The sequence below is a fragment of the Phycisphaerales bacterium AB-hyl4 genome, assembly GCA_041821185.1.
GTDB classification, from domain to species: Bacteria; Planctomycetota; Phycisphaerae; order Phycisphaerales; family Phycisphaeraceae; genus Natronomicrosphaera; species Natronomicrosphaera hydrolytica.
The window spans coordinates 1-57,671 of record JBGUBD010000004.1; the positions used below are offsets into that span (position 1 = coordinate 1).

At 64.4% G+C, this 57,671-nt stretch carries 46 protein-coding genes and 3 tRNA genes (1 of these 49 running past the window's edge); 25 read left to right on the plus strand and 24 right to left on the minus strand.

Annotated features, from left to right (window positions below; all coding sequences use genetic code 11):
* Positions 1-208: 208 nt before the first annotated feature.
* On the plus strand, positions 209-835 hold the full coding sequence (locus ACERK3_06635; protein ID MFA9477973.1) for a heme-copper oxidase subunit III: 627 nt from the start codon (positions 209-211) through the stop codon (positions 833-835).
* Positions 836-960: 125 nt separating this feature from the next.
* On the opposite strand, the gene ACERK3_06640 is transcribed toward ACERK3_06635, so the two are convergent.
* From ACERK3_06640 to ACERK3_06685, 10 genes are all read right to left on the minus strand, one after another.
* On the minus strand, positions 961-2,358 hold the full coding sequence (locus tag ACERK3_06640; GenBank protein MFA9477974.1) for a (Fe-S)-binding protein: 1,398 nt from the start codon (positions 2,356-2,358) through the stop codon (positions 961-963).
* 59 nt (positions 2,359-2,417) lie between these two features.
* Positions 2,418-3,611, minus strand: coding sequence for an FAD-binding oxidoreductase (locus ACERK3_06645; GenBank protein MFA9477975.1), 1,194 nt, complete (start codon positions 3,609-3,611; stop codon positions 2,418-2,420).
* A 134-nt stretch (positions 3,612-3,745) separates the two neighbouring features.
* The gene (locus ACERK3_06650) at positions 3,746-5,311 is read right to left on the minus strand and encodes an FAD-binding oxidoreductase (GenBank protein MFA9477976.1); all 1,566 of its coding nucleotides are present in this window, start codon (positions 5,309-5,311) and stop codon (positions 3,746-3,748) included.
* A 65-nt stretch (positions 5,312-5,376) separates the two neighbouring features.
* The gene (locus tag ACERK3_06655) at positions 5,377-5,793 is read right to left on the minus strand and encodes a hypothetical protein (GenBank protein ID MFA9477977.1); all 417 of its coding nucleotides are present in this window, start codon (positions 5,791-5,793) and stop codon (positions 5,377-5,379) included.
* A 273-nt stretch (positions 5,794-6,066) separates the two neighbouring features.
* Positions 6,067-6,927, minus strand: a complete 861-nt coding sequence (locus ACERK3_06660; protein ID MFA9477978.1) for a sugar phosphate isomerase/epimerase family protein — start codon at positions 6,925-6,927, stop codon at positions 6,067-6,069.
* Between the two features lie 96 nt (positions 6,928-7,023).
* Positions 7,024-7,686, minus strand: a complete 663-nt coding sequence (locus tag ACERK3_06665) for a ThuA domain-containing protein (GenBank protein MFA9477979.1) — start codon at positions 7,684-7,686, stop codon at positions 7,024-7,026.
* Between the two features lie 81 nt (positions 7,687-7,767).
* Complete coding sequence (locus ACERK3_06670; GenBank protein MFA9477980.1) at positions 7,768-8,562, minus strand: S-adenosyl-l-methionine hydroxide adenosyltransferase family protein; 795 nt, start codon at positions 8,560-8,562, stop codon at positions 7,768-7,770.
* A 61-nt stretch (positions 8,563-8,623) separates the two neighbouring features.
* The gene (rpoN, locus tag ACERK3_06675; GenBank protein MFA9477981.1) at positions 8,624-10,144 is read right to left on the minus strand and encodes an RNA polymerase factor sigma-54; all 1,521 of its coding nucleotides are present in this window, start codon (positions 10,142-10,144) and stop codon (positions 8,624-8,626) included.
* 193 nt (positions 10,145-10,337) lie between these two features.
* Positions 10,338-10,937, minus strand: a complete 600-nt coding sequence (recR, locus tag ACERK3_06680; GenBank protein MFA9477982.1) for a recombination mediator RecR — start codon at positions 10,935-10,937, stop codon at positions 10,338-10,340.
* Between the two features lie 138 nt (positions 10,938-11,075).
* Positions 11,076-11,615, minus strand: coding sequence for a response regulator (locus ACERK3_06685; protein MFA9477983.1), 540 nt, complete (start codon positions 11,613-11,615; stop codon positions 11,076-11,078).
* A 367-nt stretch (positions 11,616-11,982) separates the two neighbouring features.
* On the opposite strand from ACERK3_06685, the gene ACERK3_06690 reads away from it, so the two are divergent.
* On the plus strand, positions 11,983-12,381 hold the full coding sequence (locus ACERK3_06690) for a response regulator transcription factor (GenBank protein ID MFA9477984.1): 399 nt from the start codon (positions 11,983-11,985) through the stop codon (positions 12,379-12,381).
* A gap of 115 nt (positions 12,382-12,496) precedes the next feature.
* Complete coding sequence (locus ACERK3_06695) at positions 12,497-13,237, plus strand: trans-aconitate 2-methyltransferase (GenBank protein MFA9477985.1); 741 nt, start codon at positions 12,497-12,499, stop codon at positions 13,235-13,237.
* Positions 13,238-13,480: 243 nt separating this feature from the next.
* Here the strand turns inward: ACERK3_06695 and rplL are convergent, their stop codons facing one another.
* From rplL to rplK, 4 genes are all read right to left on the minus strand, one after another.
* A complete protein-coding gene (rplL, locus tag ACERK3_06700) occupies positions 13,481-13,864 on the minus strand; it encodes a 50S ribosomal protein L7/L12 (protein MFA9477986.1) in 384 nt (127 codons plus the stop codon).
* Between the two features lie 112 nt (positions 13,865-13,976).
* Complete coding sequence (rplJ, locus tag ACERK3_06705) at positions 13,977-14,525, minus strand: 50S ribosomal protein L10 (protein MFA9477987.1); 549 nt, start codon at positions 14,523-14,525, stop codon at positions 13,977-13,979.
* 111 nt (positions 14,526-14,636) lie between these two features.
* Entirely contained in the window at positions 14,637-15,323 is a 687-nt protein-coding gene (rplA, locus tag ACERK3_06710; protein MFA9477988.1) for a 50S ribosomal protein L1, read from the minus strand.
* Between the two features lie 169 nt (positions 15,324-15,492).
* On the minus strand, positions 15,493-15,933 hold the full coding sequence (gene rplK, locus ACERK3_06715; GenBank protein MFA9477989.1) for a 50S ribosomal protein L11: 441 nt from the start codon (positions 15,931-15,933) through the stop codon (positions 15,493-15,495).
* 246 nt (positions 15,934-16,179) lie between these two features.
* Between rplK and rmuC the strand changes: the two genes are divergently transcribed.
* From rmuC to ACERK3_06730, 3 genes are all read left to right on the plus strand, one after another.
* Positions 16,180-17,535: a DNA recombination protein RmuC gene (rmuC, locus tag ACERK3_06720; protein MFA9477990.1), complete on the plus strand. Its 1,356-nt coding sequence runs from the start codon at positions 16,180-16,182 to the stop codon at positions 17,533-17,535.
* A 66-nt stretch (positions 17,536-17,601) separates the two neighbouring features.
* Positions 17,602-18,840, plus strand: coding sequence for an argininosuccinate synthase (locus ACERK3_06725; GenBank protein ID MFA9477991.1), 1,239 nt, complete (start codon positions 17,602-17,604; stop codon positions 18,838-18,840).
* Between the two features lie 142 nt (positions 18,841-18,982).
* On the plus strand, positions 18,983-20,710 hold the full coding sequence (locus tag ACERK3_06730; protein MFA9477992.1) for a Gfo/Idh/MocA family oxidoreductase: 1,728 nt from the start codon (positions 18,983-18,985) through the stop codon (positions 20,708-20,710).
* A gap of 19 nt (positions 20,711-20,729) precedes the next feature.
* Here ACERK3_06730 and ACERK3_06735 read toward each other — a convergent pair whose 3' ends face one another.
* The 3 genes from ACERK3_06735 to ACERK3_06745 are packed head-to-tail and all read right to left on the minus strand — an operon-like array spanning position 20,730 to position 28,131.
* On the minus strand, positions 20,730-24,182 hold the full coding sequence (locus tag ACERK3_06735; protein ID MFA9477993.1) for a carboxypeptidase regulatory-like domain-containing protein: 3,453 nt from the start codon (positions 24,180-24,182) through the stop codon (positions 20,730-20,732).
* Between the two features lie 51 nt (positions 24,183-24,233).
* Complete coding sequence (locus tag ACERK3_06740; protein ID MFA9477994.1) at positions 24,234-27,692, minus strand: M56 family metallopeptidase; 3,459 nt, start codon at positions 27,690-27,692, stop codon at positions 24,234-24,236.
* Positions 27,693-27,747: 55 nt separating this feature from the next.
* On the minus strand, positions 27,748-28,131 hold the full coding sequence (locus ACERK3_06745) for a BlaI/MecI/CopY family transcriptional regulator (GenBank protein MFA9477995.1): 384 nt from the start codon (positions 28,129-28,131) through the stop codon (positions 27,748-27,750).
* Between the two features lie 563 nt (positions 28,132-28,694).
* On the opposite strand from ACERK3_06745, the gene ACERK3_06750 reads away from it, so the two are divergent.
* Together ACERK3_06750 and recN are read left to right on the plus strand one after the other, a co-directional pair.
* A tRNA-Leu gene (locus ACERK3_06750) sits at positions 28,695-28,781 on the plus strand.
* A gap of 96 nt (positions 28,782-28,877) precedes the next feature.
* The gene (gene recN / locus ACERK3_06755; GenBank protein MFA9477996.1) at positions 28,878-30,674 is read left to right on the plus strand and encodes a DNA repair protein RecN; all 1,797 of its coding nucleotides are present in this window, start codon (positions 28,878-28,880) and stop codon (positions 30,672-30,674) included.
* Positions 30,675-30,814: 140 nt separating this feature from the next.
* Here recN and mfd read toward each other — a convergent pair whose 3' ends face one another.
* The 3 genes from mfd to ACERK3_06770 form a co-directional block, all read right to left on the minus strand.
* The gene (gene mfd, locus ACERK3_06760) at positions 30,815-34,204 is read right to left on the minus strand and encodes a transcription-repair coupling factor (protein MFA9477997.1); all 3,390 of its coding nucleotides are present in this window, start codon (positions 34,202-34,204) and stop codon (positions 30,815-30,817) included.
* 177 nt (positions 34,205-34,381) lie between these two features.
* Positions 34,382-34,945, minus strand: a complete 564-nt coding sequence (locus tag ACERK3_06765) for an N-acetyltransferase (GenBank protein MFA9477998.1) — start codon at positions 34,943-34,945, stop codon at positions 34,382-34,384.
* Positions 34,946-35,081: 136 nt separating this feature from the next.
* Positions 35,082-37,067, minus strand: a complete 1,986-nt coding sequence (locus tag ACERK3_06770; GenBank protein MFA9477999.1) for an ABC transporter ATP-binding protein — start codon at positions 37,065-37,067, stop codon at positions 35,082-35,084.
* Positions 37,068-37,208: 141 nt separating this feature from the next.
* Between ACERK3_06770 and ACERK3_06775 the strand changes: the two genes are divergently transcribed.
* Both ACERK3_06775 and ACERK3_06780 read left to right on the plus strand, forming a co-directional pair.
* On the plus strand, positions 37,209-38,216 hold the full coding sequence (locus ACERK3_06775) for a HEAT repeat domain-containing protein (protein MFA9478000.1): 1,008 nt from the start codon (positions 37,209-37,211) through the stop codon (positions 38,214-38,216).
* 184 nt (positions 38,217-38,400) lie between these two features.
* Positions 38,401-39,036, plus strand: a complete 636-nt coding sequence (locus ACERK3_06780) for a hypothetical protein (protein ID MFA9478001.1) — start codon at positions 38,401-38,403, stop codon at positions 39,034-39,036.
* Positions 39,037-39,120: 84 nt separating this feature from the next.
* Here ACERK3_06780 and ACERK3_06785 read toward each other — a convergent pair whose 3' ends face one another.
* The gene (locus tag ACERK3_06785; GenBank protein ID MFA9478002.1) at positions 39,121-40,101 is read right to left on the minus strand and encodes an MBL fold metallo-hydrolase; all 981 of its coding nucleotides are present in this window, start codon (positions 40,099-40,101) and stop codon (positions 39,121-39,123) included.
* A gap of 311 nt (positions 40,102-40,412) precedes the next feature.
* Here ACERK3_06785 and ACERK3_06790 point away from each other — a divergent pair, with 311 nt between their 5' ends.
* The 3 genes from ACERK3_06790 (at position 40,413) to ACERK3_06800 (ending at position 43,205) form a co-directional block, all read left to right on the plus strand.
* The gene (locus ACERK3_06790; GenBank protein MFA9478003.1) at positions 40,413-40,700 is read left to right on the plus strand and encodes a hypothetical protein; all 288 of its coding nucleotides are present in this window, start codon (positions 40,413-40,415) and stop codon (positions 40,698-40,700) included.
* Positions 40,701-40,863: 163 nt separating this feature from the next.
* A complete protein-coding gene (locus ACERK3_06795; protein ID MFA9478004.1) occupies positions 40,864-42,465 on the plus strand; it encodes a hypothetical protein in 1,602 nt (533 codons plus the stop codon).
* Positions 42,462-43,205, plus strand: coding sequence for a DUF4159 domain-containing protein (locus ACERK3_06800; GenBank protein ID MFA9478005.1), 744 nt, complete (start codon positions 42,462-42,464; stop codon positions 43,203-43,205). The genes ACERK3_06795 and ACERK3_06800 overlap by 4 nt, the downstream gene beginning before the upstream one ends.
* A gap of 65 nt (positions 43,206-43,270) precedes the next feature.
* Here ACERK3_06800 and ACERK3_06805 read toward each other — a convergent pair whose 3' ends face one another.
* Positions 43,271-44,383 (minus strand): 3-deoxy-7-phosphoheptulonate synthase, encoded by a 1,113-nt coding sequence (locus ACERK3_06805; GenBank protein ID MFA9478006.1) that lies wholly within the window; start codon positions 44,381-44,383, stop codon positions 43,271-43,273.
* Between the two features lie 160 nt (positions 44,384-44,543).
* Between ACERK3_06805 and ACERK3_06810 the strand changes: the two genes are divergently transcribed.
* The 8 genes from ACERK3_06810 to nusG all read left to right on the plus strand — a co-directional run bounded on the left by ACERK3_06810 (position 44,544) and on the right by nusG (position 48,957).
* Positions 44,544-44,726 (plus strand): hypothetical protein, encoded by a 183-nt coding sequence (locus ACERK3_06810; GenBank protein ID MFA9478007.1) that lies wholly within the window; start codon positions 44,544-44,546, stop codon positions 44,724-44,726.
* Between the two features lie 61 nt (positions 44,727-44,787).
* On the plus strand, positions 44,788-45,474 hold the full coding sequence (locus ACERK3_06815) for a DUF1028 domain-containing protein (protein ID MFA9478008.1): 687 nt from the start codon (positions 44,788-44,790) through the stop codon (positions 45,472-45,474).
* A gap of 384 nt (positions 45,475-45,858) precedes the next feature.
* Positions 45,859-45,931 (plus strand) — tRNA-Thr (locus ACERK3_06820).
* A gap of 128 nt (positions 45,932-46,059) precedes the next feature.
* A complete protein-coding gene (gene tuf / locus ACERK3_06825) occupies positions 46,060-47,268 on the plus strand; it encodes an elongation factor Tu (protein MFA9478009.1) in 1,209 nt (402 codons plus the stop codon).
* Positions 47,269-47,375: 107 nt separating this feature from the next.
* A complete protein-coding gene (gene rpmG, locus ACERK3_06830; protein ID MFA9478010.1) occupies positions 47,376-47,558 on the plus strand; it encodes a 50S ribosomal protein L33 in 183 nt (60 codons plus the stop codon).
* A 94-nt stretch (positions 47,559-47,652) separates the two neighbouring features.
* A tRNA-Trp gene (locus ACERK3_06835) sits at positions 47,653-47,725 on the plus strand.
* Positions 47,726-47,838: 113 nt separating this feature from the next.
* Positions 47,839-48,243 (plus strand): preprotein translocase subunit SecE, encoded by a 405-nt coding sequence (secE, locus tag ACERK3_06840; GenBank protein MFA9478011.1) that lies wholly within the window; start codon positions 47,839-47,841, stop codon positions 48,241-48,243.
* 57 nt (positions 48,244-48,300) lie between these two features.
* Positions 48,301-48,957 carry a transcription termination/antitermination protein NusG gene (nusG, locus tag ACERK3_06845; GenBank protein ID MFA9478012.1) on the plus strand — a complete coding sequence of 219 codons (657 nt, stop codon included), beginning with the start codon at positions 48,301-48,303 and terminating at the stop codon, positions 48,955-48,957.
* A gap of 83 nt (positions 48,958-49,040) precedes the next feature.
* Here the strand turns inward: nusG and mutS are convergent, their stop codons facing one another.
* Complete coding sequence (gene mutS / locus ACERK3_06850; protein ID MFA9478013.1) at positions 49,041-51,863, minus strand: DNA mismatch repair protein MutS; 2,823 nt, start codon at positions 51,861-51,863, stop codon at positions 49,041-49,043.
* Positions 51,864-51,999: 136 nt separating this feature from the next.
* Here mutS and ACERK3_06855 point away from each other — a divergent pair, with 136 nt between their 5' ends.
* Both ACERK3_06855 and ACERK3_06860 read left to right on the plus strand, forming a co-directional pair.
* On the plus strand, positions 52,000-53,304 hold the full coding sequence (locus ACERK3_06855; protein ID MFA9478014.1) for an alkaline phosphatase family protein: 1,305 nt from the start codon (positions 52,000-52,002) through the stop codon (positions 53,302-53,304).
* Between the two features lie 165 nt (positions 53,305-53,469).
* Positions 53,470-53,925 carry a cupin domain-containing protein gene (locus ACERK3_06860; GenBank protein MFA9478015.1) on the plus strand — a complete coding sequence of 152 codons (456 nt, stop codon included), beginning with the start codon at positions 53,470-53,472 and terminating at the stop codon, positions 53,923-53,925.
* Between the two features lie 74 nt (positions 53,926-53,999).
* On the opposite strand, the gene ACERK3_06865 is transcribed toward ACERK3_06860, so the two are convergent.
* Entirely contained in the window at positions 54,000-56,363 is a 2,364-nt protein-coding gene (locus tag ACERK3_06865) for a glycosyltransferase family 4 protein (protein MFA9478016.1), read from the minus strand.
* A gap of 282 nt (positions 56,364-56,645) precedes the next feature.
* Here ACERK3_06865 and ACERK3_06870 point away from each other — a divergent pair, with 282 nt between their 5' ends.
* Entirely contained in the window at positions 56,646-57,404 is a 759-nt protein-coding gene (locus ACERK3_06870) for a sugar phosphate nucleotidyltransferase (protein MFA9478017.1), read from the plus strand.
* Between the two features lie 56 nt (positions 57,405-57,460).
* Positions 57,461-57,671, plus strand: the 5' end (the start) of a protein-coding gene (locus tag ACERK3_06875; GenBank protein MFA9478018.1) for a hypothetical protein. The gene runs 284 nt beyond the window's last position; 211 of the gene's 495 nt are visible here — the first part of the coding sequence; its start codon is at positions 57,461-57,463; its stop codon lies beyond the right edge, outside the window.

The following is a 57,671-nucleotide window of genomic DNA, read 5'->3' on the forward strand; positions in this document are numbered from 1 at the left end:
CTGCTGGTCGTGGCGATCTTCATCGGGTTTGCGATTACGGACTCGACGGAATATCGCCGAAACCTGACGCCGCCGCCGGGTGTTCAGGCGCCGCAGTGAGTTTGGGGGTGAGGGGGTGGCATGCCCCGCCGTGGGCGGCGGGGCTAAACGGGGGGCGTGGGGGCTAAACGGGTGCGTCGCGGGGGGGATTGCTGCCATAGAATCTTTTATGACTTCTCCGCCCCAACCGATGCAGGAACGTCGCCACCCGCCGCAGCCGCGTCACCACCACGTCCCGCCGGGCACGGGGACGTTCGGGATGCTGCTGTTTCTGTTGGCGTTGGCGATTCTGTTCGCGGCGTCGATGGTGTTGTATATCGTCTTCCGCATCACCGCCGACGGGCCGCCGCTGGGGAGCGTGCAACTGCCGTTCGGGCTGTGGGTTTCGACGGCGATCATTCTCATCTCCAGCTATACGATGCACCGGGCGTTGCAGAACGTTCGGCATGAACGGCAGACGGCGTTTCGCAATGCGATGATGTTGACGCTGTTGCTGGGCGTGGCGTTTCTGGTGGTGCAGACGCCAAGCCTGATGGGGTTGATCGCGGAGCATCGCGAGCAGCTCGCGCTGGGCGAGGCGGGCATGCCGCTGTACGGGCTTGTTTTCTTTCTCATTCTGGTGCACGCGGTGCATGTGGTCGGCGGGATTGCGCCGCTGGCGGTGTTCACGCTCAACGCGCACGCCGGGCGGTATGACCACGAAAGCTACGCACCAATCAAGTACATGGCGATGTACTGGCATTTCCTCGACGTGGTCTGGATTCTGATGTTTGTGATGCTGCTGGTCGGGGCTTGAATCAGTTTCTGGTTTTGAGTTTCTTGTTTCTAGTTGGGGGAGGGGAAGCCCACGGCGTTACGCCGTGGACTTCGGTGCTGAGCTTTTCCCAACTCGAAACTCGAAACCAGAGACTCGAAACGCGCTTACCGTTTTCCGAAGTGCGCTTCGTGCAGCAGTGTGACGGGGTGGGCGACTTCGAGGGGTGTGTTGAGGCGGTCGGCTTCGCCGGCGATCTGCATGGCGCAGCCGACGTTGCCGGTGGCGCATGTCGCTGCGCCGGTGGTTTTGATGTGACGGAGCTTGCGTTCGCCGAGTTGCCTTGCCATCTCGGGCTGGGTGAGGTTGTACGTGCCGGCAGCGCCGCAACACATGGTGGACTCGGGCAGCGGGACGAGCTTGAGGCCGGGGATGGAGGCGAGCAGTCGGCGTGGCGGGTCGACGACGCGCTGGCCGTGGGCGAGGTGGCAGGCGTCGTGGTAGGCGACCGTGCGGTTGACGGCATGCTCGGGTGTGGGCAGATCGAGCTCGACGAGCAGTTCGGTGATGTCGCGGGTCTTGCGGGCGAAGGCCTTGGCTTTGTCGGCGTAGGCGGGGTCGTCGCGAAGCAGGTGGTCGTATTCTTTGAGCATCGCGCCGCAGCCGGCGGCGTTGTTGACGATGGCGTCGATGGGCTTGCCGTCGATTTCGAGCATCGCGTCGATGTTGGCCTTGGCCATCTTGCGTGCGGCTTCGATGTTGCCGCCATGGTGGTGGATCGCGCCGCAGCACTGCTGTGCGCGGGGGACGTAGACCTCGCAGCCGGCGAGCTGGAGGAGCGCGACTGTCTGGCGGTTGACGTCGTTGAAGAGGACGGAGCCGACGCAGCCGGCGAGGAGCGCGACGCGCTTGGGGGGCGTTTGGTTTGGGGGGGATTCGGGGGATCCGGAGCGGCGCTGCGCTTTGCTCCGGCTTGGGGGTGAGGTTGGGGTTGGGGGGTAATGGGGGGCGAGGGAGCGGGGCCAGAGGGGGCCGGCGGCGGGGAGCATCTGCTGCATTTTGGCGAGCGGGCGCGGGAGTGGGAGGCGGGTGATGATCGGCCAGAGGCCGAGGCGCTGGAGCAGGCGGGCGGGGAGCAGCGAGAGCTTGAGGCGGGTTGGCCGGGTGAGCAGGTGGAAGAACATCGCCTGCATGAAGCGGTCGGTGAGGGTTGGTTTGGCGGGGGTGTCGAGGCGTTCGCGGGTTTCTTCGATGAGCTCGTGATAGACGACGCCGGAGGGGCAGGCGGTTTCGCAGGCACGGCAGTCGAGGCAGAGGTCCAGGTGATGGCGGACGGATTCGGTGGGCTCGATCTTGCCGTCGGCGAGGGCTTTCATGAGGACGATGCGGCCGCGGGGCGAGTCGGCTTCGAGGCCGTTCTCGGTGTAGGTCGGGCATGCAGGAAGGCAGAGGCCGCAGTGGACGCAGTCGAGGGCGCGGTCGTAGGTGCGCGGGTCGAGGTTGAGGACGTTGAGCGGCGCGTGGGGCGCGCCGGGGGTGCCGGGGGTGTTTGCGGGGGAACCCACGGATTGAATCCGTGGGCTTCGGGTGGGGTTCGTGCCGGAGATGGTGCGGGGGGTGTCGGTCATGGCGTGGTGGTGAGGTATCGGCCGGGGTTGAGGATGTTGTGCGGGTCGAGGGTTTGCTTGATGCGCTGGAGCACGGGCCAGTCGGTGTTGTGCGGGGGGAACGGGTCGATGTCGTCGGCGTTGGGTGGGCGACGATGCCAGACGCGGACGCCGCCTGCGGGGGCGATGACGTGGGCGATCTGTGCGTCGAGTCGTCGTGCCTGGTCTGCGTTGAACTCGCCGCCGACGAAGACGCTGCCCTGGAAGGGGTAGGCTTCGATCTGGCGTGGCGGGTCGTTGGGCGGGTGGAGCATGAGGCTTTGGCAGACGAAGCCGCTGGTCGCGGGCGGGACGATGATTTTCACGAGTGCGGGGACGTCGTTTCGCCAATCGCTGGCGGCGGCGCGTTCGCGTTGGTCTTCGTCGTAGCCATACTCTTCGCTGGCGGCGAGGCGGACGTCGGTCATCTGGTCGCAGAGGGTTTCGAGCGATCGAAGCTGGACGTGGCAGGCGCGTGACGTGCCGTGGTAGCCGACGCGGAGGGTGCAGGCCTGGTGGTCGTAGACGAGGACGGCCCAGGTGGGCGCGGCCTCGGCGGTGAGCCATGTGGTCTGGAAGTCGTCGAGCTGCTGAGGCTCTTTGACGTTGAGGTCGACAATGAGCGTGGCGGGCGGGATGGTGGCGGTTCGGAGGTTGACTTCGGTGATGATGCCGAGTTCGCCCATGGCGCCGACGAGGAGTTTGGTGACGTCGTAGCCTGCGACGTTTTTGACGGTGCGTCCGCCGACTTTGACGATACGTGCTTCGCCGTCGACAAAGGTGAGGCCGAGCAGTCGATCGCGGAGTCCGCCGTAGCCGGTGCGTAGCGGGCCGAGGATGTCGTGGTCGACGAGCTCGGCGAGGGTGAGCTTGTCATCGCCGTCGATGGGGAGGAACTGGTTTTCGCGGGCGAGGGTGGTTTGGAGTTCGGCGAGCGTACAGCCGACGTCGGCGCGGACGACGAGGTCGCGAACTTCGTGGTCGATGGTGTTGGCCGTGAAGGTGTATGGGGTGTGGGGATTGGGTGGCGGGTGGCCGAGGCCGGTGTGGGCTCGGCCGTAGTTGACGAGGGGGACGCGGGTGTCGATGGCGCTGCGGACAGCGGCGACGAGGGCGTCGGCGTCGGGCGCGGTGAGGGGCGTGGGCGAGGTTGGGTCGGGGTGATCGGGCATGGTTGGGGGGAAGGGTTTCTAGTTTCTGGTTTCTGGTTTCTGGTTTTTGGGGCGGGTGTTCGGGGTTGTCCCATTGTCCCACGGATTCGCTGCGCTATATCCGTGGGCTTTATTGGGGGATTGGGGCGGGTTCGTTAGTGGGTGGTGGCCAGGGCGCCTCCGGGGGTGTTGGGGCTGGTGGGTTGGTGGAGGTCGATGGTGATGCGGTCACTGGGGATGAGCTTGCCTTCGTTAGCGCGGGCGTCGGGGTCGAAGGCGCGCTTGATCCGCTGGAAGGTTGTGATGGTGTCGGGAGTGAACATTTTTCGCATGAGCGGGAGTTTTTCAACGCCTACGCCGTGCTCGCCGGTGATGGTTCCGCCGATGCTGATGCAGTATTCGAGGATGCGTTCGCTGAGCTGGAGCGTTTTTTCGACTTCTTCGGGGTGGTCTTCGTCGAAGAGCATGATGGGGTGGACGTTGCCGTCGCCTGCGTGGAAGACGTTGTTGATCTGCATGCCGACTTCTTCGCCGAGGCGGGCGATGTGCTCGATGGCTTCGGGGAGTTTGGAGCGTGGGATGCAGGCGTCTTGTGTGCAGTAGCTGTGGCTGATGCGGCCGATGGCGCCGAAGGCTCGCTTGCGGGCGGACCAGAGTTCGGCGCGTTTGGCGGCGTCGGCGCATTGCTGGATGTCGGTGGCGTTGTTGGCTCGACAGAACGCGATGCAGCGGGCGAGCTGGTCGTCGAGGACTTCTTCGAGACCGTCGATTTCCAGCAGGAGCAGGGCCTTGGCGGTGGTGGGGAAGCCGTAGTGGAAGGCGTCTTCGACGGCGCGGATCATCGCGCCGTCCATCATTTCCATACTGGTGGGTGTGATGCCGTCGGCGATGACGTCAGCGACGCTTTTACAGGCGTCATAGCTGGAGTCGAAGACGGCGTAGACGGTGCGGAAGTTGCTGGGCTTGGGTGTGAGCTTGCACCAGACGCGGGTGATGATGCCGAGCGTGCCTTCGCTGCCGCAGAGCAGGCCGGTGAGGTCGGGGCCCACGCGGTCGTGGAGGGTGGGGTGCGAGGTTTCTGGTTTTTGGTTTGTGGTTTCTGGTTGGGGGAACCCACGGATGCCATCCGTGGGCTTTAATGGGACGGGGGTGTGCGGGCTTGGGGGCGTGGTCTGGATGATGGAGCCGTCGGGGAGGACGAGTTCGAGGCCGAGGACGTGGGTGCTGGTGACGCCGTGCTTGAGTGTGTTGACGCCGCCGGCGTTGGTGGCGGCGTTGCCGCCGATGGTGGCGGCCTTCTGGCTGGAGGGGTCGGGCGAGAAGTGAAGGTTTTCGCCGCCTGGTGTGGCGGCGATGGTTTCGGAGAGGGTGGCGTTGAAGACGCCGGCCTGGACGACGGCGACGCGGTTGGCGAGGTCGATCGACTCGATGCGGGTCATGCGGGAGGTGCAGATGATCACCCCCCCACCGAAGGCGACCGCGCCGCCGGCGAGCCCCGTGCCGCTGCCGCGCGGGACGAGGGGCAGGTCGTGTTCGATGGCGGCCTTGACGCAGCGGGCGACCTGGTCCGTCGTGGTGGGAAAGACGACGAGCGTGGGCATGCCGCGAGCGATGGGGAAGCCGTCGCTTTCGTAGACGCTGAGCTCGTCGGCGTCATGGAGGACAGCGTCGCGGCCGACGATGGCCTGGAAGGTTTGGATGAGGGGTGTCTCGTTGCCCATAAGGGCATGATAGGTCGAAAAGTCGATGGGTGAAACACGGCGAAGCGGTGTGATTGGCGTTGCGGTTACCGCCAGCTTTCGCGGACACGTTCGCGGTGGGTGGTTTCGCGGTAGGCGTCGAACACTCGGCCGCGGATGACGCGCTGGCGGTCGACGGTGCGGGTGTAGGATCGCTCGTAGGTGGTGTCGTGATAGCCGGCGTCGACGGAGGGGTAGTGGTCGTTGCGGGTGGCGAACCACGGCTCGCCGGGTGCGAAGTTCGCGTCGGCGAGGGCTTGACGCTGCTGCGGTGAGGCGAAGGCGAGCGAGCGGGGGTGGCCCTCGGTGTCGACCAGCGGTTGAAGGTTGCGCGCATCGACATGGGGGCCGGTGTGACAGCCGCTGAGCAGGGTGAGCGCCAACGCGAGCAGCGAGAGCGCGGACCAAGGCCCGCGGCTAAATGGGAGGCCGCGGGGGCGTCGTCGCAAGATGGGCCGAAGCATTGCGTCTGACATCATTCCACTCCGGGGAACTATAGGCGAACGACATGCCACGGCGACAGGTGGCGATCGCACGACCGCGTTATCCCCCTGCTTTGCGGTATGACGGGCGATCGAGCGCGAAACTGCGAAAGAGATGCGGACGGTGACGGGCGAAACGTCTCGGACGGGTGTTGCGTGCGGGCAACGCGGTGGTGCGCGTGGTCAACGTGAGGGGCGCATGAAAAAAGGCAGCGCGACGGAAGCCGCGCTGCCTTGCGATGGTTGTCCGTGTGTTTAGCTGTAGGTGATGTTGAGTTCGTCCATCAACTTCTGAGCCTCGGTCGCGGCGAGATGGAACGTCTCGCTCTTGGACATGTCGGCCAGGGCGTGGGCCCCCGTGCCGGTGGAGTGGGTGGCGACGACGGCTTTGGAATGCGTCAAGTGCGGCTCGAGCGTGCACGGGCCGGACCAGCCGGCTTTGGCGGCGTCGACGAGAATCTCGCGGGCGTCGGTTTCGCCTTGGCCCATGGGCATGTGCTCGCCGTTCTTGCGCTGGTCCTTGAAGTGGAAGCAGTCGGTGATCGCTTTGCACTTCTGCCAGCTGTCCCAGCCGGCTTCGCCGGTGCGGATGTAGTTGGCGAAGTCGTAGATGAGCTTGAGGCGCGGGCCGCGCAGCTCAGCGATAGCAAGCACGTCGTCGGTCTTGTCGCCGAAGATTTTGCTTTCGTTTTCGTGGTAGAGCACGAGGTCGAGTTGCTCGGCGAGCTCGATGAGGCGCTTGAGGTTGTCGGTGGCCTTCTGTTGCCAGTCGGCGTGGCTGAGGCCGGTCTTGTTGTAGTAGCTGAAGATGCGGACGGCGTTGCAGCCGAAGATGTCGCGCATCTTGGCAAGGTGACGCAGCTTTTGCAGGTCTTCTTCGATGTCGTCGACGGCGTCGATCTTGCCGATGGGCGAGCCGTACATCTGCACGGTGATGCCGGCGGCTTCGAGCTTCTGCTGGGCCTGCTTCGCGACGTCTTCAGGCAGCGCGGTGATGTTGTGGCCGTCGACGCTGCGCGGGTCGATGAATTTCATGTTGACGCGTTGAAGCGCCGCGATCTGCTCGTCGATAGAACCGCCTGCTTCGTCGGCGAAGGCACTGAACGTCCAGGTCATCAGTCAAGCTCCTTATGGCTTTTCAAGGGTGGGAATTCTGTTCTTGGGGCTGTGCAGTGTAGCAGATCGGTGTGCGGGCGGGCAGGCGTATTGGCGTTATCGACTGGCCCAGAGCATGCCGCGGCGGACGATTTCTTTGGCTTCGGGGACGTCGAAGTCTTTGTCGGTGTGGCCCCACGCGGCGACGAACACTCGGCCGGCGCCCCACGTTTTGGTCCATGCGTAGGGCATGACCGTGCCGGGCTGATAGAGCGTGTTGTCGCCGTGGTCGCCAGAGAAGGTGGTGGTGCACAGCACGTGCACCGCCGGGTCGATGTGGCAGTAATACTGCTCGGTATCGGTCAACTCGAAGGCGGGCAGGTCGCGGGTGATCTCGTGATCTTTGTCAGCGATGTCGACGGTGTATGACGGAATGCAGTTGCCCGGATGAGCAACCCACTGGCCGCCGGTCATCCATTGGTAATCGGTGTTGTTGCGGAATGAATCGATGATGCCGCCGTGGAACCCCGCGCAGCCCACGCCGGCGCGGACGGCGTGGTTGAGTCCCTGCCACTGTTCTTTGGTGATTTCGCCCATGGTCCAGATGGGGACGATGAGGTCGAGCGACTTGAGATGGTCGTGGTCTTCGTACACGGCGAGCGAGTCGCGGACGTCGACTTCATAGCCGGCCGCTTGAAGCTCGGGGGCAAACACGTCGGCGGACTGCTTGGGGGTGTGGCCGTCCCATCCGCCCCAGACGATCAACGCTTGCTTGGCCATGGTCGTGGTCTCCGGTGAATTGCTGATGGACGTTAAAGCCATTGTGATGATTCTTCGCGAAATGTCGAACGGCCGCGGCGATCAGGGCGTTGACGTCGGATCGGCGGGTTGCAGGTCGATCGTCGTGCCGGGCGTGGCGGTGAAGCGGGCGGCGGCGGAGCCGTTGCGGACGGCGATTTCGAGTCGGCCGGTGCTGCCGAAGTAGGCGACCGGCTCGCCGGGGGGCACGTCGCCGAACGTGCGGGCGATGGTGGGGATGGTTGTGTTGCGCAGGGTGATGCGGGCGTCGGTGTCGAGCGCGTCGCGCTTGAGATCGGTGATGAGGTTGCCGAAGTGGTCGATCCAGACGACGTGCAGGGTCAGGCCGTGGCCGTGGGGCTGAGGCTGCGGCAGGTGGAGGCGGACGAGCGAGGCGGGGTCGATGGGTTCGCCGAGGTCGGGCCATGCGACGCCGCGGGCGAGGTGAGCGGCGGCGGGGGCGAAGATGTCGCGGCCGTGGAAGGTGGCGGTGATGAGGTCGCGATGATAGTGGCGGTTGGTGAGGGCGACGGCGTGGGTTGCGCCGTGGCGATCGAGGATGGCGGTGAACAGGCCGTTGTCGGGGCCGACGTATGTGCCGTGGCTGGTGCGCAGCGCGATGGGGCGGCGCGGCGTGCCCACGCCGGGGTCGACCACGGCGAGGTGGATCGTGTCGGCATCAAACGCATCGACCGCGGCGTCGAGCATCACCGCGCCGGCGATGATCTGCTGCGGCGGTACGTCGTGAGTCAGGTCGATCACCGTCGCGTCGGGCGCGAGGGTATGGATGACGCCTTTCATCTGGCCGACGTATGTGTCGGTGAGACCGAAGTCGGTGAGCAGCGTGATAGTGGGCATGACAATCGGAGATGATAACGCACGCCGGTGAAGCAGCCGTCCCGAGTTCATTTGACCGAGTCTAAAACTCGCGTCGCTGGCGGGCCGGGGGGATGTTGAGTTGCTTGCGATACTTCGCGACCGTTCGGCGGGCGATGTCGATGCCGCGCTTTTTCAATTCGTCAACGAGCTGGTCGTCGTTGAGTGGTTCGCTTTTGTCTTCCGCGTCGATGACTTCCTGCAGCTTTGCCTGCACCGCGCTCCAGCTCATGGAGTCGCCGGATTCGGTTTCCGTGCCGCCGGAGAAGAACATGCGCAGCGGGAGGATGCCGCGCGGCGTTTGCAGGTATTTCTCATGCACCGCCCTGCTCACCGTGGCGACATGGATGCCGAGCTGGTCGGCAACGGTGGTCATGGGCAGCGGCTTAAGCGCCTGCGGGCCATGGTCGAAGTAATCGCGCTGCGCTTCGAGCACGACGTTGATCACGCGCAGCAGGGTCATGTTGCGTTGCTGGAGCGCGTCGATGAGCCAACGTGCGTTGCGGAGGTTGGTGTTGACGAAGTCGCGTGTGCGTTTGTCGACGCCGTTGTCGCGAGCGAGGCGTGCGTAGGTGTTGCTGATCGACAGCGGCGGCGTGTGGCCGGAGGTGAGGGTGGCGACGTAGCGGTCTTCGTCTTCGTCATACTCGATGGCGGCGTCGGGCGTGATGGTGCGCGGCGCGTCGTCGCTGAGCAGTCGGCCGGGGTGCGGCTGAAACTGCCGCAGGCCGAGGATGCCCTGCTTCACTTCATCGAGCGTGAGGTTGGTGGCCTTGGCGATGCGGGGCAGCCGGTTGGCTTCGATGTCCTTGAGGTATTCTTCGACGAGCAGGCGCTCGACGTAAAGGTCGGCGTCGCGGTCGCTGCGCTCGCGGGCGTCGATCTGAAGCAGCAGGCATTCGCGCAGGTTGCGAGCGCCCAGGCCGGGCGGCTCGAGGTTTTGCTGAAGCTTTTCGAGCACGGCTTCAAGCTCGGCGATGGTCGCGTGATCCGGCGCCTGCTGGAGCAGGGTTTGCATGTCCGTGCGGAGGTAGCCGTCCGCGTCGAGGAAGCCGATGATGTACTGGCCAAGCTCGGCCTCGCGCGGCGTGGTCTCGACCATGCGCCACTGGGCGACGAGCTGATCGAACATCGACTCGGATCGCGCAGCGGTGTTGGCCATCGCATCGATCTTGCGGTCGCGCTCGCCGTCGTTGCGGACGGGCCTGCGGTAGCTGTCGTAGCTTTCGCCGGTGTTGGCTTCCCACGAGTCGCCGTACTCTTCGGAGATGTTGGAGAGGCGTTCGAAATCGTCGGCCGACTTCTTGTCGTCGCCGTCGGCCACGACAAGCTCACGCTCGCCTTCCTGATTGTCGCGCTCGGCCTGCTCACGCTCGGCGCGCAGCGACTCGTCATCCGTGCCGGCTTCGCGAAGCTCCAGCGTCGGATTGTTCGTCAGCTCCTGGTCGATGCGCTCTTCCAGCGCCGCCTGGGGCATCTGGAGGATCTCCATCGACTGGATCATGCGCGGCGCCAGCTTCATCCGCTGGTCGATCCGCAGTTGTTGTCCGGCGTCAATCCGCATGGTCAGCTCAGAAAGGGGAGTCTCCCCTCTTTCTTCGGCCTTACTATCCCGTCACTCGCATGCCAAATCAAAGCAGAGCCGGCATACTCGGGCATAAATCAGGGGAATCCCCCCCGGCAGCCGCCCTGCCAACACCCACCGCGCCGCTCTTCGCATCACCCGTTTCGCATCACCTTCGCACCGCTGAGCACAGTCAATGCCGGGCTTGGATCGCCTCGGCGAGCACCGCTTTCGACACGCCGCCCAGCGTCGAGCCGGTCGGCAGCCCGCGGGCCAGGCGGGTGACTTTCACGTTCATCGCCTCGAGTTGCTGGGCGAGGTACATCGCAGTGCCATCGCCTTCCAACGTCGGGTTCGTGCCGAGCACGGCTTCGCGCACCTGGCCCGCCCGCGCCCGCTCGAGCAGCCGATCCACATTCAGGTCGCCGGGGCCGATGCCTTCCAGCGGCGCGAGTCGGCCCATCAATACGTGGTAGACCCCCTGATACATCCCGGTCTGTTCGAGGCTGACCACGTCCGATGGCTGCTCGACGACAAGCACGAGGCCGTGGTCGCGCTCAGGGTCGGCACAGATCGGGCACGGGTCTGCCTCGGTCACGTGGCCACAGTTCGAGCAGACTTTCAGGTCCGTCTTGAACTGCCGGATCGCCTCGGCGAGGTCGACGGCTTCGCTGGGCTCAACCTGGAGCAGATGGAAGGCGATCCGCTCGGCCGACCGCTTGCCGATGCCCGGCAGGCGGGTAAGCCGAGCGACCAGCCGGTCCAGCGCGGAAACAGGTCGCGTCGTTGCCATACTCATATCTTATGCGGATGAGGCGCGGATGACACGGAGCGTGTGCATACGGTAAAGCCCAACATGAAAGCCCAGGCATGGCCATGCCTGGGCTTTGCGGGCAGGTAATGTCACATCATGTTCGTTCGCCTCGCGCGGTCACTTCGCCGGGCGGTCGCGGCGGGACTCGATGTCGCGGATGTAGGCCTCCGTGCGATCGAGCTCACGCTTGAGGTGACGCACGCGAAGCAGGCTCTTCACCCGCGTGATCAGCTCCAGCTTGTTCACCGGCTTGGAGACGAAGTCGTCCGTGCCGCTTTCCACGCCACGCTCGATGTCGCCCAGCTCGTTCAGCGCGGTCACCATCATGATCGGGATGGTGCGCGTGGCCGGGTCTTCCTTGAGCTTACGGCAGACCTCGAAGCCGGACATCCGCGGCATCATCACATCCAGCAACACAAGGTCGGGCGTCGGCTTGTCCGGGTCCTCGATGTATTGCAACGCTTCGATGCCGTCGCTGGCGGTGGTGATGTGGCAAGGCAGCGTTTCGAGGTAGGCCTGGAGCAACTCGACATTCTGCTCGTTGTCGTCGACGATGAGGATGCTCGACTCGGAGAGGTCGAACGCCTGCTCCTGCGCGTCGGGCGCGGGCTGGTCGGCGGACGGTGCGTCTAGACGGTCGGAGGGTTGGCTCATCATGGCAGCTCGGGAGCTGGTGGTGCGTTTCTCGGCCGACCTGCGGCTCGTGCCGGGGTCGGTACAGTCGGCTGATGGTACACGCAGACTGGCCCTCAGTCGATGTCGGGCGGGAGAAAGGTCAGCGGTACACTTTGGGTGCCACGGCATTTAAGCCCATGCTCTGTGCAACCCGGCACGGCTTAAAAAGCCGTGACACCCGCTTCACGCGACAGTCGAGCCCCCTTCCGCCTGCCTCGCCGCCTTGACCGCGAGGCGTTCAGACGCAACAATTTACACCCTAGCCTGCCTGACGGCCTGACCAGGCCTTACAATACCCCTGCTTGCAAACCTGCAATCTTCTTGAGGAAGCGATATAGGTATGTCACCCATGGAACAGAGTGAAGAACTTCGTCTTGATGGCGTTAAAGTGCTTGTGGTCGACGATGACAGCGAGATCCGCGCCGCGTTGGACCAGGCCCTTCAGGCCGAGGGCGCGTTGACGCAGATGTGTGGCGATGGCAATACCGCCGTCCGCATTTGCGAAACCGACCCGCCGGACCTTGTCGTGCTCGACATGATGCTGCCCAAGCGATCGGGCTTCCTGGTGCTGGAGAAGATCAAGCGCTTCGAAGAGCCGCCGAAGGTCATCATGGTCACCGCCAACGAGGGCCGACGCCACCAGCAGTACGCCGAGGCGCTCGGGGTCGACGGCTATCTCCTCAAGCCCGTGCGACTCGAAAAACTCATCAACCTCGCCCAGGGCCTGTTCACTGCGAAAGAAGAGTGAACGGCTTTGTGGGGGGCTCCGGGAGTCGTGCTGGGGGATCGCCGGGGCCGGGCTGCCATTTGCGGCGCCGACGTGCGCCCCTGCGGTGCGTTGGTTGTGATGGGGGTGAGGTCTGATGGCTGACGTGCCGCGACTGTATGACGACCTTGCCTGGCTTTGGCCGCTGCTCAGCCCGCCTGAGGACTACGCGTCCGAGGCGGCGACGATGCGAAGTTTGCTGAACGAAACGCTCACGCTCGGCGCGCCGGGGCATCGGCCGACGGTGCTCGAGCTCGGCGCCGGCGGCGGGCATGCGCTGCACCACCTCCGCCATGATTTCGACTGCGTGGCGGTCGACCTGTCTGCGCCGATGCTCGCCAACTGCCGATCGCTGAACCCGGAGGTCGAGACGCACCTGGGCGACATGCGAAGCGTCCGCCTGAACCGCAAGTTCGACGCGGTGCTGATCCACGATGCGATCGACTACATGACCAACCTCGCTGACCTGCGTGCGACCTTGAGCACCGCGGCGGCCCACCTCGAGCCCGGCGGTGTCGCGCTCGTCGCCCCGACCTACATCCGCGAAACGTTCGCCGACCACGAAACGGAACAGGAACACCACGCCAATGCCGACGTGGCGCTGACGTATTTCTCATACGTGCACACCCTGCAGCCGACGGACACGACTTTCGAGCTGATCCTGCTGTACCTGATCAAACAGCCCGCGGTCGGCGGGCCGGTGACCGTCGTGGAAGACCGACACGTCTGCGGCCTGTTCGACGAGCAGACCTGGCTGGACCTGATGAATGAAGCAGGGTTCAACTGCCAACGGCGAACCGAGTCGCTGTGGGAGTTGTTCGTCGGCGTCAAGCGGTAAACGCGGTTTCAATTCAGCCGCCATGTTAACACGACAACACGACTTCAATCCCGCACCCCCATTTAGCCGCGGGTCTTGGCCCGCGCTTTCGGCCGGCGCGCCGAAGAGCGCGGTGCAAGCACCGCGGCTAAATGTTGCAAGTGTGAAACCGGGTTGTCGTACCAATCGGCGCATGAAAAAGGCCGCCCTTCGCGAACGAAAGGCGGCCTCTTTGTTTCTGCGTCGCAAAGCGATTCGGTCGGCTTACTTGAGCTCGACGTCGCCGCCAGCTTCCTTGACCTTCTCGAGCAAGGCTTCGGCTTCGTCCTTGGGCAGGCCTTCCTTCAGCGCCTTGGGGGCACCGTCGACCAGGTCCTTGGCTTCCTTCAGACCCAGGCCCGTCGCCTCGCGGACGACCTTGATGACCTTGATCTTGTTGTCGCCAGCGCCCTTGAGAATGACGTCGAATTCCGTCTTCTCTTCGGCTTCCTCAGCGGCAGCGGGGCCCGCGGCGACGGCGACCGCGCCGGCGGCCGGCTCGATGCCGTACTCTTCTTTGAGGTAGTTGCCCAGGTCGACCGCTTCCTTGAGCGTCAGGCCGACAATCTTGTCACCGAGTTCTTTAATTCCAGCTTCGACTTCTGCCATGATTCACATCCTTACTTGATGCACATTCCGTCCGAGAGGTCGCAGCCCTGTGCCGCGATTTAACCCCGAGGGGCCAGTCGAACGCGATTTTCAATCTGGTGATGCAGCGGTCTCAGGCCGCTTTGATTTCTTCGCCCTTTTCGAGCTTCTCTTCCACGGCCTTGACCAGCGAGGCGACCTTGCGGCCGGGGCCGAGCGCGGCGCCCACGAGGTTCTGCGCCGGGGTGAGCAGAATCTGCACCACCTGGGCCTGCGCCTCTTCGCGGGTCGGGTACTTGCTCAGCGCGTCGATTTCGTCAGCGCCGAAGGTCATGCCTTCCATCAGCGCGCCTTTGAACTCCAGGCTCGGAATTTCCTTCGCCCAGGTGATCAGTTCGCGAGCAACGTTGACGACGGTCTGGTCGCCCTCGGCCGGGTAGACCACCGCGACCGAGCCGTCGAGCAGTTCGTTGATGGCGGCCATGTCCGTGTTCTCGAACGCCTTCTTCGCGAGGCTGTTCTTGATCACGGTGACCTTGATCTGCTTCCCGCCGAGGTCGGCGCGGAAGCGGTTGTTGGTGTTCGAGTCGACCCCGCGCACGTCTACCAGCACGGCGCCGGACACACCCTCGAAGCGTTTCTTGTACGTATCAACAATCAGATTTTTAACCGGCTTGCTCATGGCAATGCCCCAGTTGGAGTTTCATGTTCGAAAGATTCTGCACACGCTCATCAATCCAGCCCCGCGAGTAAGCAGCCTCGCAAGAGGCGGCGGCGGGGCTGAAGACGACAGTTAAGGCACTTCAACCAGCACGCCGGGCGTCATCGTGCCCGAAAGCGCGATCTGCTTGACGTAATGCCCCTTGGCCGCGGCGGGCTTGATCCGCATGATGTGGTCGATGAACGCCTGGGCGTTCTCTTCCAGTTGGCTGGTTTCGAAGCTCTGCTTGCCGACCACGGCGTGCACGTTGCCGCCGGCGTCGTTGCGGAACTCGACCTTGCCGGCACCGTAGTCGCGAACGGCCTCGACCACGTTGGGGGTGACCGTGCCGCTCTTGGGCGAAGGCATGAGCCCCTTGGGGCCCAGCGCCCGGCCGAGCCGAGCGACGACACGCATCATGTCCGGGCTGGCGACGGCGACGTCGAAGTCCAGCCAACCATCTTCGATTTTCTTGACCAGCTCTTCACCGCCGGCCTCGACGGCCCCGGCTTCCTTGCAGGCCGCGACTTTGTCGTCGCTGCAGAACGCCACGACGCGCTTGGTCTTGCCGATGCCATGCGGCAACGAGACCGAGCCGCGCACCGCCTGGTCCGCCTGCTTCGCGTCGATGCCGAGCCAGATGGCCACCTCGATCGACTGATCAAATTTCACGTTCTTAAACGCCTTGACGTGATTCACCGCGTCTGCCAACGGCAACGGCTTGTCTCGTTCGGGCGCCTTCTGTAGATCCGCGCGATAGCGCTTGCCATGTCTGGCCATTCCGAGTCTCCTTTCGACTTCCCACGGTCACTGCCGGGGTGTCTCCCACGATTCACGGCTCGTGGTTGGCCGAACTGTTGATTACGAATTTCGGATTTCGGGATTTCGGATTTGCCGGAACTCGAAGGCAACTTCAAATTCGACATCCGAAATTCCAAATTCGAAATGCTTAAATCTCGCCTTCGACCTCGATGCCCATCGAGCGGGCGGTGCCCGCGATGGTTCGCACCATGGCCTCGACGTTGTGGCCGGTCAGTTCTTTGGTCTTTTCCTCGGCGATCGCGCGGAGCTGGTCCGTCGTGACCTTGCCGACCTTGTCCTTGTTCGGCACGCCGGAGCCCTTCTCCAGGCCGGCAGCGTCCTTGAGCAGGACGGCGGCGGGCGGGCTCTTGATTTCGAATTCGAACGTGCGGTCCTTATAGACCGTGATCACACAGCCGACGACCTTGCCGTTGAGGGCACGGGTGCGTTCGTTGAACTGCTGGATGAACTGTCCGGGGTTCACGCCGTGCTGACCGAGCGCCGGGCCGATGGGCGGCGCGGGGGTCGCGCTGCCACCGGGGGCCTGGATCTTGAACTGGGACGTGATTTCTTTCTTTGCCTTGGCCATGGCACATGCCTCGCGGTTCGCGGGATCGGTTTCGTTTGGGTACCGGTCTGGCCGATCCGCGCAGCGCGAGCCGGGTCAGACGAGCCGAGCAGTATAACCACCGCTGAATCAGATGGCAAACGGCTTGAGTGGGGGCTTATGGCACCGTCCAGGCCGCGGGCACCCCGCCGCAGTGACGACATGATGTCAGGGCGGGCCGGCATTGACAACGCAGGCGGGTCGCGGCGTCTGGTAGAATCGCCGGGCATGTGGCTGATTGCATTTATCGTGGCGTTGGGGGGGCTGGGCGTGGTGGGCGGCTGTTGCGCCTGGCTGCTGGCGGATCGGCGAAGCCTGCGGGCCGAGCGTGATCGGCTGGGCCAGGCGCTCGGCGAACGCGAGCAGGCCATCGAAGGCTATCTCGATAAGGTCGAGCAGATCCAGGCCGAGAAGGTGCAGCTTGGCAATCAGCTCGAACGCGTGCAGGCGGAGAAGGCGGCCGCGGAGCAGGCTCACGAAAAGGCTCAGCAGCAGGCACGCGAGACGTTTCAGAACCTGGCGAGCAATGTGCTTCAAAACGCCAACAAGCAGTTTCTCGACATGGCCAGCCAGCGGTTGACCAGCGAGCAGAAGCAGGCGACGGCGGCGCTGGACCAGCGCAAGCAGGCGATCGAGGCGATGCTCAAGCCGATCAGCGAAACGCTCGACCGTCACGCGAAGGCGGTGGGCGAAATCGAGAAGCATCGCGAAGGCGCGTACCACGGTTTGAAGCAGCAGCTCGGCTCACTGCTGGAAGCGCAGCAGGCATTGGGCAAGCAGACGCACACGCTGGCGAACGCGTTGCGCGGCTCGTCGGCGGCCCGCGGGCGCTGGGGTGAACTCACCTTGAAGCGCATCGCGGAGATGGCGGGGATGATCGGACATTGTGACTTTGGCGAGCAGGTCACGCTTTGGCGTGGCGAGGCGAGCCAGCGACCGGACATGGTGGTGAATCTGCCATCGGAGCGGCAGATCGTGATCGACGCGAAGAGCGTGGGGCAGAACTACTACGCGGCGATGGAAGCGGAAAGCGATGAAGCGCGGGCGAAATGTCTGGCCAGCCATGCAAGGGACATTGAAAGTCGTGTGCGGGAGCTGGCGAGCAAGGCATATTGGGAGCAGCTGGATCGCTCGCCGGACTTTGTGGTGCTGTTCATTCCGGGCGAGAGTTTTCTGCACCCTGCGGTGGAGTTGCAGCCGGACCTGTTGCAGTCGGCGATGCAGCGTGGGGTGGTGATTGCGACGCCGACGATTCTGATCAGCTTGCTGCGGGTGGTGGAGATGGGTTGGCGGGAGGAGAAGATCGCGGAGAACGCGCAGCGCGTGCGTGAGCTGGGGATGGAGCTGCACGAGCGGGTCGCGACGATTACGGGTCACGCGGCGACACTGGGCGGGCATATCGAAAAGGCGGTGAAGTCGTACAACTCGTTTGTGGGTTCGTTTGAGTCGCGGGTGCTGGTCAGTGCGCGGAAGTTCAAGGAGTTGGGCGCCGACTCGCCGAAGGAGTTACCAGCCGAGGGTGAGCTGGGCGAGGTGACCACCCTGCCGCGCGAGGTGAAGGCGGCGGAGAGCGATGCGAGTTAGCGGTCGCGACCAACGGCGGCGGCGGAATTGCTACCATGGTCGGTTCACTCTGAGAGAGAACCGACCATGAATGAGAACCCGAAAAAGATCGTGCTCGCCTACTCCGGCGGGCTGGACACATCCGTCATTCTGCCCTGGCTGAAGGATCGCTACCCCGGCGTGAAGCTGGTCGCGTTCGCGGCCGAGCTGGGCCAGGGCGATGAACTCAGCGGCATTGAGAAGAAGGCTTATGCGAGCGGGGCCGACGAGGTCGTCGTCGCGGACCTTCGGCAGGAGTTTGCCGAGCAGTACTGCTTTCCGATGATCCGCGCCCATGCGGTGTATGAGACGGACTATCTGCTGGGGACCAGCATCGCCCGGCCGTTGATCGCCAAGGCGCAGGTCGAAGCGGCGCACAAGACCGGCGCGGATGCGGTAGGCCACGGCGCGACCGGCAAGGGCAACGACCAGGTGCGGTTCGAGCTGACGTACAAGGCGCTCGACCCGAAGCTCAAGATCGTGAGCCCGTGGAAGGACCACAAGTTTCTTGACGACGGCCTGACCGACCGCGAGACGGCCATCGAATACGCGCAGAAGCACAACATTCCGATCGACCAGAGTACGAAGAAGATCTACTCGCGGGATCGGAATTTGTGGCATATCTCGCATGAAGGCGCGGAGATTGAAGATCCCGCCAACGAGCCGAACTGGGAAAACTGCCTGGTGATGAGCGTGCCGGTGGAGCAGGCGCCGGACAAGGCGGAAGTGGTGGAAGTCGGGTTTGAGCATGGCAACCCGGTCAGCGTCAACGGCAAGAAGCTGCCGGGGCATGAACTGATCGCGACGCTGAACGAGGTGGGCGGCCAGCATGCGGTGGGCACGACGGTGCTGACGGAGAATCGGCTGGTGGGCATGAAGTCGCGCGGCGTATACGAAACGCCGGGCGGGACGATCCTCTACGAAGCACACAAGGCCCTCGAGCAACTGTGCATGGAGCGTGACCTGTACCACTACAAACTGCAACTCGCGCACAAGTATGCGGAGATCGTTTACAACGGGCAGTGGTTCCACCCGCTGCGCGAAGCGATGCAGGCGTTTATCGATCAGTCAAACCGGGTGGTGTCGGGCAATGTGAAGGTGAAGCTTTATAAGGGCCGGGCGCTGGCGATTGCCGCGACAAGCGATACGAGCCTGTACGACCTGGACCTGGCAAGCTTCGCGATGAAGGACTACGACGTGACCGCGGCTCGTGGGTTCATCGACCTGTTCGGCCTGCCGATGCAGGTGCGCGGGTTGAAGCAGGGCAACCCGGATACGGCCAAGTAAACGGTCAAGTAAATATGCACGATGCTGATGCGTCATTTACGCCAAGCAGTCCCCGTCAGTCTTGGGGCACCCACGGATGCAATCCGTGGGCTTTGGGGTTGGTCCGATGGCCCCGTGATTGACATATACAGGACCCAACGGCATGGCTCGCAAGAAACCCAGCGGCAGCGACAGTCGCAAGGTGCACAAGCTGCTGCTGGTCAGCAGCGGCAATGACAATGCCACGCGACAGGCGGCGCGACGGCTGAGCGAACGGTTGGAGTTGGCCGGTCGGTTTCAGCTTAGCGCGGTGAGCGTGACGAGCAACGGCGTGCCGGCGATGGCGAGTCTTGAAGGGAGCGACTTTGACAGTGTCGCCCTGCTGGTGCATGAGGCCGACAAGCTGTCGGCGGCGCACGTTCAGGCTTTGACGAAGTTCGTTCAGGCCGGCGGCGGGCTGGTGGTCTGTCAAGGCGCGTTGATGCTTGCGCAGGAGCAAAGCGACCTCGGGCGGTTGCTCGGCGCGCAGGTGGAAGGGCGCATGCCGAGCGCGTTCGACTACCAGGTTCAGCTTGATGCGAAGGCAAACGCGGAGGGGCACGCGATCGCTGGTCGCGTCGATGGGTATGTCGTGCGCGACCAGTTCGTGCAGTTGAAGCTGGAAGATGACGCGACGGTGTTTGCTCGCTCGCATTTGTCCGGCCGACCGATGCCGATGGGGTATGAGCGCAGCGTTGGCAAGGGCAAGGTGGTCTGCCTGGCGCACGGCGGCGCGGCGGAGTCGCTGCTGAACCGCAACGTCGAGCGACTGTTCGAGCGGGCGCTGCGATACGTCGGCGGTGAGACGTATAAGACGACCGTGCGGGCGGGCATCCTCGGCTACGGGGGCGCGTTCAACATGGGCAAACGCCACGCCGAGGCCATCAACGCCCAGCATGGCATGCAGACCGTGGCGGTGTGTGACCTCGACCCGCGGCGGACCGAGCAGGCCAAAGGCGAGATCGGCGAAAAGATCCGCACGTACAACAAGCCCGAGCAGCTGATCGCAGACGACAAGGTCGACATGATCGTGGGGATTTTGCCGCATAACCTGCACGCGGAATATTGCATCGCCGCGAGCAAGGCGGGCAAGCATGCGGTGACGGAAAAGCCGTTCAGCATCACGCTCGACGAGGCGGACCAGATGATCGCCGCGGCTCGCGAGTCGAACACGATGCTCTCGTGCTTTCACAATCGGCGATGGGACGGCGATTTTCAGCAACTGCTCACCGTGGTGCGCAACGGCGAGATCGGCGACGTGTTTCATATCGACGCGGCCACCGGCGGCTACAACATGCCTCGCGACTGGTGGCGGGCGAGCAAGGCGATGTCCGGCGGCGTGCTATACGACTGGGGCGCTCACTATGTCGACTGGCTGCTGAACCTCATGCCCAAGCGCATCGCGTCCGTGTCGGGCAACCTGCAAAAGCGATACTGGCATAACACGACCAACGAAGATTTCGCGCAAGTGCACATCCGCTTTGAAGACGACACGACGGCGACGCTGGAGCAAGGCGACATCGTGGCGGTGCGTCGGCATGGGTGGCGTATCCTCGGCACGACGGGCGGGCTGAGCAACGCAAAGGCCGGCGGTGAGATCACCATGGTCAAGCAAGACGCGGGCATTCGGCGGGAGTCGAGCCTGACGCCCTGGCCCAGCCGATGGGACAACTACTACCAGAACATCGCGAACCACCTGATCATGAGCGAGCCGTTGATCGTCACCGCCGAGCAGGCGCGACGCGTGAGCGGCGTGCTGCATCTGGCGGAGCAGTCGAGCAACGAAGGCGGCAAGCCGATGCCGTTGCCGGGCGAGGCGGAGTTCACGCCCGACTACCGCTTCCCGTGGTGATCGCGCGCGGGTGGCGCGGTCACCGACTGCCAAGCGCTTGCGAAACGGCCTGGTAGATCGCGTCGCCGCGCAGGTCGCGGGCGATCACTTTACCGTCGGGGCCGATGAGCATGATCTGCGGGATGCCGCGTACGCCGTATTGGTTGGGCACGTTGGACTGGCTCCATTCGCCGAGGAAGCCCTGCACCCATGACGCGTCGTTCTGTTCGACGTACCGACGTGGCGCGTCGCGGTCCTGATCGAGGCTGAGAGCGATCAGTTCGAAACGGTCGTCGTCGCCGAACGCATCGTAGACGCGCTTGAGGTTGGGCTTTTCCGCAATGCACGGCCCGCACCAGGTGGCCCAGAAATCCAGCAACACGTATTGCCCGCGATAGTCCGCAAGTCGCAATGGCTCGCCGTCAAGGTCTTCGACCTCGAACGGTGGCGCCTCATCACCCACGCGAAGGCGATTGTGTACCGTCAGCACGACATCCCCGAGGTCGGTCGGCTGCTCGCGGTCGACCTCGGAGAGCGGGGCGACCTCAACATTGTGGTTCACGCTGGCGATCGTGTCCGTCGGGCCGCAGGTCGCGCCGACAGCCGGCTCGTTGACCTGCACGTTCAAGGTGTACGTCCCGGGCAGCACGTCCGGCACGGTGAACTGACCATCTGAATCGATGCCGAACGCGAATTGACGCTGCTGCCGCTGCGTCTCCTGCTGGCGGGCGAGGTAGTCTTTGCCTTCGTCCGTTTCGATCCACGCTTCATACCATGCACGCTGCTCTTCGGGGGTTTTGGCGTGCCAGTCGTCGGGGAAACTGGGCGTGACGTGCCGAACGTTCGTGCGGATCGAGCCGTGGGCCTGGCCCCAGTGCACGTCGACTTCGGCATTGTCGGGCAGGACGAGTCGGCCCTGCACGGTGCGGCCGTCGCCGCCGATCTGCACTTCGCCAACTTCGCCCGCGGCGAGGTCAACCGGTGTGCTATGGGAAAAGCCGTAGCGCCGCTCGCCCAGTTGCACGTACCGCCCCACCGTACCCGGCCCGGCAGGCAAGTGGTTGAACGCAAAGCGGCCGGCGTCGTCGGTCACGGCCTGGCCTTCCCACCGCAGGTACACCCGGCTCTGCTGGTAGGGCACACGCGGCCAGTAGCGCACGGCCTGCCCGTCGGTCGGCTTGCCGTGCAGCATCACCCGCCCCTGCACGCTCGCCCACGGCTCAAGCGTCAGCTCCAGCGGGCCTTCCATCTCATCGTGCTGAACCACCTGGTAGCCGACCTCGTGCAACGCGATCAGGGTGAACACCTCGTCGCCCTGGTCGGGGAAGCGGAATGCGCCGTCCGCATCGGTTTCGGTGGTCACGGTATTGCGCTGATGGTGCGCCAGTTGGCCGTTGACAATCTGCGCTGCGTTGCCGACATAAATGATGTGCAGCGACACGGCGGACATCGTCTCGCCGTCGCTGTTGCGCACGACGCCCGTGATGTCTTCCGCGGGCGTCAGCTGCATGTCGTATTCGACTTCACCTTCGTCGGACTGGAACACGCGCGACACCGCCGGGGCATAGCCGGGCGCTTCGATGCGGATCATGTGCCCTTCGCGCGGGTAGGTGAAGCGCTGCTCGAACGTGTCCTGCTCGATCGGCTGGAGGTTATGTCGCTCCCAGTGCGGCGGCCGTGCGGGTTGGCCGTCGCCGTCAAGCTGCCAGACGATGCCGGGGAGGAGGGTGTAGCCCGTGATCGGCTCGCCCGACTCGGCGTCGGTGACTTGGCCGGTGACGCGCAAGGGGCGGTGCATTTCGATCACAAACTCGTCGTCGGCCTCGTTCGGACTGAGCAATTTTTGACGCACGCTCATCCAGTCTCGCTTGTACATGTCGACGAGCACCGAGTCGGCGGGCGCGTTTTCCATACGGAATCGGCCGTCTTCGTCTGTGGCCGTGCTGAGACCGAGCGAGCGGTAGTTGCGCCACGTATCGACGCTCACTGTGACGTCAGGCACGGGTTCGCCGGCGGAGTCCACGACGCGGCCGACGATGGTGTGCGCGGGGCCGAGCGTGATCTCGACGTCGTCGCGCGCCGCGCCCGGCCGAAGCTCGACAAGTTCCGGTGCATGACCCGACGCCTGCACGGTCAACACGACGTTTCCCTCGGCCTGCATCTGGGCGATGGCGAATTGGCCCGATTCGTCGCTGCGCACGCGCGGGTTGCTCGTGCCGAATCGGCTGTCACCGGCGCGCACTTCAGCGTCGGGGATGGGATCGCCGGCCTGGTTGACCACACGGCCGACGATGTCCGTGCCGCGTTGCATCGTCAAGCGTGTCGTCGGCTGCCCGTTGAGGTCGGTCGCAGCGGTGTTGAGCTCGATCGACCGCCAGACTGTGTCGCTGACATAGTCCGGGTGGGTCAGGCGAACAATCACACGGTCTGCGGGCATCGGCGGTGTCTGCCATCGGCCCTGCTCGTCGGTGCGCAGGGAGATCGTCTGCGTAGCACGCATGCGCTCGACGCCGGTCGGCGGGGTATCGTTGTTCAGCGACGGGTTCACCGCCACGACCGCGCCGGCAATCGGCTGATCGTCTTCATCGACCACCGCGCCGGCGAACGACCTCGCCGGGTGCACGCGCACCTCGATGGGGGTGGATCGGTCGGCCTGAATGCCGCGCAGCTCAAGCCGACCTTTGCCGGGCGCGTCGATGCGGGCCATGTGCGTGTCATTGTCGTAGCTCAACGGTTGAATCGTCACCCGGCCGTCGGCGTCGGTCTGGCCCGAGCGGGCGAAGTTCATGCGCTCCGCGTCGACGGTGACCGTCGCATCGGACACGGGTTGGCCACGTTCGTCAGTGATGCGGAAGGCGATCGGCTCGCCGGGCTCGAAGGCGGCATCGGGCTCGGCCGCGTCGGCCTCGGGGTCGCGTTCGAAGCGCAGGCCGATCAGTTCGAACGTGGCATGGCCGTCCGCCCCGGCGTGAACGCCAAGCGACAGGCCGCTGATCGGCCCTTGCGGGTTCAGCTCGCGCAGGTCCTTCCGTGCTTCGTGCACCTGGCCGTCGGAGACAAGGTCGCTGTTGCGAAACGGTCGGATACCGCCGCGACTCGGCCCCGTGCCGTCGTCCAGCCAGATGACATAGGCGTTGGACGTTTCATGCGTCCCCGTTGCGCGGTAGGTCATCACGGCGATCGGGTAGTCTTCAAAATCAAACGGTACGTCGGGGTGGCGAATCCACACATGCCGATGTTCCACCTCGCCAACGTGGAACACCGGCGTGCCGCTGGTCGCGTCCAGCCAGGCCATGTTCGTATTCTGATTGCCGGCCCAATGGCTGGTCCGCCACATCATGTCCGGGTCGAACACCACCGCCTGCTCAGGGGCGAGTTCGGCGGCGTCGCTGGCGGACATCACGCTCGTCGGCGTGTCGGCGTGGCAGAGCGAGGCGATCATCATCACCATCGCCATCGGCAGCAGCTTTTGAAAGTTGTGCGTTGCGTTCATGAGTGTGTCCTTCCCGGTAAGGTTGTGCGAATCGAATCGTCATGCCAGCGATCAACCCGCGTGAAAGGGGAAGTTGATCGCGGCGGGCAAAGCAGCGGTATCGTGATGGCTCAGCCGCCGAAAGATGCGCTGCGGGTCGTAGCCCGGCCGACGGCTATCGTCCGCGTCGGGCTGGGTCGGCTCGTCACGCGGCACGGTCAACGTGTTCTGCCCTTCGGTCAATTCAATGTGATAATGCCTGCGTTCGACGTAGTCGGGCTTGCTGACGCGTACCGTCACGTGTACCGGCTCGCTGATGCGGACCGTCACTTCACCTTGGGTGTCGGTCGTTCGGGTCGGCCCGGTAAATTGCATGTTCTGCCACCCCACCAGGTGCACGGTCGCGTCGACAAGCGGCTCGCCCACGTCGTCGAGCAGTTGCAGCGCCACCTCGCGGCCGGTGTCGAGTTGCACCTGCTGCTCAAAGTCCGCCAGGCGCAGGTCCGCTCCCGGGTCTTGCTCGATGAGATGCACGAGGCTGGCGACGCGCTTGGGGACATAGCCGTGTGCATGCACGAGCAGGTACGGCGTTGTCGCGGCGATATCGACCCGGATCGGCCGACCCTGATGCCCGACGACGTGCTCCGACTCATATTGAACCGACACGGGTGCGTCGATGGGGTTGCCAGCTTCATCGCGCACGTTCAGCGCGAGCGAATGACGCTCAGCCACGATCGGCAACACAGCTTCGCCGGCAAGCAACGGCTCGACCGCCATCTGGTGCCGGGCGCTCGGCTGCGGGCCGCTGCTGTACGCCGGGTGCGTCACTTCGATCTGTACCGCCGTGGGCGAAGCCGCTAGTGGCAGGGTCTGCCATCGGCCACGCTCGTCCGTCACCGCCTCGGCGTCGCGCCGCGTCCACAAGCCGTCAAGCGTCCGCTCATCAACCTGCGTTCGCACACGCACCACCGCGCCTGCCAACGGTTCGCCCTCTTCATCGACCACCATGCCAGCGTACGGTGCGGCGGGGATGAGCGTCACCTCCATCGGCCGAGTACTGCGCGGCATCTCACGCACCTCGACCGGCAACCTGCCCGCCGCTTCGACGCGAAGCATGTTCGGTCCGTCGTCGGTGATCACGTTCGCAAGCGAGGCCTCGCCGTCGTCCTGCGTCGTGGCCTGCCGTGCCCAGTTGCGCCGCTCGGCGTTGAACGTCACCTGCGCGTCCGCCACCGGCTCGCCAAACTCGTCACGCACGCGTACGCGATACGCTTCGGTCACCTGCGCGATCCTGGGCCGACGCTCGCTCTCAAACCGCAGGTCCAACAGCTCCAACTCCGTCGGCTCGTCGGCATCCTCCGGCGAGCGCAGGCCGACCGCCATGCCGATGATGTTGTCGATCGGCTCCATCACGCGAAGGTCGACGGTGACGGTGTGCACTTCGCCATCGTCTTCCAGATCCGACTGTCGCACGCTCTGCAACCCGCCATAGTCCGGGCCGCTGCCGTCGTCGAGGTAGAGCACGTAGTCAGCCGTATTTCGCTCGACGTTGCGAGCGCGGTAGGTGAAAACGAGGATCGGGTAGCGCTGCACATCGATGGGCATGTCCAGGTAGTTCACCCACACCTTGCGTCGGCCGGGCTCGAACACATGCAGGTGCGGGTGGCCGGGCTCCATCGTCAACGCGGCAGCGGCCGTGTTGAACCGATGTGACCAATGGCTCGACCACCAGCGCAACGGCCATTGCAGCACGATCGCGTCGCCGGGGTTCGGCTCGTCGGCCAAACCTGCCGGGCCGAGCGTCCGCGGCCCGATGCGCTGCGGCTCGTCACGCAACGAATAGTCGAGTCGACGGAATGAGTAGCTACGCGGCTCATCAGCAGCGGGCTCGTCGGCCTGTTCCGGCTCGGCCTCCGCTGATTCGTCTGGCGTGCTCGGTGGCTCGATGTCGCCCGGCAGGTCAACCGTCCACAGGCCTGCGATGTTTGCAGCGCGATCGAAGACAACCTGGAACGCGAGGTCGCGTCGCTCCCATTGCATGGGCACATAGACCACGTCGTAGCCGGTCACCTGGCCGGGCGTCGGCTCGCCTGGCCCTTCGTACTCACCGAGCGACAAGGCAAGCGATTGCCAGAGTTGTTCGAGTTGCTCCGCAGACTGGGCGCGTCGCATCTGCCGGTTGAAGTGCTCACGCGCCTGCTCATAATCGCCTTGCGCAAGATGCTCGACGAGCGCGACCGCCCGCTCCATCCGCAGGGCCATCACGGCGGCTTGATCATCGGCACGCACCGCACGCATCGCGTCATCCACCGCCGCGTCCGCCGGCCGCATGCACGCCACCGGCACCGCCACGCCCGCGATCAACAGCACGGTCAATACCGCCCCCCATCGGCTCATCGCCTGGCGGTGGCGCTGGTTGTCGAGTATCGCCACAAGTCGGCCGTGCAGTTTGCTCGACCGCGCCATCGCGATGCCCGGGCTGCCGGGCGCGTGCGCCGCCATGTAGCCGACGACGGTCGGCGGAGCGCCCGCAGCGATCTGCATCAAATGCTCCGCATAATCGCTCGGCCGAGTCTGATGCAACAACACAAGATCATCGCACGCCCGTTCGCGCTCGATCAACATCCGCCGACGCGCATACCACATCAACGGGTTGAACCAATACACCGCACACGCGATCTGCGTGAGCAACTGCGTCAGGCAATCCCACCGTTTCACATGCGCCAGTTCATGCAGCAGCACGGCCCGCCGACGCGCCGGTGTCCAGTGGTACGCATGCGTCGGCACGAGCACCTTCGCCACACCCGCCGGGTGGCGAAGCATGCTCGGCAGACCGCCCCAGGTCATCGGCATCGCATGCCGGTCGCTGCGCAGCAAAGCAACCCGTCGACGAAGGCCAAGCTCCCGCTGCGACTGTTCGAGCAACCGCAGCCACGAGCCGCCGACGATCGGCTCGGCCGTCCGCTCAATCCACCACAACACCGCCCCCCCCACCACGATCGGCAGCAACGCCACGCAAACCCCGCCAAGCCAGACCCACGGCAGCAACGCCCACCACCACGACCACACGCGTGCCGTCCACGTCCGCTCACCCGCGAACGTCGCGTCGGATGGCATCGCCCGCGCCTCGGCCTCGGCAGCCTGCTGCGCTGCGGGCACGCCGTCGTCTGTCGGCTCGTCAACCCATGTTTCGAGCGTCGCCCCGGAACGCGACGGTCGAACACGATCACCCTCAGCCTCCGACAGCCCCGCCGTCGGCGCCCGATCACCGGACGATGGCGGTTCAGCAACAACCCCGGCAGTCGGCTCGGACAGCCCGGCGGTCAGACCGCTCGGCAGCACCTGCCACGCCGGCAACAGCCAGGCCCCGGCCGGCAAGAGCAACACCGCCACCACCGCCAGCGTCCACACCAGATGCCGCCCCGCCGCCGACCCATGTCGACGTAACGCCCACGACAGCCCGAGCGCAAGCAGCAGCACGAGGCTCGCCTTGATCGTCGCATCGAGCACGATGGGCATGAAGGCCTGCATGTCAAAACTCCCCATGGAAAACGGTGCGTTGTGTTGAACAAGTCGGCCCGCAGCGTCACTCGCCACGCTTGCGGGCGGCGTCGATCATTTCATGCAGACGTTGGCGTTCGTCGTCGCTGAGGTTGGCCGACCGATCAGCGAGGTAGGCGCCCATCGCTTTTTCGATCGAGTCGTCGAAGAACGTGTTGAGCACTTTCTTCAACGCCGACTGCCCGGCTCGGGCACGCTGTCTGCGAGGCCGATAGTGAAACTCCCGCCCGACCTTGCGGCGTAGGAGCAGGCCCTTCTCATCGAGAATGCGCACCATGTTGCGAATCGCCATCGGCGTCGGCGGATCGGGCAGATGATCCCGCAATTGGTTGATCGTCAACTCCCCCTCCGCGAAAAGCGCGTCCATGATCTGTCGCTCGCGACGACTCAGGTGCAAGTGCGGATCCATGACATGCTCCTACGCTAAAGCCCGATCCAAAAGACGATGAGCCCCGAAAGCCCGTGCGCTACTTTTTTAGCCTGACTGCATCCAGAATGCAAGCAAAAAATAAAATTCTCGCGCCTATTTCCGCCGGCATATCCCCGCCGGGGCCACGCCCGTCGATACCTCAGATACGCTCGACCCGGTTGCGGGCACCGGTTCATCGCATCTGTTCGCTCATTACGCCAAGACGCCGGAAAGAAAGGCAAGCCACGAAGGCACGAAGGGGATGAAGGGGCCACGAAGGGGGAAGCAAGAATTAGAAGAGGGGGGGGGAATTACGGGAGGGGAATGTGTTTCGGAACAGATGCACGCGTCCCTGCCTTGCCAAAAAATAATTCTCTGCCTCTCTTCGTGTTTTCTTCGTGTCCTTCGTGTCTTCGTGGCAAGAACGATTTGCTGTCCTTGGCGTCTTGGCGTTGAAATTCGAGCGGCTGTCGCAGGCAACCCCCGGACCTCGCCGACCCCGGCTTGATTGTTTGGCGCGAATGCGTAAACTGCTCTGCTCCCCGCTAAGGTGGGGGCCAGTCGCGGCCGTGGCGGAACTGGCAGACGCGCCAGGTTGAGGGCCTGGTGAGGCTTATACCCTCGTGGAGGTTCGAATCCTCTCGGCCGCATTCAAGCTTGGGTACCAGGGATCGGGGCATGGGGATCAGGTTTGAGGTTCATACCCCGATCCCTGACCCCAAAACCCCGCACCCCCCTTCCCGCCCATGCTTCGCGAACTGCACATCGCCAACCTCGCGGTCATTGAAGACGCTACCATCGAACTGGCCGGCGGGCTGAACGTTTTCACCGGACAGACCGGCGCGGGCAAGAGTCTGATCATCGGCGCGTTTGAGATGCTGCTGGGCCTGCGGACCGGCAACGTCGGCGACATGCTGCGCCCCGGCAGCGAAGAGGGCCGCGTCTCCGGCGTGTTCGAGGTGCACGACGCCCCCCTGGCCGAGCAAGCCAGCGAGCTGGCCGACCAGACCATCGCGCCCGGCGACGAGGTGCTGATCACGCGCAAGCTGTTCGCCTCCGGCCGATCGAGCGTCTCCATCAACGGCCAGCCCGCCACCGCCGGCATGGTCCGCCAGCTCGGGCAACTGCTCGTCGACATCCACGGCCAGCACGATCATCAATACCTCCTTCGGCCGAGCAATCAACTGCACATCCTCGACGCGTTCGCACACTGCGAAGCCGACCGCCGACGGTTTGCCGAGCTGCTGGCCGAGCTGCGCGCGTTGCGCAATCAGCAGGCAGAGCTCACGGCGTCGCAGACGCTCCGCCGACAGCAACTCGAGCTGTACGAGTTCCAGGCGGATGAGATCGACAAGCTCGACCCGCAGTCGGCCGAGTTCCCCGAATTGCAGGCCAGGCATAACGTGCTCAACAACCTCCAACGCTTGCAGAAAGAGGCCGGCCAGGCCCACGCGGCGCTGTACGAGGCGGAGGGGTCGATCGTCGAGCGGTTGCAGATTCTCGCCCATCTGCTGGGCGACCTCGCGGAGCTGGACGAAGGGCTGTCGCCGGTGAGCGAGCAGGTGCGCGATGCGATGGCGGGGTTGCAGGACGCGGCGTTCGAGTTGAGCCGATATGTCGATCGGCTGGAGCACAACCCGGCCGAGTCGGCGGAGGTGGAGCAGCGGCTGAACGACCTGAATCGGCTGGTGCAGAAGTACGGCAAGGCAACCCCCGGCAGGCCCGACGTCACCCCGGCCGACGACCCGCTCGCACCGGTGCTGGCGTATCGCGAGCAGATCGCCAGGGAGATCACGAAGCTGCGCGGGCAGGACGCGGGGCTGTCGCAGATGGACGAACGCATGTCGGCGTTGGAGGCACAGCTGGCCGAGGTGGGCGGACGGTTGAGCGAAGCAAGACGGAAGGCGGCGAAGCAGCTTCGGCCCATGATCGAATCGCAGCTCGGTGAGCTGGGCATGGCGGAAGCGAAGTTCGACGTGCAGTTCGAGCAACTCGACGCGGACGACGAGGCGGTGGGCCCGTCGGGGCTGGATGCGATCGAGTTCGCGGTGCAGACGAACCCGGGCCAGTCGATGCAGCCGTTGCGAAAGATCGCCAGCGGCGGCGAACTGTCGCGGGTGATGCTGGCGATTAAGACGATCCTCGCTGGCAGCGATCGCACGAGCGTGCTGGTGTTCGATGAGATTGACGCAAACATCGGCGGCCGACTCGGCAGCGTGATCGGCGGCAAGCTGAGGCAACTGTCGCGCGGCGGCGAGGCGGGGGTCGGCCGAAAGAAGACGAAGGGCAAGCGCGATGCGGAGCTGCGGCATCAGGTGTTGTGCATTACGCACTTGCCGCAGATCGCAGCGTTTGGCGACCGGCATCTGCGCATCGCCAAGGAAGTGACGGGCAAGGGCAAATCACGTCAAACGCGGACGACGGTGAGCGTGCTGGCCGACGACGCGCGGGTGGAAGAGCTGGCCGAGATGCTCGCGGGCAAGCAGGCCACCGCGACGACGCGTAAGCAGGCGAACGAGATGCTGCAAAGCGCTCGCGGGTGATCACGTCACAACAATCGATTGATACAGATTGGACATGAATCTCGGGTGCGCTGGGAGCCCACGGCTTAAAGCCGTGGGCGTCAGCCTCATACACAGCGCCCAAGTTTGAGGGGTCATCCGTATGGCTTCAAATCGCGTCGTTACCCCTCGGCGGGCACGGTGGCTTGGCGCAGCGGGCGGACGAGCAGTTTGCGCAGCACGGCCAGCAGCGTTTCGATCGGCTGGAGATAGTTGCTCGGCGGACGGTAGTACACCGTCTTCTCATCGATCAGACTCACTCGGCCGGGCGCGTCGACGAATACGTCATTCAATTTTGCGGCCTGCCGTGTGGTGAAGATCAGGTCGGGGCCTTCGAGTTTCAGGCCGTCGATGCCCAGCGTGCTGGCGGCGATGCGAAGCTCGGTGAGGTCGAGCAGGGTTTGCGCGGTCGGCGGCGGTTCGCCGTAGGCGTCTTTGAGGTCGGCGACGACCTGTTCGTAGTCTTTCAACGTGGTCGCTCGGCTAAGTCGGCGGTACGCCTCCATGCGATGCTTGTCGGAGCGGATGAACCGCCGAGGCAGCGCGCCGACGGCGGGCAGTTCCAGGTGCGTGCGCGTGGGCTGAATGATCGGCTCGTTCTTGAGCTTCTTGGTTTCCTGTTCGAGCAGGACGCAGTACATCTCGTAGCCCACAGCCGCGATGTGGCCGGACTGTTCCGAGCCGAGCAGGTTGCCCGCGCCGCGAATTTCCAGGTCGCGCATGGCGATCTTGAAGCCCGCGCCGAGCATGGCGTATTGCTCGATGGCCTTGAGGCGCTTGGCGGCGACTTCGTTGATCGTGCGGTCTTCCGGCAGCAGCAGGTAGCAGTAAGCGCGGTGCTTGTATCGGCCGACGCGTCCGCGAAGCTGGTGCAGCTCGGCGAGGCCGAAGTGGTCCGCCTTGTTGATGAACATCGTGTTCGCGGTGGGGATGTCGATGCCGGACTCGATGATGGTCGTGCTCACGAGGATGTCGACCTCGCGACGGATGAAGCGGAGCATGATCTTTTCAAGTTCGCGCGGCGACATCTGCCCGTGACCGATGGCGATGCGAGCCTCCGGCACGAGCGACTGCAACGTCGCGGCGACGCTCTGGATGTTGTGCACGCGGTTGTGGACGAAGTAGATCTGCCCTTCGCGGTTCAGCTCGCGGAGGATGGCCTGCTGGATGCGCTTCTCATCGTAAGGCACGACCTCGGTGACGATGGCGCGACGGTCGATGGGCGCGGTGGCGAGTGAGCTGATGTCACGAAGGCCCACCATCGACATGTGCAGCGTGCGTGGGATGGGCGTCGCGGTGAGGGTGAGCACGTCGGCGGTGAGGCGGAAGCTCAGCAGCTTGTTTTTATGCTCGACGCCGAAGCGTTGTTCCTCGTCGATAATCACCAGGCCGAGGTCGGCGAACTTGACGTCTTTGCTCAGCAGGCGATGCGTGCCGATGACGATGTCGACCTGCCCGAGTGAGAGGCGTTTGGCGATGTCGGTCAAGTCCGAGCCGGTCTTGAAGCGTGACATCGACTCGACGATGAACGGGTAGTCGGCCATCCGCTGACGAAACGTGCGCTCGTGTTGCTCGGCGAGCACGGTCGTGGGCACGAGCACCGCCACCTGCTTGCCGAACTCGATCGCTTTGAACGCGGCGCGGATGGCGACCTCGGTCTTGCCGAAGCCCACGTCGCCGCAGATCAGGCGGTCCATCGGGCGATCTTCGCTCATGTCGTGCTTGATCGCGGCGATGGCGGCAAGCTGGTCGTCGGTTTCGTCGTAGGGGAACTCGGCTTCGAATTCCTTCTGCCAGGCTGTGTCGGCGGGATAGCGGATGCCCGGCTGCGTCTCGCGGGCCGCGTGCACGCGAAGCAGCTCGGCGGCGAGGTCCTTCACCGCTTCGCGGACCTGCTCTTTCTGTCGCGACCATCGCTTGCCGCCGAGCGTGGACAGTGGCGGCCTGCCTTCGAAGCCGCCGACGTATTTCTGCACGAGGTCGATCTGCGTCGCGGGCACGTGCAGTTTCGCCTGGTCGGCGAATTCGAGTGTGAGATACTCTTCGCTCTGGCCGTCCCGGCGCAGGGTTTTCAAGCCGGTGAACTGGGCAATGCCGTGGTCGACATGCACGACATAATCGCCCACGTCAAGATCGAGAAACGCGTCCGACGCCTGGGTGCCCGCCGAGATGACCTTTCGCACACGCCGACGAACGTCGTAGCGATGGAACAGCTCGTGATGCGGGAGGAGGAGAATTTCGGATTTCGGATTTTGGATTTCGGATTTGGGGGAGTCGGGTGCCGTGCCTTTTCCGGAATCCGGAATCCGAAATTCGAAATCTCCTTTGGTCCATACGAAGCCGCGGTGGAGGTAGCCGACTTCGATGGTGATGCGGTCGGTCGCGTCGGCGGCGTGCTCTTTGAGCAGCTCGCGCAGGCGGTCACGCTCGGCGGGCTTGCGGCAGAGCACGACGACCGCGCGGGTGGGGTCGTCCTGCACGAGTTCGCCGATCTCGATCAATGCTTTGGCGGCGTCGGTATCGAGCGGGGGCAACTGGTTGACCGGCAGCGCGACGCGATCGGCGGGGGCGGCGGCCGACCTGCCGTACTGGTTGACCTCGACGTGCGGCAGTTGCTGAAGCTTTTGGAAGACGGTCTTCGGGGCGTAGATGCCGCGCGGGTTGGTGAGACGTTCGTAGTAGCCGCGGGCCTGCTCCGCCAGTTCCATCGGTTCGTGCATGACAGCGAGGGCGTCGCTTGGCAGGAGCGAGATGAGGCTGGTCGTGCGGTCGTCTTTCTGGATTTGCTCGGCACTGGCGCCGACGAGCTGGATGTGTTTGATGCGACGGGCCGAGCCCATCGTGTCGGGATCGATGAGGTGGATGGATTCGAGTTCATCGCCGAAGAAGTCGAGGCGGATGGGGCCGATGGCTTCGCGTGAGCCGTCCGTGCCGGCGAGGCTGCCGGCGGGCGGGTAGATGTCGAGGATGCCGCCGCGTGAGGCGAAGTCGCCGGGCTGTTCGATGGCGTCCTGTCGCTGGTAGCCGGCCTCGCCGAGCCAGTTCATCAGGGCGTTGGGTGAGATGTCGTCACCTTCGCCGAGCTGGCGGGTGAATGATGCCGCCGCCTCCGGTTCGGGGACGGCCTGCATGAGCGCCTGCACGGGCGCGACGATGACATCAATCCGCGCCCCTTCGCTTAATCGGCCGACGACCTGCAATCGCTCGGCGAGCAGTTCGAGGCTGACGCTTGTCTCGCCGGGCAAGACTTCGAGCGCGCCGAACCGCTCGACGTGCAGGCCTTCGAACAGTTCAAGGTCGTCCAGCGCGTCGTCGGCCTCATCAAGATGCGCGACCACCAGCAACACAGGCCGACGCAGGTTCCGCGCAAGCGCCCCGGCCAGCAGGTTTGTGCTCGACCCGCGCGACCCTTCCGCGACCACCCGCCGCGCAGACGCCAACCGCTCGCCCAGCGCACGGACTTGCGCCGAGCCGGCGATCTGCTCCAGCCAATGGTGGCGTTGTTCGGCCATCAGATTCTCATGTTACTACGCGTTATTGGTTTTGCCACGAAGACACGAAGGGGAGGAAGGAAACACGAAGGTAGACAGGGGAAAGAGAAAAAGAAATATATTTTCTGCTATCCCGATTTCCTTTGCGATTTCTTCGTGCCCTTCGTGCCCTTCGTGCCCTCGTGGCGAATCCGAATATCAATCATCTTCCATCGGCGGCGTGCCGACTCGCAAGCGGGTGATTGTCGGCAGGATGTACTGATCCGGCGGCGGCGCTGCGGGGCGCGGCACGTCGGCCTCGGTGACGCTGTCGATCTCGCGGACCATGGCGATTTCGTCGCAGGCCTGGTTTTTCGGACACCGGACGCACTCGCTCCAGACTTTCAACGGCAACTGCTGGCGGTCGATGACCGCGAAGCCGAGCTTTTCGAAGAACGCTTTCTCGTAGGTGAGCGTCATGATCTTTTTGATGCCGAGCTCTTCCGCCTCGTCGACGCAGGTGAGCACGAGCTTTCGGCCGAGGCCCTGGCCGCGCGTGGCGGGCGAGACGGCGAGCGCGTAGACCTCGGCAAGGTTGGCCCAGACGACGGACAGGCCGCAGACGCCGAGCACACGGTCGTCGTCGTCCACAGCGACGTGGAAGTCGCGGACGTTTTCATACAACGATGCGAGCGAGCGCGGCAGCATGAGGCCGTACTCGGCACAGTCGTTGATGATGCCTGCCATGGCGGGCACGTCGGCAATGTGGGCGCGGCGGATCATGGGGGTATTGTAGGTTTTAGTGGCGCGGGGGGTGGGGTGGTGGAGTTGGGTTTGGGCGGTAACGCCCAGGCATGGCTATGCCTGGGCGTTGTGTGTGTGAGAGGGGGCTTTGTGGGAGTGGTGAGTTTATGGGGCGTCAGGGGGCGGGTTGTTCGTGCATGGCGGCGACGTCGGAGGCGCTGAGTTGGAGGTGGATCATCTGGCGGTATCGGCCGGACTGGCGCATGAGGTCTTCGTGTCGGCCGGCTTCGATGACGCGGCCGCCTTCGATGACGAGGATCTGGTCGGCGTGGGTGATCGTGCTCAGGCGGTGGGCGATGACGAAGCTGGTGCGGGTGGCCATGAGTTCCTGGAGGCTGGCCTGGATGAGGCGTTCGCTTTCGGTGTCGAGGTTGCTGGTGGCTTCGTCGAGGATGAGCAGCTTGGGGTCTGCGAGGAGTGCGCGGGCGATGGCGAGGCGTTGGCGCTGGCCGCCGGAGAGCTTGACGCCGCGTTCGCCGATGAAGCTGTCGTAGCCTTCGGGGAGTTTGTCGATGAACTCGTGGGCGTTGGCGGCGGTGGCGGCGGCGATGATCTGGTCGAGTGAGGCTTCGCGGTTGGCGTAGCCGATGTTCTCCGCGATGCTGCCGTCGAAGAGGAAGATGTCCTGTTCGACGATGCCGAGCAGGCTGCGGTAGCTGTCGATGTTGATTTCGCGGAGGTCGACGCCGTCGAGTTTGATGCTGCCTTCGTCGGGATCGTAGAAGCGGGCAATGAGGTTGCACATCGTGCTCTTGCCCGCGCCGGACGGGCCGACGAAGGCGACGGTCTGGCCTGGCAGGACGTCGAAGCTGACATCGCGGACGGCGGGCTCGTCGGTTTCGGGATAGTGAAACGTGACGTGTTCGGCGGTGAGTCTGCCTTGCACCTGATCGAGGTTGAGCACGCGTGCGTCGGGGTTGTCTGCCATCTCGGTGGGCTCTTCGAACAGGTCGAGCACGCGGTCGAGGCCGGCGAGGGCGTTTTGAAAGCCGGCGGCGCTCTGGGCGAGTGTCTGGATCGGCGAGAGCAGCGCGCCGAGGAATCCGAGGAAGACGACGAGGTCGCCGGCGGTCAGTTCCTGGCCTTGCTCGAGTTGGCCGGCGGCGAGCAGCTCGGCGTCGTTGAGGATGCGGATGCCGCCGTAGAGGAGGACGAGCGCGGAGGCGAGTGGGATGAGGATCTGCCAGACCATGTCGACGCTGCGCATCCACCACCAGGCGCGGAGTTCCTGTCGTGTCATGAAGTGGTTGGAGGCGGTGAATGCGCCGGTTTCCGAGCGTTCGCGGGTGAAGGTTCGGACGACGCGCATGCCGCCGAAGGCTTCGGTGGCTCGGCCGTCGATCATGCGTCGTGTGGCGCGGACGTCGCGGAACATGGGGCGGATGCGGTTGATCCACGTGCGATGGGTCAACCAGACGACGGGGAGGATGACCATCGCGCCGAGCAGCAGCCGCCAGTCGATCAGGGCGAGCACGACCAGCGATGCGACGAGCTGGACGATGGCCCGCCAGGGGTTGTAGATCATGGAGAAGATCAGGTCGCCGACGGCGCCGGCGTCTTCGCGGAGCATGCTGGAGACGCCGCCTGACTTGATGGCCTGCACGCGATGCAGCGGAAGGCGGACGGCGTGCTGGAAGACCCGGCGGCGGACGTTGACGCGAACGCGATGGGAGATGCGCGTGGCTTGCCATCGGCTCCAGATGCTGATGAGCATGGCGAGCGCGGCGAAGCCGACCATACCGCCGGCGACGAGGACGAGCAGCCCGCGGCGGTTTTCCTGTGCGGGCACCCAGTCGGGCACCCAGGCGGGCAGCGGCTTGTCGCCGAGCACGGTGTCGAAGATGGGCTTGAAGCCGGCGATGGGCGCGAGGCCGAACAGCGTGGAAAAGGTCAGCAGCATGAGGACGAGGGCGAGCATGGCCCAGTGGCCTCGGGCGAGATGGACGAGGTGGACGAAGAGACTGGTGAAGCCGCGTGCGCGGTCTTTGGATCGGGCTTTGCCGAGCGGCACGTCGCGGGGGCGGTCGTCGGGCTGAGCATCTTTGAGATGGCGTTTGTAGTCGCGGTATCGAAGTCGGCTGGATCGGGCGAGAGAACGCATTGAAGGATGATAGCAGGATGAGGTCGAGATTCAGCGGTGGGCTGATTTGGGGGCAGGTCGAGCTGGCGGGTAAGATGGCGGGCTGTGGTAGGCGCGGGTGGTGTATGGATGTGATCGAATGAACTTTTCATCTGGGCGAGCATGATGATGCGAAACGCTTTGTGGCTGACGGTGGTGCTGTTGATGCCGACGTGGACGGTGGCGGCGTCGCCTGGCCGAGCGCAGTTGCTTGAGGATGTTCGGCCGAGGGCGGTGGAGCAGGTGTTCGCGTCGTCGACGTCGGACGATCCGTTCCTGCGTGCCAATGCGCTGGAGGCGGTGGTGTCGCTGCCGGACCGGGCGCTGCCGATGGTGCAGCTAGCGCTGGATGACGAACACCCGGCGGTGCGGTTCGCGGCGCTGGTGACGATGGGTCGGCTGCAACAGGAAGAGGCGGGCGAAACGGTGCTGGCGATGATGCTCGACGACGAGTCGGCGTCGGTGCGGGCGGCGGCGCGGTTCGCGGCGCACATGACCGGTGCGGAGGTGAGCCTGGGGCCGCTGGCGAACATGCTCGCGTCGCCGAGCCCGAGCCTGCGGAGCAACGTGGCGATCTTGCTCGGCGAGATGGGCGACCGGTCAGCGGTGCCGATGCTGGCGGAGCTGGCGCGGACGCCGATGCCGCGGGTGGATGAGGTGCGTCAGGCGCTGACGCGATTGCAGGTGGCGGAGACGATGGCGAGGCTCGGCGATGAGGCGTCGATGGACGCGCTGCGGGCCGGGGCGTACTCGAATCTGGATGAGGTGCGTGTGCTGTCGGTGCAGGCGCTGGGCAAGCTGGAGGACCGGCAGATGTCGTCGGCGTTGAGGCATATGCTGGAACTGGAAGGCCAGCGACGGCCGCCGATCGAGGTTCGACTGGCGGCGGCGGAGGCACTGGCGAGGATGGGCGATACGCACGAACGGCTGCTGTCGACGATGCTGGAAGGTGCGAGCATGGACGAGCCGCCGATCCAGGCGCAAGCGGCGATGGCGATGGCTTACCTGGCCGATCGCAAGGCGGTTGAGAAGCTGGCGGGTTTGCTGGATCACAGCCACGAACAGGTTCGCCTGGCGGCGGCGGCGGCGATTTTGCGGGCAGGTGAGGTGCGGGTGGTGAGGGAGCGGTGAGGTTCTAGTTTCGAGTTTCTAGTTTATTAGTTTCGAGTTTTTATTAAGGGGTTTCGAACGCCAACTCGAAACTCGAAACGCGGAACTCGAAACGCTCGGAATTGACCCCCCCTGCCCGGTTCGTACAATGACGGCTGCCGTCGCGGGCATACCTTTCCTTTAACTCAGGTTACGACGGAGCTGCATGGTGCATAAGACGACATTGCGAGGCTCGGGGCTGCTGGCCGTGGTTGCGTTGGTGTTCGGTACGCTGGGGCTGGCGGGGCCGGCGGCGGCGTATCCGGAGCCGGCGATGGTCAGTCCGTCGTGGGCGTTGGAGTTTGAGTATCGGACGCCGCAGGCGATCTCGGTGGAGGGTGTCGACGGGACGCCGCGGTGGTACTGGTACATGCGCTATAAGGTGACGAACCATTCGGGGGACGATCGGCTGTTCATCCCCGAGATCACGGTGGCGACGGATACGGGCAAGATCATCGACACGGGGGCGAACGTGCCCGCGTCGGTGTTTCATCGGATTCGCGAGCGCGAGCGTGATCCGCTGCTGGAAAGCCCGGTGGACGTGGTCGGCCGACTGCTCCAGGGCGATGACTATGCTCGGGAGAGCGTGGCGATCTGGCCCGCGCCGCGCGAGCCGGTGAATCAGTTCCGCATATTCGTGGCTGGGCTCAGTGGCGAGACGGCCAGTACCGAGCATCCGGTGACGGGCGAGACGGTGATGCTCCGTCGAACGCTGATGCTGACGTATCACCTGCCGGGCAGGCCGAGCACGCCGCAGCGACAGCCTGTGGTCTTTGAGGATGAGCGAGACGTGATGCGGTGATGGGCGAGACGGGGAAATTTCGGATTTGGGATTTCGGATTTCGAATTTGAGATTTTGAGCGGTGCGGTGGGGTGACTGGTCAGATCATTTAAAGCCCAGGGGCCATTGGGTGCGTTGGACGCATCGCAGTGGTCGTACGGGGACCCAGCGCGTGCGGCGGCGCTGCTCGGTGAGCACGACCCTGCGGGCGAGGGCGGGCGACCTTTCGAAGACACGACGCACTTTCATTGGATGATTGCACTGGCTTGAGCGGTGCAGCAGGATCACATGGCGAGGGTTGCCATGCGGACTTGCGGCGGCGATGCGCTGCACGGCGTCGTACGCCTGTTCGTTGGAGAGGTGGCCGGAGTCGGACATGTTGCGGCGGTTGACGAACGTGGGTCGCGAGCTGTGGATGGTCATCTGCTCGTCGTAGTTGGATTCGATGGCGAGCAGGTCGACGCCGGCGAGGTGGTCGACGACGCTGGGGGGCATGTGGCCGAGGTCTGTGGCGTAGCCGAGCGAGGCGTGTGGGGCGTCGACGCGGAAGGCGATCGTGCCCTGGCGGTCGTGCTGACAGCGGGCGGTGCGGACGGTGATAGCGGGTTGGCGGTCGATCGGCTGGAACGGGTCGGCGTCGAAGGCGCGGGCGAGGCCCGCCTGTTCGAGGTCGCGGCCGAGCGGGAGCAGGTGCAGGTCGTGGCGGTGCCAGTGGTGGAGGTGGACGGGGATGCGGCGGTCGATGAGGTGGCGGGGCCACGATCGGCGGAAGTGATCCTGGTCGAGGTGGGTGAGGCAGACGGCGTCGATGTCGTCGAGCGAGAGGCCGAGCTGGGCGAGGCGGCGAGCGGTGGTGCGCGGGCCGAAGCCGAGGTCGATGAGCAAGGTGGCGTCGGCGAAGCGGACGACGGTGCAGTTGCCGCCCGAGCCTGAGCCGAGGACGCAGACGCGGAAGGCCTCGCGCTGCGGTCGGCGGACGGCGGCGCGGCGTTGCGGCGTCGGCGACGTTCGCGGCGCGGTTGCGGCGTCGAGCGAGCCTGCACCGCTGAGGGCGGCGAACAGAGGATGGCAGTCGGTGTGAGGCATGGCAAGGCGAAGTCGGTGTCCGCGAGGGGACCGGCCTATTATACGGACTGAAACGGTGTGAAAGCAGTGCGATTATGCGGGCTGGGCAAGGTGGCGCGATGGGGCAAGGCGGCCGTGGCGGGTAATGCCGGTTTTTTGAAGATGCGGCTCGCCTGGCGCGGGGCAATAAGTAAAATGGGCCGATAATGATGTGATGGTCGCAGTTTCGACTGATGCACCCCGCTGGTCCGATGTTGGGGGATGTCGACCCGTTTGTAGTGGGTCGGACCGCGGAGTGGGTGTTGTGTGATTGACGAGCGAGGCGAACGACCATGGAAGTAACTGTCACGGGCGTCCGTATGGCTGTGAGAAAGATTTGTTTTTGTGCTCCGGTGCTTGCGCTGGTGGGTCTGGTCGGGTGCACGGCCCCGCGGAGCAATGAGATTGTGCTGATCGAGCCGACCTATTCGTATCATCGCGACCAGGCGGCGGCGTCGCATGAAGTCGCATGGCCGGTCGTGGCGACCCCGTTCGCGGACCGCCCTGCTTCGACGCGGCTTCATTGGGCTGAGGCGAGCGATCGCGATGCGGACGAGATGAGCTGGCAGCGCGTGCGGTGATGGTGGGGTTGCGGGGGAATCACATTGGATGATGGGGTCGGCGTGGGCGGGGCTTGGCCTGCTGGGGTGTTGTTGTGCGCGGAAGAGCGCGGGGCGAGCACCGCGGCTGAATGTTGCAAGTAGGCGGCCGCGTGGGGTGGGCGCGGGCTCGTATGATGGGGGGATGTCACGAACGTTGTTGACAGTCGACGCGGCGGGCGGCGCTGCGGACGTGAGCGAACCGCTGACGATGCTTGCGAAGCGTCGCCAGGTGGTGTCGCAGCGCGCGGCGGCGGTGCGGCTGGCGTGGCTGGGGGCGGCGGCGCTGCTGGTGGTGCTGGTGACGGACGCGGCGTTGGGGCTGATGGGGCTGACACGGCTGGCGGTGATGGGTGGATTGCTGGGCGGCGTGACGGCGGTGGCTGCGGCGTGGTGGCGGCGGCCGAGCGAGCCGAACGCGGCGACGCGGCAGCGGTTGGCCCGTGAACTCGATCGACAATCGACGGTGTCGCAGGATCGGCTGGTCAACGCCCTGCTGTTGAGCGGCGATGCGGCGGATGCGTCACATGAACGTGACCCGTTTACGCAGGCGCTGGCCCGGCGCGGCGTGCAGCGCGGTGCGGCGGCGATGAGTGAGTTGGACATTGAGGCGGCGGTGGATCGGTCCGCGATGCGGCGTGAGGCGGCGCGGCTGTGGGCGGTGGCGGTGGCGTGGGTGGTGGTGCTGGCGATACAGCCGGGCGTGGTTGGGGTGGGGTTGAGTCGGGTGGCGATGCCGTGGGCGGACGTGCCGGCGTTCAGCCTGACGCGGTTGACGGTGGTGGTTGAGCCGACGTGGCCGGGGGGGCCGGGGGTGGGGGAGGATGTCGAGGTGCAGGTGACGGTTGGCGGGGTTGTGCCCGAGGGTCCGCCGACGGTTGTGGAGGCGGGCGGGGGTGGATCGAGGGGCGAAGCGCGGCGGTGGGCGATGCGGTCGGTGGGTGGTGATGCTGATGATGAGGCGGCCGCATGGCGGCATACGTTTCGCGCGTTGGATGAGCCGATGCGGTTTCGCGTTGAGGCGGGGGCGGCGCGGTCGCGTTGGATGGTGATTCGTCCGGAAGCGAGTGAGCCGGTGGCGGATGCGGCGGAAGAGGCGCGGCCGGGCGATGATGATGCGGAGCAGCCCGCAGAGGATGGGGCGGCGGACGAGGCGGCGCTGGCGGAGCATCTCGCGGCGTTGCGTGCGTTGATGCATGAAGCGTCGGCGTTGCGCGATCTGGCGGAGGCGATGGCGTCGGCGCGGGGGCTGGATGCGGCGACGTCGCAGGCAATGCGGGATGCGATGGACGAGCAACTCGGGACGTTTGTCGATGATGCGGCGGCGCTGGCCGAGGCGGTGGCGGCGCTGGCGGCGGAGGTGGACGAGCCGTTGCGGGGCGCGTTGCTGGCGTTGGCTGAGCGGCTGGGCGAGCCGGCGCTGGCGGAGGTGGCGGTGGGCGGTGTGATGGATGGCGACGATCGCCTGGCCGAGTTACAGGCGGCGGCGGAAGCGGATCGCGCTGCGCTGGCGGCGCATGGGCAGGGGTTGAGCGAGCGGGCCGAGGGCACGTTGCAGATGGATGGTGATGCCGAGCCGGCGACAGTGTGGGCAGACCCGGCGGCGCGAGGGACGTACGATGTAACCATCGACTCGGCCGACGACGAGCAGGCGGCGATGCGAGCGATGACCGAGCAGGCGCCGCGAGCTTACCGCTCGCTGGTGGAGCGATATTTCCGGGCATTGAACGAGGAGCGTTCGCGATGAGTTGTCGATATCGAACGACGGCCGGGCTTGTGAACCTGCCCTCTGACTTGCGCTCTCGCCTGCGCCTGCGGGCGTGGGCGATGCTGGTGGTGGCGATGTGTGTCATCGGCGGTGTGACGGATGCCGTCATTGCCGAGCCGACGGTTGAAGGCGAGGTACGGGTCGCGCTGTTGAGCTACGGCGACGGGCAGTCGGCTGAGTGTTTCGCGACCGGTTTTCTCGACCTGGTGGCCCGCGAAGCCGAGCTGCCGGTGCAGCGGACGTTCGACGAAGTGGCGCTGGCGAGCGATGAGCTGTTCGACTATCCGTTCGTCGTGTTCGCGGGCGAGGGGGCGTTTACGCTCAGCGACGCCGAGCGGGCGAACCTGGGCTCGTACATTGAGCAAGGCGGGTTCGTGCTCGCGTCGGCTGCGTGCTCGAACGCGGATTGGTCCGCGAGCTTTCAGCGGGTGATGGTCGAATTGTTCGGCGATGCGCCGATGCAACCGATCGCGAGCGAACATGCGATTTACCGCACGCTCTACGAAATCGACCGCGTGGAGATGCGCCGCGCGATGCCCGCGACGGTCGCGCCGATGCTCGGCAGGTCGATCAACGGCACGCTGCGGGTGGCCTTCTCGCCCGTGGGGTTGAACGACACCGACAACGCCGGCGGCGGCTGCTGTTGCTGCGGGGGCAATGAGATTCGCAACGCCCGGCTGATCAACGCCAACCTGCTGATTTACGCGTTAACGCATTGATGGTCCCACTCAAGCGCGGGTCCAATACGGATTGGACATGAATCTCGGGTGCGGACGCGGGCGTTTTACCCCAGGCGGTCGTAGGCTTGCTGGAGCAGGGCTTCGGTTTTCGCCCAGCCGATGCAGGCGTCGGTGATGGAGATGCCGTGCTTGAGCTTGCTCTTGTCCGCGGGGATGGACTGCTTGCCTTCGTGGAGGTTGCTTTCGAGCATGGCGCCGATGATGGGCGATCCGGACTTCCGCGAAGCTTCAGTCCGGCTTGCAGCGCGTTGTTCGAGGATGGACTGCCAGACGACTTCCTGCTGCTCATGCTTTTTGTTGGAGTTGGCGTGTGAGCAGTCGATCATGAGGCGGGGTTCGAGGCCGGCTTCGCGGAGGCGGGTGGCGGCGTCGGCGACGTTGTCGGGGTGGTAGTTGGGCTTGCCCGTGCCGCCTCGGAGGATGAGGTGGCCGAAGGCGTTGCCGCGGGTGGCGACGATGCACGATCGGCCGTCTTCATCGATGCCGAGGAAGTGGTGCGGGCTGCGTGCGCTGGCCATCGCGTCAAGGGCGACCTGGAGCGAGCCGTTGGTGGCGTTTTTGTAGCCGACGGGCATGGACAGGCCCGAGGCCATCTGGCGATGGGTCTGGCTTTCGGTGGTGCGGGCGCCGATGCTGGCCCAGCTGACGAGGTCGTCGATGTACTGGGGGGTGATCGGGTCGAGCATTTCCGTGCCGGTGGGCAGGCTGAGGGCGTTGACGTCGAGCAGGAGCTTGCGTGCGAGCTTGAGGCCTTGCGCGAGGTCGAAGCTGTCGTCGAGGTGCGGGTCGTTGATCAGGCCCTTCCAGCCGATGGTGGTGCGGGGCTTTTCGAAGTAGACGCGCATGACGATGAACAGCCGATCGGCGAAGCGTTCGCGCAGCTCGGCGAGCTTGCGGGCGTATTCCATCGCGGCGGAGACATCGTGGATCGAGCAGGGGCCGACGACGACGAGCAGGCGCGGATCTTCGCCGCGGAGGATGGCCTGGATCGCACGGCGGGCGTCGATGACCGTGCGGTGATGCACCGCGTCGGCGGGAAACTGGCGCTCGAGCTCGCGCGGGCCGGTCAGCGGCGTGGTGCCGGCGACGTTGACGTTCTGCGTCGGCTCGTGGCCGGTCGCGGGGGCGTTGATGGCTTGTTCGCCTGCCTGCGGCACGATGGGGCTCCTCCCAAAAATCAGTCGATGCGTAGTGGTCGGCCGGTTGAGCCGAAACGACCATTATACCGCTGACGGGCCGCATTGCACTCGGCCGGGCGAAGGGTGACAATGTCGGCCCGGATTCCGGCGACGATTCCCCCCCCTGCCGCGTCTACCCATGCTGACCCAACGCTACGGCCTGTACATCATCCTCACCGGGCTGCTGATCATCGCGGTCGCGATCGCCCTGCTGGTCGCGGTCGACGGCTATACGCTGCTACTGCTGCTGGGCGGGTTCAACGGCCTGCTGGTGGTGCTCGCCGGCGTATGGATGTGGACGGTCGACCAATCCACGATCTGACTTTTTGCACGCCACGCGGCGAAAGGCTGCCTATCATCCCCGAAAAGGAGGTGAGGCTGCCATGACATTTTCCATTTGTGCACATTGCCCGCGGACGGGGCAGGTCGGCGTCGGTGCGATGACCGCCATGCTCGGCGTGGGCAAGCTCGTCAGCCACGCGCAGTCGCGCGTGGGCGCTGCGGCGTCGCAGGCGTTTATGAACCCGTACCTCGCGATCGACGGACTGGCGTTGCTTGAGAAGGACATGACTGCCGAGCAGGCGCTCGAGCAACTGATCGCCATGGATCCGGGCCGAGCGGGCAGGCAGTTCGGCATCGTCGACACGAAGGGCAACGCCGCCGCCTGGACCGGCGACATGCCCCAGGACTGGAAGGGCCACCGCACCGGCAAGAGTTGGACCGTGCAGGGCAACCGGCTGGCCGGGCCGGAGGTGCTCGACGCGATGGTGGAAACGTTCGAGCAGAGCGAAAATGATGAGCTTGTCGAACGGCTGCTGAAGGCGTTGGAAGCGGGCGAGTCGGCGGGCGGCGACACGAAGGGGCACCTCTCCTCCGCGATACTCGTGATGGACACGGAGGCGTACCCATTGTGGGAGATGCGCATCGACCACGACGACGACCCGGCCGGGGCGATCCGCAAGCTGTACGACGATTTTCGAGAAAACCTGCTCTGGCAGATCAAGAAGATGCCCACCCGAGCGAACCCGACGGGGGCGTTCGACTTCGAGGATGACATCGAGTGCACGTGAGTGTGGGGGCTGGAGACGCGGAGCGACTGAAGTCGCTCCGCCTTCCGCCACACCCCCCCAAGCCCCAGGCCTCAGGCCTCAAGCCCCAGGCCTCACAAGCCCCAGGCCTGAAGCCTCAAGCGTGGTCGACGGACATGAAGCTTGTTTGACTTGCCATAGCAGCGGTGATAATGTTTCGTTCTGTAACTCGGCAATGGCGTGCGCGCTGTTGCCGTGGTGGGTGATTCGGACGTTGCAGGGGCGCGAATTGGTCGACGACGCCGATTCGGGCCCCTTGTCAATCGGTGCCAACTCGGTACCATTGCCCGGCTTGAAGGCGAGTTACTTGCCAGGGGCCGGGACTTGAGGCTTGCAGCGTCTGGTCATGGCCGACGAGTTAGCGGCGCCACCCTAGCTCAGTTGGTAGAGCACACCCTTGGTAAGGGTGAGGTCGTGGGTTCGAGTCCCATGGGTGGCTTTGTCGAAGGAATGCTGGTTTGTGATTTGCTGATTGCTGATGGCGGCGAGGTGCCGTGATCCGACATTCAATCAGAGGTCAGAAATCAAACATTAGAAATCAACATCCTTGATGGAGGTTCGTAGACGATGGCGAAAGGTGTATTCGAACGTAAAAAGCCCCACGTGAACGTTGGCACGATCGGTCACGTGGACCATGGCAAAACCACCCTGACCGCGGCGATCACCGCAACGCAGGCGGCTAAGGGTCTGGCGACCTTTAAGGCCTACGACGAAGTGGCCAAGGCGTCGGAAAAGGATGGCCGTCGCGACCCGACGAAGATCCTCACCATCGCCACCAGCCACGTTGAGTATGAGTCGGATGCCCGGCATTATGCTCACGTCGACTGCCCGGGTCACGCGGACTATGTGAAGAACATGATCACCGGTGCCGCCCAGATGGACGGCGCGATTCTGGTGGTCTCCGCAGCCGACGGCCCGATGCCCCAGACGCGTGAGCACGTTCTGCTCGCCCGCCAGGTCAACGTGCCCAAGCTGGTGGTCTTCCTGAACAAGGTTGACCTCGTCGACGACACCGAGCTGCTCGACCTCGTCGAACTGGAAGTCCAGGAGCTGCTGACCAAGTACGACTTCGAGGAAGACACGCCCATCATCAAGGGTGCTGCGTTCCCCGCGCTGAACAACCCGGACGACGCGGAAAAGACCGCGTGCATCCAGGAACTGCTCACGGCGTTGGACACGTGGATTCCCGAGCCCGAGCGCGAGATCGACAAGCCGTTCCTGATGTCGATCGAAGACATCTTCTCGATCAAGGGCCGCGGCACCGTCGCGACCGGCCGTATCGAGCGTGGTGTGGTCAAGGTCGGCGACGAAGTCGAGCTCGTGGGTCTGAACGAAGCCCCGCGCAAGACGGTCATCACCGGCGTCGAGATGTTCAACAAGACGCTCGACTCCGGCCAGGCCGGCGACAACGTGGGCGCCCTGCTGCGTGGTGTGGAAAAGGACGACATCGAGCGTGGCCAGGTTCTGGCCAAGCCCAAGTCGATCACGCCTCACACCAAGTTCGAGGGTGAAGTCTACGTGCTGACCAAGGAAGAAGGCGGCCGACACACGCCGTTCTTCTCCGGCTACCGCCCGCAGTTCTACTTCCGCACCACCGACGTCACGGGCGCCTGCAAGCTGCTCGGCGGCGCCGAGATGTGCATGCCCGGCGACAACGTCACGGTGGAAGTGGACCTCGGCCAGAAGCCGATCGCCATGGAAGAAGGCCTCCGCTTCGCCGTCCGCGAAGGCGGCCGAACGGTTGGCGCTGGCGTCGTGACGAAGATCCTCGAGTAAGTGCAATCAACGCAGGTGTCAGGGGTCAGGCGTCAGGTGTCATGTATGACATCCGCCGTACTGACCCCTGACGCCTGATTCATGATCCCCTGAATTCTGGTGCAATCATGGCCAAGCGAAAGACCGAAGCCCGCGAGTACGTCTGGCTTCAGTGCTCTGAAACCGGTGACCTGAACTACCGCACATCGGTGAACGTGCGCGGTGGCCTGCCGGAGGAACTCAAGAGCGGACTGAAGAAGTACAGCCCCAGCTTGCGTAAGCATACGGTGCATAAGATTAAGCGTAAGTGATAGATTTGGTGACGTGGTGATTTGGCGATTTGGTGATGTAAGGCTCTGTCTTGAACTTCACCAAATCACCACATCGCCAAATCACCAGATACGTACGCCAGTAGCTCAATTGGCAGAGCATCGGATTCCAAATCCGAAGGTTGGGGGTTCGATTCCTCCCTGGCGTGCTTGAATGCAGTTACCGCAATAAAGCCCACGGTTGTAGCGAGCTGTCGCCAGACGGCGAGTGAATCCGTGGGATGCCCCTTTACGTGACGTATCAATCGGAACCTTGCACACCATGGCATTGGCGATCTACAAACCGGGACAGGGCTACTGGACACGCGTGATGAGCGCGATCGGCGCTGCGACGCTCGTGCTCACGGGCGTCGGCTGGTTGTGGGCGCAGTTTCAGATGTGGTTCTCCGGTTCGGAGAACTTGATTTACTACCAGGGCGGCATGGCCGTGGGCATGATCGTCTTTTTCGGCGCGTTGCTCTACTGGCTGCTGAACAAGCCGCGTATCGCCGACTTCATGATCGCCACGGAAGCGGAGATGAAGAAGGTCAACTGGCCGACCCGCCGCGAGGTGATCGGCTCGACGTGGATCGTCATCTGCGGGGCGATGCTGATGGCCGGCTGGCTGTGGGTGTTCAACCTGGTCTTCGGCTGGTTCTTCCTCCAGATCGACATCCTCGAAGGCTGACCCGTCGGCCCGATGCCCATGACTCCCGCGATTCCAAACCGAGAAATGTCTTCCATCATGGCCGACGAACAGCAATCCGAACAAAACCAGCCTGAGCCGCAACAGCCTCAGGTCGAGACGCAGGACCAGATCCCCGAAGAGGAGCCGATGGTCACGCCCGGCATGAACTGGTTCGTGCTCCGCGTGGCGTCCAACAAGGAAGACTCGGTCCGCCAGACCCTGCTGCGCAAGATCAAGATCGAAGGCTACGAGCACCTGGTCAACCGCATCCTCGTCCCGACGGAAAAAGAAAAGACGATCAAGGGCGGCAAGCAGCGGATCATCGAGAAGAAGCTATACCCCGGCTACGTCTTCGTTGAGATGAAGCTGGAGAACGACGGCCGCATCCCGCAGGACGTGTTTTTCCTGATCAAGGAAACCACGGGCGTGGGCGATTTCATCGGCACCGCCGGGCGACCTTCGCCGATGTCCGTGCCCGAGATCGAGAAGATGCTCCAGGCCTCCAAGCCCGCCGAGGAGCAGCCACAGGTCAAGATGGAGTTCGCCAAGGGCGACCACATCAAGATCCGCGAAGGCCCGTTCGAGAACATGGAAGGCACGATCGACGAGGTTCTGCCCGATCAGGGCAAGGTCCGCGTTATCGTCACCATCTTCGGCCGAGCGACGCCGATCGAGCTGGAATACTGGCTCGTCGAACGCGCGGGCGAAGAGTAAGAATCGTAAGCCGACGACAAACCTGCATACCTCACGAACGCCCATGCTCGATGCATGGGCGTTTTTTTGCGCGACGATGGCGATCACGCGTCGGGGGCGTCTTCAACCTGCTCGCGCAGTTGGCGAAGGATGTCGAACGCCTGCATGGGCGTGAGCTGGGTGAGGTCGACCTGCCGCAGCGCGTCGATGGCTGGGTGGTCGACATATTCGGTGAACAGCGGCAACTGATCGCGCTTCGCTGACGAGCCGGCTTTGGTGCGGGCGGCGGGCGTGGGCGCTTTTTCGTGGTTGACTGCGAGCTGGCTGAGCAGCTCGTTGGCGCGGTTGACGACCTGTTGCGGCAGGCCGGCGATTTTGGCGACGTGGATGCCGTAGCTGCGGTCGGTCTTGCCGGGGGCGATGCGGTGGAGGAAGACGATCTGGTCCTGCCATTCGCGGACGGTGACGTTCAGGTTCGTCACGTTGTCGTACTCGTCAGCCAGCGCGGTGAGTTCGTGGTAATGCGTGGCGAAGAGGCATCGCGGGCCGATCTGCGCAAGGTGCTCCGCGAGCGCCCATGCGAGCGAGAGGCCGTCGAGGGTGGACGTGCCGCGGCCGATCTCGTCGAGGATGACGAGGCTGCGGTCGGTGGCGTGGTGGCAGATGTTGGCGGTTTCGGTCATCTCGACCATGAACGTGGACTGGCCGGTGTGCAGTTCGTCAGACGCGCCGATGCGGGTGAAGATGCGATCGCATAGGCCGACGGTCGCGCTGGCGGCGGGCACGAAGCTGCCGGTGTGCGCGAGCAAGGTGATCAGCGCTGCCTGGCGGATGTAGGTTGATTTGCCCGCCATGTTCGGGCCGGTGATCAGTGCAAGCGAAGCTTGCGGTTTCGAGTTTCTAGTTTCGAGTTTCGAGTTGGCGGATGCCTCTTCCGACGAGGCGGGGCTGTCATCTGAACTCGAAACTGCCGTGCCCAATGCGACATCGTTGGGCACGAATTGTTCGCCGAGCAGCTCATCGAGCACGGGGTGTCGGCCGGCGTCGACGTGCAGCACAGGCTCATCGACAATGGTGGGCTTGACGTAGCGATGGCGTACAGCCCGGCGGGCGAAGCAGCCGAGCGCGTCGAGCTCGGCGACCAGCTCGGCGAAGCGGTGCAGGCCGACGGTCTGTTGCCGGGCGAGTTCGCATAGCTCAGCGAACAGCGCCTGCTCGCGAGAGACGCCTCGGCTTTCGGCACTGAGCACTTTCTGCTCATATTCCTTGAGTTCGGGGGTGATGAATCGCTCGGCGTTTTTGAGGGTTTGCTTGCGTGTCCAGTTGTCGGGTGCTTTGTCGCGGTTGGCGCGGGTCAGTTCGATGTAGTAGCCGAACACTTTGTTGTAGCCGACCTTGAGGCTGGGCAGGTCGGTGGTGTCGATGAGCTCTTTTTGATAACGGGCGAGCCAGTCGTGGCTGTCGCGTTGGAGGTTGCGGTACTCGTCGAGCTGGCTGTCGTAGCCATCACGGATGAGGCCGCCGTCGCGCAGGTGGCCGGGCGGCTCTTCGACGCAGGCTTCGGTGATCTGGTTCGCAAGCGATTCGAGGGGCTCGACCAGCGAGTCGACAGGCGCGTGGTAGTGGGCGACGGTCGGCCGATCGGCGAGCATGCGTTCAAGCTGGCGGATTTGCGCCGCGCTGCGGCCGAGCGCGACGAGGTCGCGCGGCGTGGCACGGTTGACCGCCAGGCGAGCGGTGATGCGCTGCACGTCCTGCACGCCGTCGAGCGCGTCGCGTAACTCGTCAAGAAAGCGGGCGTCGTCGACGAGCGCTCCGACGACACGCTGGCGATGCTCGATCGGCTCGCGTTCGCGAAGGGGGTAGCAGAGCCAGTGTCGCAGCAGACGTTTGCCCATCGCGGTGACGCAGCTACTACCCGCTTGCAGTGTGGCGAGCAGCGAGCCGGCGACTTCGCCGCTGCGCAGTGTGCGTTCGACTTCGAGCGATCGCAACGACGTCTGGTCGATGACCATGTGGTCGTTGCGGACGAAGCGGCGCGGGGGTTGGAGGTGGGAGAGTTTCGAGTTGCTGGTTTCGAGTTTCGAGTTCGAATTGACGTCGAGGCATTGGGTTTCGAGGAGGTAGTGGACGATTGCGCCGGCGGGGGCGAGGGCGAGGTCGTCTTCCTCGAAGCCGAAGCCGGTGAGCTGGGCGACGCCGTACTGTTTGCGGAGCTGATCGACGGCTTCTTCCTGTCGCATCTGCCAGGCGGGGCGCGGGGTGAGCGAGCAGTTGAGCGTGTCGGCAAGCTGGCGGACGCGTGCGGGCGGCTCGCCGTTGGCGGTCTCGCAGTAGATGAGTTCGCGCGGGTGGACGCGTGCCAGTTCGTCGATGAGCTCATCAACGTCGAGCGTGGCGACGTGGAACGTGCCGGTGCTCAGCTCGGCCCAGGCGATGGAAGCGATTTCGGATTTGGGATTTGGGATTTCGGATTTGGCGGACGCGCGGGCGGGGCCGTGGAAGACGACGGCGGCGAGGGGGTTTTCCTGTCCTTCGTCGAGCAGGGACTCGTCGGTGATCGTGCCGGGGGTGACGACGCGGGTGACGTCGCGTTTGACGACGCTGCCGGAGGCTTTGGCTTGCGCGGCGTCTTCGACCTGCTCGCAGACGGCGACGCGGTGGCCAGCCTGGATCATACGGCGGAGGTAGCCTTCGACCGAGTGGTACGGCACGCCCGCCATGGGCACGCCTTCGGTGCGCTGGGTGAGGGTGACGCCGAGCACTTTGTGGGCGAGCTTCGCGTCATCGTGGAACATTTCGTAAAAGTCGCCCATGCGGAAAAACAACACGCAGTGCGGGTGCTGCTGCTTGAACCGCTGGTACTGCTGCATCGCGGGCGTCAGTGCCTTGGCTGCTTTCACGTTGTTCGGGGCCACCTGGCTCATAGCCAAGCAATTTACCGCTTCGCGTGGTCTACGGCGAATCACCGGCGTTGTCGCTCGGCTCGCGTTTGACCGAACACCTGCTGGGCACGCACAATGGCGGTTTCTTCGGCCCGGCTGTGAATATGATGGGACTGCCATGATTGCATTGAACGCGCGGTTTTGCCGACTTGTCGTGATGGTCGGCTTGCTCGGCATGCTCGTCGGCCTGCCGACGAAGGCGCTGATGGCGGCGGAGGGGGCGCGTGCGACGGTGGTGTGGATCAGCATCGACGGCATTCGGCCGGACTACGTCGACCGGGCCGACACGCCCACGCTCGACCGGCTGATGGCGGCGGGCGCTCACACCCGCCAACTCGTGCCCGTGTTTCCGTCGGTGACGTTTGCCAGCCATATCTCGCAGGCGACGGGCGTGAAGGTGCGCGATCATGGCGTGCCGGGCAACGCGTTTTACGACAGCGATCGGCAGCGCGTGTACCGCTATCCGCCGTTTGCCAACCTGCTGCGGGCGGAGCCGATCTGGTTCACCGCGACCCGGCAAGGCGTACGCACGGCAGTACTCGATTGGCCGATGGCGCACTGGCAGGAAAACGCGCGCATGCAGACGGCGCATCACAAGCAGCGCTTCGACGGCCGGCTTAGCGACCGCGAGCGGCTCGAAGAGCTTGTCGAAACGTGGCGGGGTGACGAACACGAGCAGCCGTTGCACCTGCTGATGACATGGATCGGCGACCCGGACCGCGCCGGCCACCGCCACGGCCCCGACGCGCCGGAAGTCGCAGACGCCTTCGCCGAGACCGACGCCCTGCTGAGCTGGTTTGTCGACGCCATTGAAAAACAGTGGCAGGCCACCGCGAACGACGGCGACGCGCTCTACCTGATCATCAGCACCGACCACGGCATGAGCCCGGTGCACACGCTCGTCCACCCCTACCGGCTCGTCGGCATCAGCCGTGACCGCGAAGACATCACCGTCGTCACCACAGGCAATGTCGGGCATATTCACCTCGACCAGCTCGAAGACGAGGGCGAACGGCGGGCGATCATCGCCGCTGCACTGGCTGCGGGCGACGAGCACGATTTCGTCCGCGTCTGGCAGCGCGACGACCTGCCCGACCGCTGGCAGTACAACCACCCGACCCGCACGGGCGACGTGGTGATGGTGCTCGACACGGGCTACACCTTTTCCGTCCGCCCGGCCGAGGTGACCGCCGACGTAGCCGACTTCGGCGGGCCGCTGGGCATGCATGGCTACGACCCGGGCGAAGACCCGAACATGCTCGGCTATGCGCTGTTTCACCGCTGGCCCCTGCCGTTAGGCGGGCATGAAATCGAGCAGGTGCATTCGCTGCAACTGCACCCGACGGTCGCCCGGCTGCTGGGCATCGAGCCCGCGGCGGGCGCTGGCGCCGAGCCGATCGAGCTGGCGTTGCCGGGCGAGTGAAAAATAATTTTCATCATCGCCTTCGAGCTATTGGTTGCCACGCCTGCGAGCGGTAAGCTTTAAGCAGGCAGATGCACGGGCCCTGGTCGGCCGGTTGTTTTCCCGCCTTTCGCCGACGCCAGGCCCGGGCTGGCTACACGCACCCCTTTACAAGGAACCCTGGCCGTGACGACGCTTAATCAATCCGCGGTGGTGTATCGTGCGCATTCGGAAGGCGAGACGCATCCAGTGATGGGCGACCCAATGCGGTTCATCATGACCGCCAGCGACACCGGCGGCGCGTATGCAATCGCCGAGTCGCAGACCAAGCCCGGCAGCGGTGCTCCGCCACACATTCACCACAATGAGGAAGAGTGCATGTACGTGCTCGACGGCGCGTACGAGTTCACGGTGGACGGCAAGGCGTACCAACTCAAGCAAGGTGACTACATTCACATTCCGCGCGGCGCGGTGCGGTCGTTTACCAACACGGCCGACTCGGAGTCGCGGGTGTTGATCATGCACAGCCCCGGCTCGGCGGCGGGCTTTTACGTTGAGATGGGCAAGCTGCCGTTCCCGCCCCAGATCGAGGCGATCGCGGAAATCGGGCATCGGTATAACATCGAAATCGTCGCGGGGTAAACACAGCGCCGCGCGTCACGCGATCGCGATTGCGATCGTTGAACGAGCATGGCAACGTCGAACGCTCACGGCCGTCAGGCGGTGGATTTCGACGCGTCGGCGGTTGATTTGCTCTCGGTCTTTTCGGAGCGCAGCTTGCGGTCCGCGCCGCCCGACTCCGGTTCGAATATCTGCTCGTACTGGCTGAGTAGCGAGAGCAGCCAGGCGAGGGTGGCCTGCGCGGACTGGTTTTCGTGTACGCCGTGGGCGAGCAGCGCGTCGTGGCAGCCGCCGGTGGTGTGGTCATACAGCGGTACGCGCAGGTCGTTGTCGCCGAGGAACCAGCTGAGGCAGCGGTTGGCGCGGTCGAGCCAGTGTTGTTCGTCGGTGACGCGGAACGCTTCGAGGCAGGCGTCGAGGGTGACGTAGGCTTCGATGGGCTGCTGTGCGAAGCGTGCTTTGCTGCCGCCGCGTGGGAAGTAGCCTTCCGTGCCGACGGGGGCGAACTGGTCGTCGGACTCGGCATGCACATGCCAGAGCCAGTCGAGGCTGCGCAGCGCGGTCTGGATCATTTCATCGTTGAACATCCATCGGCCGGACAGCAGCAGCGCGTGGGGCAGGCGGGCGGCGGTGTAGGTGACGCTATTGGTGGGCCAGACCCAGTCGTCGCCGACGTTGGTTTTGAAGCAGTCGAGCATTCGCTCAGCCAGTCGTTCGCGGAGGCGACGCGCGTGCGTGTCGCCGCTGAAACGACGAAGGTAGGCGTGGATGCCGATCAGTCCGTCGGCCCAGGCGAGCGGATGCTTGAACGTATCACAGGCGTCGAGCCCGCGCTGGAACAGGTTGGCCGCGAGCGTCATATGCCCGCGGGCCTCACAGCGGGCGACTGTTTCGCCCAGCGCCCAGATCGTGCGAGCGTGTACGTCTTCGGATTGTTCGTCGTCGCCATGCCAGGTTCGGTCGAAGCGCATGACCGCGCGGAATCGGCCGGTGCGGGAATCGAGTGCGTGATCTAGAAAACTCAGGCAGCGGACGATGAGTTTGTCGAGGCTTGTCCCGGCGGTGTATCGCACGTGATCCTGCGCAAGCAGGAGCGTGACCAGCGCGCGAGCGTTGTCGTCCGTGGCGTAGCCGGCGTGCCGGTCGGGAACGGTGAACTTCGCCTGGCGGAACACGCCAACGTCGTCGGTGAGGGTGAACAGGTGGTCGAGCTTGATTTCGCTGAGCTCGTTCTGGCCGTCGTTGCGCAGCTTGCGCGGCAGCGCCGAGGCGGGGCGCGGGTGCTTTCGCTGCTCGTCGCGCACCTGCGTGAACAGGTCCAGGTACTGGCCCGCCACTTCCGACCAGCGCATCTGCCGGGTGTACTGATAGGCACGCTTGCGCATCGCGTGGCGTTCGGTCTCGTTGTCGAACAGACGGGTGACCGCCTCGGCGAGCGCTTGCGTATCTTTGAACGGGACGAGGATGCCGCGATCGTCGGCGAGCATCTCCTGTGCATACCAGTACGGCGTTGAAACGGTCGCTTTGCCCGTGCCCAACGCGTACGCGAGCGTGCCGGAGGTGATCTGCGCTTCGTTCAAGTAAGGCGTCACATACACGTCCGCAGCGCCGAGAAACTCCAGCAACTCGTCAAGCTCGACGAACTTGTTGACGAACTCGATGTGGTCCTGCACGCCGAGTTCGCGTGCCCGCTGCTTCAGGCCGAGGCGGTAATCTTCACCGCTGTTCGCCATCACGCCCGGATGCGTCGCGCCGAGCACGATGTAGACCAGGTCGGGGTGTTGTTTGACGATGTGAGGCAGGGCCTCGACCATGTTTTCGATGCCCTTGTTCGGGCTCAGCAGGCCGAAGGTGAGCACGACCTTTCGGCCTTCGACGCCGAACTGGTCTTTGAAGTAGTTCGGGTCAACGAAGGGCACGTCGGGGATGCCGTGGTGGATGAGCTGGATTTTCTCTCGCGGAATCTTGTAGATATCGGTGAGAAATTCGTAAGCGCGGTCGGCCATGACCACCAGGCGGTTGGAGGCGTCGGCAAGCTGGTTGAGCACTTCGCGCTGGTTGTCGTCGGGGTCTTTGAGGACGGTGTGCAGCGTGGTGACGACGGGCATGCGCAGGCGGCGGAGCAGTTCGAGGATGTATCGCCCCGCCGAGCCGCCGAACAGGCCATACTCATGCTGGAGCGAGACGACGTTGATGTTGGACATGTTCAGGTAGTCGGCGGCGAGGCGGTACTCGCCCAGGCGGTTCTGGTTGATTTCAAACCAGACGCGTGGGGGGTAGCGATAGCCCTCTGGCCGATCGTTCATGGCCACGGTCCATGTATTCAGATGTGGCGCGGTGGCGGCGAGGGCCTCGGCGAGATCTGAGCTGAATGTACCGATACCGCAACGCCTGGGGACGTAACTTCCGATAAGTGCAGCGGCTTGCAAAGATGCCCACGGACGGTCTGAACTTGTCATAATTCCTCTGGCCCTCGTGTAAACTATAGCACAGTCGCCTCGACGGCGGCTGGGCGGCAGCAAGCCCCCGGGCCTTGCGGTAATGCCCACGGCTTCGGGTGCCGATATGCTAAAGGATAGGCGCGCTGGGACCAATGATTTTGCTCCGGGGGCGCCTTTTCACTCGAATCGGCCGGGCGGCGATGCTAGCCTGTGGCCGAGCGGCGATTTGAGACGTCCAGAGGGCGTCTGACAGCCGTACATACTATTCCGCCCCAAACCTTGCTCAGGGAGACGTCCAATATGAAGGGAATCATTCTTGCCGGTGGCCTTGGCTCGCGACTGCGGCCGCTGACGCTGGTCACCAACAAGCATCTGCTGCCGGTCTACGATCGGCCGATGATTTACTACCCCATCCAATGCCTGCTCAACGCCGGGATCAACGAGATCCTCATCGTCACCGGCGGCGAGCACGCGGGCGATTTCCTCAAGCTGCTGAAAAACGGCAAGCAGTTGGGCGTCAAGCACCTGGAGTACGCGTACCAGGAAGGCGAAGGCGGCATCGCGGACGCGCTGCAACTGGCGGAGGAGTTCGCCGACGGGGAGAAGGTCTGTGTCATCCTCGGCGACAACATCATTGAAGGCAATATCAAAAAGGCGGCTGGCGATTTCTTCACTCAGCCCACCGGCGCGAAGCTGCTGCTGAAGGAAGTCGACGACCCCGAACGCTTCGGCGTGGCGGAGGTCGATGACAAGGGAGCGGTGACCAACATTGTCGAAAAGCCTAAGAAGCCCAAGAGCAATCTTGCGGTGACGGGCATTTATTTTTACGACGCGGACGTTTATGACATCTGCCGAACGCTCGAACCTTCCAACCGAGGCGAGCTGGAGATCACGGACGTGAACAACGCGTACCTGAAGCGCGGCGACCTGTCGCACGAAGTGCTCGACGGCTGGTGGACAGACGCGGGCACTTTCGAGAGCCTGTACCGTGCGAGCGTGCTCGTGCGTGACGCGGGTGTGAACAAGGCGAAGCTGGCCGAGACCGCCGAGGCGAAGTGAAACGACATTCGCTTTGTGAACGACTGATTAGAAGACCTGATTCGAGGAACCTGATTTTGCCGCTACGCAGCCCACGCAACCACACTGGCCCGCTCGCCGACGCGTTTGAACTTGCGCAGAAGGAGCACGAGCCGATCTTCGTGCCCGCGAATATCTTCGCGGACGATCGCGGGTGGTCGATCATGAACCAGATGCAGGGCGTCATGCAGCCCGGCGGCCAGGTGAACTATTCGGTCATGTACCCCGGTGTGATCAAGGCGTGGCATC

Coding starts and splice junctions, on each gene's coding strand:
- rpoN (MFA9477981.1), bottom strand. CDS start 10,144: ATGCGGATTGACGCCGGACAACAACTGCGGATCGACCAGCGGATGAAG.
- ACERK3_06870 (MFA9478017.1), top strand. CDS start 56,646: ATGAAGGGAATCATTCTTGCCGGTGGCCTTGGCTCGCGACTGCGGCCG.
- ACERK3_06855 (MFA9478014.1), top strand. CDS start 52,000: ATGATTGCATTGAACGCGCGGTTTTGCCGACTTGTCGTGATGGTCGGC.
- rplA (MFA9477988.1), bottom strand. CDS start 15,323: ATGGCCAGACATGGCAAGCGCTATCGCGCGGATCTACAGAAGGCGCCC.
- ACERK3_06780 (MFA9478001.1), top strand. CDS start 38,401: ATGGTGCATAAGACGACATTGCGAGGCTCGGGGCTGCTGGCCGTGGTT.
- rmuC (MFA9477990.1), top strand. CDS start 16,180: ATGTGGCTGATTGCATTTATCGTGGCGTTGGGGGGGCTGGGCGTGGTG.
- recR (MFA9477982.1), bottom strand. CDS start 10,937: ATGGCAACGACGCGACCTGTTTCCGCGCTGGACCGGCTGGTCGCTCGG.
- ACERK3_06745 (MFA9477995.1), bottom strand. CDS start 28,131: ATGGATCCGCACTTGCACCTGAGTCGTCGCGAGCGACAGATCATGGAC.
- ACERK3_06790 (MFA9478003.1), top strand. CDS start 40,413: ATGGAAGTAACTGTCACGGGCGTCCGTATGGCTGTGAGAAAGATTTGT.
- ACERK3_06635 (MFA9477973.1), top strand. CDS start 209: ATGACTTCTCCGCCCCAACCGATGCAGGAACGTCGCCACCCGCCGCAG.
- ACERK3_06645 (MFA9477975.1), bottom strand. CDS start 3,611: ATGCCCGATCACCCCGACCCAACCTCGCCCACGCCCCTCACCGCGCCC.
- rplK (MFA9477989.1), bottom strand. CDS start 15,933: ATGGCCAAGGCAAAGAAAGAAATCACGTCCCAGTTCAAGATCCAGGCC.
- ACERK3_06770 (MFA9477999.1), bottom strand. CDS start 37,067: ATGCGTTCTCTCGCCCGATCCAGCCGACTTCGATACCGCGACTACAAA.
- ACERK3_06690 (MFA9477984.1), top strand. CDS start 11,983: ATGGAACAGAGTGAAGAACTTCGTCTTGATGGCGTTAAAGTGCTTGTG.
- ACERK3_06865 (MFA9478016.1), bottom strand. CDS start 56,363: ATGACAAGTTCAGACCGTCCGTGGGCATCTTTGCAAGCCGCTGCACTT.
- recN (MFA9477996.1), top strand. CDS start 28,878: ATGCTTCGCGAACTGCACATCGCCAACCTCGCGGTCATTGAAGACGCT.
- ACERK3_06725 (MFA9477991.1), top strand. CDS start 17,602: ATGAATGAGAACCCGAAAAAGATCGTGCTCGCCTACTCCGGCGGGCTG.
- ACERK3_06685 (MFA9477983.1), bottom strand. CDS start 11,615: ATGATGAGCCAACCCTCCGACCGTCTAGACGCACCGTCCGCCGACCAG.
- ACERK3_06665 (MFA9477979.1), bottom strand. CDS start 7,686: ATGGCCAAGCAAGCGTTGATCGTCTGGGGCGGATGGGACGGCCACACC.
- rplJ (MFA9477987.1), bottom strand. CDS start 14,525: ATGAGCAAGCCGGTTAAAAATCTGATTGTTGATACGTACAAGAAACGC.
- ACERK3_06695 (MFA9477985.1), top strand. CDS start 12,497: ATGGCTGACGTGCCGCGACTGTATGACGACCTTGCCTGGCTTTGGCCG.
- tuf (MFA9478009.1), top strand. CDS start 46,060: ATGGCGAAAGGTGTATTCGAACGTAAAAAGCCCCACGTGAACGTTGGC.
- mutS (MFA9478013.1), bottom strand. CDS start 51,863: ATGAGCCAGGTGGCCCCGAACAACGTGAAAGCAGCCAAGGCACTGACG.
- ACERK3_06815 (MFA9478008.1), top strand. CDS start 44,788: ATGACATTTTCCATTTGTGCACATTGCCCGCGGACGGGGCAGGTCGGC.
- ACERK3_06810 (MFA9478007.1), top strand. CDS start 44,544: ATGCTGACCCAACGCTACGGCCTGTACATCATCCTCACCGGGCTGCTG.
- ACERK3_06740 (MFA9477994.1), bottom strand. CDS start 27,692: ATGCAGGCCTTCATGCCCATCGTGCTCGATGCGACGATCAAGGCGAGC.
- rplL (MFA9477986.1), bottom strand. CDS start 13,864: ATGGCAGAAGTCGAAGCTGGAATTAAAGAACTCGGTGACAAGATTGTC.
- ACERK3_06660 (MFA9477978.1), bottom strand. CDS start 6,927: ATGACCTGGACGTTCAGTGCCTTCGCCGACGAAGCAGGCGGTTCTATC.
- ACERK3_06785 (MFA9478002.1), bottom strand. CDS start 40,101: ATGCCTCACACCGACTGCCATCCTCTGTTCGCCGCCCTCAGCGGTGCA.
- nusG (MFA9478012.1), top strand. CDS start 48,301: ATGGCCGACGAACAGCAATCCGAACAAAACCAGCCTGAGCCGCAACAG.
- ACERK3_06800 (MFA9478005.1), top strand. CDS start 42,462: ATGAGTTGTCGATATCGAACGACGGCCGGGCTTGTGAACCTGCCCTCT.
- rpmG (MFA9478010.1), top strand. CDS start 47,376: ATGGCCAAGCGAAAGACCGAAGCCCGCGAGTACGTCTGGCTTCAGTGC.
- ACERK3_06655 (MFA9477977.1), bottom strand. CDS start 5,793: ATGCTTCGGCCCATCTTGCGACGACGCCCCCGCGGCCTCCCATTTAGC.
- mfd (MFA9477997.1), bottom strand. CDS start 34,204: ATGGCCGAACAACGCCACCATTGGCTGGAGCAGATCGCCGGCTCGGCG.
- ACERK3_06670 (MFA9477980.1), bottom strand. CDS start 8,562: ATGCCCACTATCACGCTGCTCACCGACTTCGGTCTCACCGACACATAC.
- ACERK3_06775 (MFA9478000.1), top strand. CDS start 37,209: ATGATGATGCGAAACGCTTTGTGGCTGACGGTGGTGCTGTTGATGCCG.
- ACERK3_06795 (MFA9478004.1), top strand. CDS start 40,864: ATGTCACGAACGTTGTTGACAGTCGACGCGGCGGGCGGCGCTGCGGAC.
- ACERK3_06765 (MFA9477998.1), bottom strand. CDS start 34,945: ATGATCCGCCGCGCCCACATTGCCGACGTGCCCGCCATGGCAGGCATC.
- ACERK3_06730 (MFA9477992.1), top strand. CDS start 18,983: ATGGCTCGCAAGAAACCCAGCGGCAGCGACAGTCGCAAGGTGCACAAG.
- ACERK3_06650 (MFA9477976.1), bottom strand. CDS start 5,311: ATGGGCAACGAGACACCCCTCATCCAAACCTTCCAGGCCATCGTCGGC.
- secE (MFA9478011.1), top strand. CDS start 47,839: ATGGCATTGGCGATCTACAAACCGGGACAGGGCTACTGGACACGCGTG.
- ACERK3_06735 (MFA9477993.1), bottom strand. CDS start 24,182: ATGAACGCAACGCACAACTTTCAAAAGCTGCTGCCGATGGCGATGGTG.